Origin of the sequence: Moorena sp. SIO3A2, assembly GCF_010672265.1 — a bacterium.
GTDB classification, from domain to species: domain Bacteria; phylum Cyanobacteriota; class Cyanobacteriia; order Cyanobacteriales; family Coleofasciculaceae; genus Moorena; species Moorena producens.
On the sequence record NZ_JAAHHC010000010.1, the window covers coordinates 1 to 56909 of the forward strand.

The following is a 56909-nucleotide window of genomic DNA, read 5'->3' on the forward strand; positions in this document are numbered from 1 at the left end:
TCAGGGTTCACAATGATGCCCAATCTGACCAGTTGAATCAATCTATTCAAGCTCGTGCTTTTACTACAGGTAAAGATATCTTCTTTCGGCAGGGGGAATATAACCCTGGGAGTCGAGGAGGGCAGGAGTTAATTGCTCATGAATTGACTCATGTGGTTCAGCAAAAGAAAGAGATACTAGGGAGTAGCGGGAGGAAGATAATACAGCGGGCGATTGCTATAGAGGCGGAATCAGATAATGAAATAAAAGTAGAAAGAAAAGACGAAAATAAAAAAGACTGCTTTACTCAAATAAAAGATACTAAGAAAGCGTTAGCAAAAAAAGGCAAAGTAGCAATAACAAGCGACAATGGCAATCTAGAATTCGTCACTGATCCGATGAATAATTCGGACGAAATAAAGGCAGCACATACAGATATGAAAAATTTTCTCAATGAGAATAAGAAAAGAAAAAATGATTTGGTGAATCAAGGCGATAATATAGGTGGTTTTTTGTTCTCAGGAGAAAAGGTGGCTGGCATGCCCTATCAAATAAGATATGTAGCAGAAGAGAGGAGAGATGCAGAAAAAGCGAAGTTTGTTCCACAGGCAACCCTAGACATACCGTTTAAACATTTTGGCTATTACATAGATCTATTAGCGGACAAAAACAACAAAGATTATCGCCAGTTGATAGGAAAGAGCGCGGCAGAAACAGCGCAACTTTTGAAATTAAAATTAAACGAAGAGATCATAGAAGAGACGATCAATCAGACAGATCTGAAAACTATAGACTCCCAGGAAGACTATAGAGCCGTAATAGGCTATCTAAAGATGCTCCTCATGGCACTAATCGAAACCTTTGATGCAAACACAAAAGGAAAAGAAGAGGATCCAAAATATGCTTTTGCTACAATGCCGAGAAATAGGTTTAGCGAAATGTATGAACAATTAAAAGCAAAGGATAGCATAGACCTAGAAAAGATCTTAGACATATTTAGTAAGAAAGTGCTCGAAAAAAGGAATCAACTAGAAATATTACCTGATATTTTTAGTAAAGGTCTTTATGACGAAACAGGCAAGAAAGTCGAAGAGTCTAAACAACCTACAGTATCATCATGGATTTCTAGTATCAAGAATCCGTTGCCAATGGATTTCATTCAACAGGAAATTGATGAGGGTAAGGATAAGGATAAACAGGGGAATGAATGGTTATCAGATGTTTTGTCACCCCCAGAAGGATACAGAACCAAAAGGGAGGGATTGGGAGCCTATGAATTAAATGAACAGGGAGTGCCATTTTTCGAGCTTAGGGATTTCATGAGTACCCGTAGCAATAAAAACATCCCATCAGCGCAGAAGATCGAAGACATCATGGCAAATGCCGAAAAACTATTCGAATTCGGAAAAAAGTTTTTGCCAAGTGAGTCGAAACTAGACACGAACTTCTCAAGTGCTGTAGATGATGGACAGGCGTCTACAGCAGCTGAATATAGTCCAAAAGCGAAAAGATTTAGATCAGCAGAACAAGATCAAGAATAGATAGTTGCAAAATATCACCAAATAATGGAGTAGTGCGAAGCTCTTGTAGGGTGGGCAAATGGACATGATTCCTAATTAAATTGCCAAACTCTCATCATTTGCCCACCCTAGTGCGATCGCTTTTGTAGGGTGGGCAAACGGACATGATTCCTAATTAAATTGCCAAACTCTCATCATTTGCCCACCCTACCCCTGCTCTGTTGTTGCTTGAGTTAACTAGGTGAGCTATGCCACGTTGGTAGGGATGTAGCGCGGTCTTGAGGTGAACCCCCTCAGTGCTATTCGGATATATCATGATGATGTGACCTTTGCCGACTATTTAAGATTGAGTCAAGCTCATGGGTAATCTACGACAAAGCCAAACCAAAAAGACACTAACTCGTGATCAGTCTCTTGTATCGGGAAGTAGGAAGCCAACATACCACCCCATAGAGGAACTGCAAGGGATAATCGGCAACCGAGCACTGGGTAATCTCATTAAATCCCAGCCAGACAAGTATGGACAAGTTCATCGTTCCCAAGATCCTCTGCTGAGTAGTGTCTCCCCTGTTAGTGGGCAGCCAATCCAGCGAATGCCAATGTTTAGGGGACTTTCCCATGAGTTAAGGGGCAATTGGCAGCAGGGCAATCCAGTACAGGCGAAGCTAACTATTGGTGAAGCTGGGGATAAGTATGAGCTTGAAGCTGACCGAGTAGCATCGGAAGATTTAGACCGGATTAACGCACCTATCCCGAATAAAACCGGATTGCCAGATAAGCTCAAAGCAGGAGTGGAAAACCTGTCAGGATATTCACTGGATGATGTCAGAGTTCATTATAATTCGCCCAAACCTGCCCAGATCCAGGCACTCGCCTATACCCAGGGTAAAACGATCGAGGTGGGCCCGGGGCAGGAGCGACATCTGCCCCACGAGGCGTGGCATGTGGTGCAGCAAATGCAGGGACGGGTCCAAGGTACCACCCAAACGAAGGGTATCATGGTCAACGATGAGAAAAGCCTAGAACAAGAAGCTGACTTGATGGGAAGACGAGCAGTCAGACAAGCAGTTACCAATCCTGCTAATTATCAGAATTATCCCCAGCACTTGTTGGAGACTTCGGCTCCACAAACTTCATTGATTCAGTGCATGAGCCCCGAAGATGCAGAGAAGAAACATAAAGAATATGATCACAAATATAGTAGCATCATTAGTGAACTCATAGAAATCAAATATATTATAGAATTTTCTTTTAAAGAAAATAAAACAGCAAGTGCAAAATATGATCGATTTATAGAAGAAATTCAGGACGCTATTAGTAATGTCAGGTCAATCGATGCCTGGGAACAGTTAGAGAGAGATTTAAAAGAGCAGATGCCTTATGTCTTATCACAAGGAATGGATCTAGTATATATACTCGCCAAAAATGAAGGTTATCAATTATATGATAGTGGCACTTTAGCGCTAGCGTTAGAAAAGCTACATAATCTGGTCAAGGAGAATGTTCCCCTATTACCGAGAAACAGAGAAAGAACAGAAAAGCAAAGTTCAACCCGGAACACATCGAGCACCAAACGATTAAAACAAGCAGTGACTCGAGTACCAGACCATAAAGGGTTTACAGGTCTGGATGTAACCCAGACCGGAGCCGGTGTTGGGTCAGGTTTTATAGGTGCGTTAGAATCAGGTGCAACAGGAATAACTGGTCCGTTACAAGTATTAGGCCTTCCCAGCGTCGGTTTCGCATTCGCTGGAATAGGTTCACTTTTTGGAGCGATAGGTACCTATGTTGCCATTAAAAATCGCAAAGAAGAGGGAAAAAGCCAAGAAAAAGCCAAATCTCTGGACGAAAGATATAAAGAACTAAAAGGAGAATCATATACTACGGCGGGTTACACAGAGAGAAAAGCCGAGAGTAAACTAGCCCGTGCGAGAAACGATATCATTTCAGGCACAGGGGCATTCATAGGAGGAGCAGGAGGCGCAATAGCCGCCGGTGTGAGCGTAGCAGGAGTAGGTGCCGCGTCCGTTACCGGCATAGGCGCAGGTGTAATAGGAGTGATCGCAGGAATTGGCGCAATAGGCCTGTTATTGAAAAGAGCAGGGAAAAAATACAGTCATAGGAAGCCACCAGAGATAGCGAAAACTATAATAGAGTACTGGGAAGACCCGAAACAAGGGAAGTTCGCAAAATACATCCTAAAAAACCAATTAGGCCTGCCGCCTGATCAGGCACCAAATAAAGCCGATCTTGTTCCAGCCATAGAGAAAAATAAGGGAAAAATCAGAAACTGGGCAGCCAAATTCATAGTTGAGCAGTCAATTCGTGGAAACCCATTAGACCGAGCCTACGCCTACGCACTTATAGGTGCACTAGGCGTCGATCCCAATATACCGGAATATGATCTACTTTATGAAAAAGTAAAAGCATCTTTGAAATAAGCAGGTACACCCAAGCCTTAGTGCTGATTTGCTAAGCAATTGGATGTTACCGATCTAACTCAGCCCAGGTTGAGCAGTGCGATCGCGGATCTTGTAGTGCGATCGCTTTTGTAGGGTGGGCAAATGGACATGATAACTGATCTATTGCCAAACTCTCATCATTTGCCCACCCTACCCCTGCTCTGTTGTTGCTTGAGTTAACTAGGTGACCTATGCCACGTTGGTAGGGATGTAGCGCGGTCTTGAGGTGAACCCCCTCAGTGCGATTCGGCTATATCATGATTAGGTGACGTTTGCCGAGTATTTAAGATTTAGTCAAGCTCATGGGTAATCTACGACAAAGCCAAACCAGAAAGACTCTAACTCGAGATCAGTCTCTTGTATTAGGAAGTAGAAAGCCAACATACCACCCAATCGAGGAACTGCAAGGGATAATCGGCAACCGAGCACTGGGTAATCTAATTAAATCCCAGCCAGACTTATCTGGACAAGTTCATCGTTCCCAAGATCCTCTGTTGAGTGGTGTCTCCTCTGTTAGTGGGCAACCAATCCAACGTCAGCCAATGTTTAGGGGACTTTCCCATGAGTTAATGGGCCATTGGCAGCAGGGCAATCCAGTACAGGCGAAGCTGACTATTGGTGAAGCTGGGGATAAGTATGAGCTTGAAGCTGACCGAGTAGCATCGGAAGTAGTGGATCGGATCAACACACCAGTTACTAGTCACAGCACTCAACCAGACTCAATTCAAGCTCAAGGTCAGCAAGATGAACTGATGAGGAAGCCAATGGTGCAGCTAATGTCTGTTGAAGGTGGGATGGCAGCTACCCCAGAGTTGGAAAGCTCAATCCAACAGGCAAAGGGGTCGGGGATGCCCATCGCCGAAAGTATCCGGAAACCAATGGAACAGTCGTTTGGGGCAGATTTTAGTGGGGTGAGGGTTCACAGTGATGCCCAATCTGACCAGTTGAATCAATCTATTCAGGCTCGTGCTTTTACTACAGGTAAAGATATCTTCTTTCGGCAGGGGGAATACAACCCTGGGAGTCGAGGAGGGCAGGAATTGATTGCCCATGAATTGACCCATGTGGTGCAGCAGAATAGAGCCTCTGTGCAACGCCAATTAAACCAGCATAATGGGAGTGAATTTGACCATAACGATAAAATTAGTACTAATGAAAGTGCTCCCGTAGATGTTGTACAGCGTCGAGTGGGATATGAATTTGAAGCACAGTGGAATGTGCGAAATGTAAGTAACTGGCAACAAGCCCAGCAAGACTTTCAACGTGCTAAGACTCAACGGGATTTAGCGATCAATATTAAAGTGGCTAAAGTAATGGCTGAACAACCTTCCATAAAAATAGTTGAGCTTACTAACCACGAAAAGGGATTGGATCAACAAGGTCGTTTAGACCTATGGTTTACTGACGATAGTCAATCTACTCTAACTAATGCCGGTCAAGCACTAATGACCAGAGTAAATGAGGACAGTCAGGACTACCAGGCAATGGTTTTTAGCATGTATGTAAATAAACAACTTAGTGAGCCTCCATTACTCGGTCAGAATGTTCCCAAAGCAACAGCTTTTATTCGAGGTGATAAATTTGATCTAACTGCTGATGCAAGTCCTTCAGGAGGCTCTAACTTAGAATGGGTCACAGAGCCACTAGAAAGTAAAAGTGAAGTTGAATCAGTAATGGATAACATTGTGGCAATGGCAAGTTATCTGAATAGTCGTAAAGGAGAGGAGTTTATTCCATCAGAGGACGTAACAGCAGGTGGAGGAGAACCTGATTCTAATCTCCGAATTTATCCAGATGGAAAGGAATTAAGCTTTTCCCCTCAGCTTACGGCTGGTTTACATATTGGAAAGATTAGCGATCTTGTCGAATACGTTACTGTTAAGGAAGACTTGAATGTCACTGGATGGCTCAATCAAAATCTCTTTAAAAGAGAACGTCATAAACAACAATCTCGTAAGCAAAAAGCAAATAAAGATTTATTTGGTAAAGGAGACTTATCATTTTTATCTAAGGCCGATGCATGGGTCAATGATCAAGTAAAGAGATTAAATGTAGGGGGAATTGATGATAGTGTCAGTAAAAAAGAATTAATGGGACTAGTGACTATCTTGGTAAATTATCTCCACAAAGCAACAAACATGACGGATAGAGATAACTCAAAAGCCATTGCGGGAGCGATGATGGCTCGAACTGATTTTGCCCACAACTTTGGATTAATTCCCGAACCCTACAGGAATTACTTTAAAACTAATCCTAATCAATTCGCTGAGTTAGTCTTAAATGCTGCTGGGTTCACAGGTGAAGGGGGACAACCGATTTTCCCAAAAACAATTGAGAAAGGTATGGTGGGAAATATTCAAGAAGTCCGGATTACTTTAACTCGTCAAGAATGGCTAGAACATATTCCTACTGGATATGACCTGTTAAAGAACTATGTTAACCTTCCCGAGGAAATTAAAGCAGCGGATGAAGATGAGTCAGCAGACAACTTAGTCAAATTAGTCAAAGACAAGCGAGCTGATTTTGAGGCAATTCATAACTCCCTTGGAGCTTTAGGAAGTGTTGACGATTTGGTTGGGCTGAGTGACAAACCAGTTAAAGCCTTGGTGGTTGAACTTCGTCGGATGCAAGATGACTTGAAAGTCGGTGATCTAAAGCCGATGGCAGTTTCTGCCTATAATCTAATTGAGCGACTTAATGAGAGTAAAAAGCTCAAATACAAGAAATAGTAGGTGTGAAGGAAGCATTCGGAGTAAAACTTTAAGGGATTAGGAAAACTTCTAACTAGATACAAAAATGCACCATGCTTTAAAAGCCAATGTAAGTCAATGTAATGCGATCGCTCCCGTCCTCCCATATTTCCGTCCCTGCCACAATCCCTTTGATCTCAAAGGCTATATGATAATTACACTGTGACTTTTGCCGACTCTTAATTTAACCAAGCTCATGGGTAATCTACGACAAAGCCAAACCAAAAACACACAAACTCCAGATCAGTCTCTTGTATCGGGAAGTAGGAAGCCAACATACCACCCAGTCGAGGAACTGCAAGGGATAATCGGCAACCAGGCACTGGGTAATCTAATTAAATCCCAGCCAGACTTATCTCGACAAGTTCATCGTTCCCAAGATCCTCTGCTGAGTAGTGTCTCCCCTGTTAGTGGGCAACCAATTCAGCGAATGCCAAGGTTTAGGGGACTTTCCCATGAGTTAATGGGCCATTGGCAGCAGGGCAATCCAGTACAGGCGAAGCTAACTATTGGTGAAGCTGGGGATAAGTATGAGCTTGAAGCTGACCGAGTAGCATCGGAAGTAGTGGACCGGATTAACGCACCAGTTTCTAGTTTGTCAACTCAACATCAGTCGATTCAAGCTCAAGGTCAGCAAGAGGAACTCAAGAGGAAGCCAATGGTTCAGCTTGACTCTGTTGAAGGTGGGATGGCGGCTACCCCAGAGTTGGAAAGCTCAATTCAACAGGCAAAGGGGTCGGGGATGTCGATCGCTGAAAGTATTAGGAAACCAATGGAACAGTCGTTTGGGGCTGATTTTAGTGGAGTGAGGGTTCACAGTGATACCCAATCTGACCAGTTGAATCAATCTATTCAAGCTCGTGCTTTTACCACAGGTAAAGATATCTTCTTTCGACAGGGAGAATATAACCCTGGGAGTCAGGAGGGGAAGAAGTTAATTGCTCATGAATTGACCCATGTGGTGCAGCAAACTGGGGGGCAAATCCAGTGTAAGTCTCAGAGTGATAGTGTGCCGAGTTCTCCAACATTCCAGGTACACTTAGAGCAGAATAAAACTCTACAGCGGGCACCAAGCAAAAAAAAATACCCGAAAGAAGAACACCCGAAAAAATGGACGGATTCTCCAAATTGGCTTTCAATACATGACATACCCTTGGAGGAAGCAACACATGACATACCCTTGGAGGAAGCAACGCCGAGAATTAAACCGGAAGTTTTAAAGCAACTTGGGTTCGGCAATAAAGATGTTCAGAAGCAGTTTCAAAAATACTTTCAAGATATATACCTCAAAAAAAGAGGTGTTAATAAGCTCCTAAGTATTAATGAGCTAAATGTGATTCAAAATATGGCTAACGATGAAGAGGGTAAGCGATATCTAGAAAGCTTACAAATGTTTTCTTTGGAAGAAGCTAAAGAATACTTAAGAAAAAAAAGTGAGAATGACTGGCTCAAACTACATCCCAATCAAAGACTAATTGTGGCTAGCGTAGCTTGGCTATGCCGCTCAAACACTCAACTATTACAAGAACTTAGTCTCAGCAAAGAGTACTTATTTAAAACTCGTCCTTATCAAATGGCTTTACATTTCAAAGCTAATCAGCCAGGAGGTAATGAGTATCTGGATGAAATTCGGAGTAACACTGGTGAAGTTTGGCAAAAAACCCTTGATTTAGGGGAAAAAGGGAGTGAGAGAAAAGCCATAATTATTGAGGAAGCCAAGAAGCGTCAGCAAGAAATACATCAATACGGTAAGGCGAAAGGTAAGAAAGTTGATATAGGTGAGGCGATTGAAAAACATACAAAAGCCATAGGGGTGCTTAAAAAAGTATTTTTACTCATGCAAGCTGGATTAAAAGAATGTACTGATATTGGAACCGAGGGTAACTTGCCCAGATATGAAAAGTGGTCGGAAAATGTTGCTACCGCCCTATCTCATGGTGGCAGAGTCAATATTGTAATTCCTAAGCTAGCGAAAAAAAGTGAAGCAGGCGTAAGAGACCCCTATGCCTTACTCAATTGGCTTGGTGTAACTCAAGCAGGAAAAATAGACGAAAGTATCGGAGCGTTTAAACGTTCTTTCGGTACACACTTCATGAAAAGGTCGAGGCAGGAAGAAAAAGTTCGAGAGCAAGGAGGAAAGCTAGCAGCAATTAAAAATAAATTTTATGGAACAGAACTTTATGGCATAAATTTAGCTGTTGGTGGTATTGGTCAGACAGATTTCAACAGTGATATAATTTTGCCAGATGGAGCCCACGGACATTTGCTGATTGTTTTTCGACCTCCAACTACAGAAAAATTCGGAGCTCTAGAGGTTGGAGTAGAAACAACTGCTCCAGGTGGTGCGAGTAACGAGGGATATGTTCATAACTGGAAGTCAACAGAAGCAACCGCAAACCCTCTATCTAGTGCGGGAGGTGCTAAAGCTGAAAAACACGGAAAAGGAAAGCTCGATTGGAATCGCCTCAGTATAGTTTCTCTCGACGAGATAGATCAAACTACAGTAGTAGCAAAGGAAATGGAAAATTGGCTTGAAAAATTGGAAAGACTAAAAGCTTTCTATGATTTATTGAAAAAAAATGAGAGAATAATTACTCAAGACTTAGTTGGTAAACGAGACAATTTTAGGGGTAAAATCACCTCATAATATACAAACTATTAAATATTTCGTAAAACTCATGGGTAATCTACGACAAAGCCAAACCACAAAAACACTCACTTCTCAACAGCAACAACCATCACCTAGTACCAAGCCAGAGCTCCACCCCATAGAAGAATTGCAAGGGATAATCGGCAACCGGGCACTAGGTCATCTAATTAAGTCCCAGCACCAAAACTCTCAGTCAGAAGTTGGTTACCAACAGAAAGTTGCTCGAACTATTGACCCTCTGCTGAGTAGTGTTTCCCCTGTTAGTGGGCAGCCAATCCAACGTCAGCCAATGTTTAGGGGACTTTCCCATGAGTTAAGGGGCAATTGGTTCGAGGGGAATTTAGTGCAGGCGAAGCTGACTATTGGTGAAGCTGGGGATAAGTATGAGCTTGAAGCCGACCGAGTAGCATCGGAAGTAGTAAGACAGATTAACGCACCAGTTCCACGTCAAACCACTCAACATCAGTCGATTCAAGCTCAACAGGAACAAGATGAACTGATGAGGAAGCCAATGGTGCAGCTTCAATCCCAGGACGGTGGAATGGCGGCTACCCCAGAGTTGGAAAGCTCGATCCAACAGGCAAAGGGGTCGGGGATGCCGATCGCTGAGAGTATCCGGAAACCAATGGAACAGTCGTTTGGGGCAGATTTTAGTGGAGTCAGGGTTCACAGTGATACCCAATCTGACCAGTTGAATCAATCAATTCAAGCTCGTGCTTTTACTACAGGTAAAGATATCTTCTTTCGGCAGGGGGAATATAACCCTGGGAGTCGAGGGGGGCAGGAATTGATTGCTCATGAATTGACCCATGTGGTGCAGCAAACTGGTAGTACAGTACAGCGATCGCAATCGCAGAAGATTGGAAGAGTCTTCGACGAAGTAAAGCAGTTATCTTCTCCAGTCATTCAGAGAGCTCAGGCATGGACACGACGGGCAGATGATAACTTTGACAGCTTTGTCTTAGAGCTAGACAAACTTGTAAATAATCTTGCCGACAATATCCTAAAAAATCCCCTCAGAATTCCAGATGTAGATGGTTACACAAAACGATGGATAGCTCTAGTTACATCATTTACGGATACATACAAGATGAGTGGCAGCTTGGATGATGCCCTTAAAAAGGAGCCATTCATTTATGCATCCTACGGTTATGCAGTTGAATCCCTAACTAATGCTTCAATAAAAACAAACAAACTTGACCCCTATCTGCCAACAGGAATGCAGATTGTACTTCAGGGGACACGGGGTCATACTCGACCAGATCTTGTTATTAAGGAGCAATTAACTGACAAGGATATCGCTTGGTTTGACATTACAGCATCACAAAGCGAGGCACACATAGATCAGAAGACAGGTAGTGGTTGGTCTAATCGCCCATATGTGGCTGAGGTAACCTATCCGTCTTTAACTAGGAAAAGTCTTGAGGAATTAGCTGACGCAGTGCTTAAAAATCATCTATCACCTCAGGAATTGGAAGACTTGAAAAAACTTGTGGAAGCACATAAATTTGAACAAGATAAGCAATTAAATAAGGCAGCTGACTTAGTTAAGCAAGCAGTAGACTCGGTGCAATATCAAACAAATATGGCAAAGAGAAGGACAGAATTTGAAACAGAAATGGCACGATTGCTTGGCGAAACGAAGAAATTGCGTCCGCAAGAGGCAAAAGGATGGATTACTGTGGTACATTCTAGGTTAGGTTACTCCTACACCAAACTTGCCGCAGAAGCTGGTTACAAAGGTGAAACCGCCAGAGGACCCAATACAGAGCGAGCAGCGAGTATTATATATAGTCTATGATCAAACATGATTACGCCTCGCTTAGGATATTGCTCTGTCTAGAAAGTTGTATCTGGAGCCAGCAGTTCTTGACTAACTAACCTGCGGAATGTGGAATTACTCCACTAAGTGTTTCCCTAAAACCTAACACCTTAATAATGCGATCGCATAAGCGCGGAAGCTGAGGCCTTTCGGCCACGCTTTGCGAACGCTTCCGGAGCGTAGCGTGGCCTACGGCCAATCGCTTTTGTCGGGTGGGCAAATGGACATAATTCCGGATTCAATTGCCAAACTCTCATTATTTGCCCACCCTACGCTACTGTGGAACGGGCAACCCTACTGTGGAACGGGCATCTTGCCGTGGAATGGGCATCTTGCCCGTTAAAATCTTCCGGCGGGCAGGATGCCCGTTCCACTCCTATTAATCCCGCCCCTCAGCAATGCCAAAAAATAAGTAGTCCCCGGTATAATTTGAATATATCTGTCAAAAATTAGGGCTTATGAATAAGAGTGACTTAGGGGAAATTGAACGTGCTGTCAGTCAACTTTCTAGGGAGGATCTAGCCAAATTTCGGGCTTGGTTTGCAGAATTTGATGCAGCAAATTGGGATCGACAATTTGAGACAGATGTTGCGGCTGGTAGACTTGATGCCCTAGCAGATAAAGCACTGAAAGATTCACGACAAGGAAATTGTACTGATTTGTGAAACATCTTGCTACACCTGATTTTTGGTATTCTTATCGACACCTACCATCGTAAATCCAAGAACTTGCCGATAGATGTTATGAGTTGCTCAAACAAGATCCTCGATATCCCTCACTACATTTCAAGAAAGTAGGTCGGTTTTGATCAGTTCGAGTAGGTTTACATTACAGAGCGATTGCGGTGGAAAAGGATAATGATCTAGTTTGGTTTTGGATCGGAACACACGCCGAATATGACAAAATATTAGGCTCAAAGTAGCGTACGCCTAGACTTGTAGTGCTTAGGCTCAAGTCCGGTGGGCAAATGGACATGATTCCTAATTAAATTGCCAAACTATCATAATTTGCCCACCCTACCCCTGAGGTTAGCAAATCCACTACCGTCTACCCTGTTGTTAATTGGTTTATCGGTTAAAATTGTAGAGCAAGTCAAAAAAATCTTAACCTGCTGAATAGGTGACAAGCAAGACCGATCGCCTGATTTTGTAGGGTGGGCAAATGGGCATCAGAGCTGATGAAATGATCAAATTCTCAAAATTTGCCCACCCTACCCCTACTGGCACAATTGGAGACAACCCTGAAATGGTACAATCACAACCAAAAATACTGACATTGGAGGAGTTTCTGAAACTACCGGAAACAAAGCCTGCTAGTGAGTACCTTGATGGAAAAATTATTCAGAAGCCCATGCCTCAAGGAAAACATAGTCGTCTTCAAGGAGAACTAATACCCGCAATCAATAGTTTGGTAAAAGCTAAAAAAATTGCTTGCGCTTTTCCTGAATTACGTTGTACCTTTGGGGGTCGCTCAATAATACCTGACATTTCAGTATTTCTTTGGAACCGAATTCCCTGTGATGATAATGGAGAAATTGCCAATGTATTTAACCTGACTCCAGATTGGACTATTGAAATCTTATCTCCAGACCAAAGTCACACAAAAGTAACCAAAAATATTCTTCATTGCCTCAAGCATGGAACCCAGATCGGTTGGTTGATTGACCCAGAGGAAAAAACTGTGTTTGTTTACCATTCTAAACAAGAAATTGAGGTATTCGATCAACCCGATATGTTACTTCCTGTACCATCTTTTGTAAGTGAGCTAAATCTTACAGTTAAGGATTTATTTGCCTGGTTATTACTGTAACTATGGAGTCCTATAGCATTTTTATTTTAGTTGTGAACATAGATTTTGTAGGGTGGGCAAATGGACATGATAGTAAGCATTCAGCTATCAGCTTAAGCGCTACGCGCACGCTACTTGAGGTGCTATCAGCTATCAGCTTATGAGCTATGGGTAAGTTACGGGAAAAGTGCTATGAATCTTGTCAGTGCGATCGCATAAGCGCGGAAGCTGAGGCCTTTCGGCCACGCTTTGCGAACGCTTCCGGAGCGTAGCGTGGCCTACGGCCAATCGCTCTTGTAGGGTGGGCAAATGGACATGATATTTGATCTAATTGCCTTTCTCTCATAATTTGCCCACCCTACCCTACGGAATGGGTACGCCTAGCCAATAGTATTGTAGATCATGCAGACAGACACGGTTTTAAAGGGAATTATTTAAAGTATCTCAGAAAAGCCGCTAATTTTAACAAAAAATGGTCGCGAAAAACCCAATTACCCAATGGGGCATTGAGATGGAATAAAGGAACTGAATTTCTTATAGAAAGAGACAACAAAATTATTTATTACGGCTAAACTTAAAAAAATCATGCCAAACTTAGATATTTCCAACAAAGCTGATAATACCATAACAGCCAAAGGATATATTGAGCAAATCTTAAATCAATTGCTCATTGACTATCAAGCTACTCAGGCAGAAAGAGTAAAAATTTCCCGATGGGAAGAAAATCAAGACGTTAGTATATTAGGGATTATTGAACTATTAACCGATACTATTAGAGGATACGCCTTTCAAGTGATTAATGATAATTCATTAAATACCCAATAAATTAGTAATGAATTACAGAAAATAAAACTAGTAGAAATCCCTAAATTTACTGAATGGTATTTTTCACAATACTTTGATTATCCTAAAATGAAACACTATGTCGAAACCCTGAACTATTTACGTTTATTAATAATCGAATATATCAGGGATATCAAAGCTCTTGTAGAGTGCGTTAATGAAGTGTAACGCAGCTGTCAATGTCCGCTTGAAAGTGAGTACGCGAATAGTGTAGGTTGGGTTGAGACAACAAAACCCAACAAACCGATGATATGACACAATAAAGGTAGTGAAGTGCGATCGCTTTTGTCCGGTGGGGAAATCGACATGATTCCTAATTAAATTGCCAAACTATCATTATTTGCCCACCCGACCACTTGTCCGGTGGGCAAAGGCACATGATAACTGATCTAATTGTCAAACTATCATCATTTGCCCACCCTACCCTACTAAAAACTCTATAATTTGAGTATATCTGTCAAAAATTAGGGCTTATGAATAAGAATTCCTTAGAGGAAATTGAACTTGCTGTCAGTCAACTTTCTAGGGAGGATCTCGCCAAATTTCGGACTTGGTTTGCAGAATTTGATGCAGCAAATTGGGATCGACAATTTGAGACAGATGTTGTGGCTGGTAGGCTAGATGCATTAGCAGACAAAGCACTGAAACATTTACGACAAGGAAATTGTACTGATTTGTGAAACATCTTGCTACACCTGATTTTTGGTATTATTATCGACAGCTACCGTCTGAAATCCAAGAACTTGCCGATAGATGTTACGAGTTGCTCAAACAAGATCCTCGATATCCCTCACTACATTTCAAGAAAGTAGGTCGGTTTTGGTCAGTTCGAGTGGGTTTACATTACAGAGCGATTGCGGTGGAAAAGGATAATGATCTAGTTTGGTTTTGGATCGGAACACACGCCGAATATGACAAAATATTAGGCTCAAAGTAGTGCGATCGCGTAGCGTGGCCTACGGCCAATCGCTCTGGTAGGGTGGGCAAAGGGACATGACAACTGATCAAATTGCCTTTCTCTCATTATTTGCTCACCCTACCCCTGATTTTGTTGGGTGGGCAAATGGACATGATATTTGTTCAAATTGCCTTTCTCTCATTATTTGCCCACCCTACGCTACTACTAAGCTGACCGCTGACCGCTGACCGCTGACCGCTTACTCTAAAATCTAAAATTTCAATCTTCTGGCTCTACACCCATTGCTCGCAATTGAGCTGCTAGACGTTCAGCTCGTTGATGTTCTCGTTCAGCTCGTTGACGTTCTTTTTCAACTAGCTGTCTTTCTTTCTCAACCGGTGTAGGAATCCAATTTTCTGCTGCATCGTACCAACGCAACCAAAGTCGGTTTAACTCTTGATAGTTTCCTGACCACAATCCTAAACCTAGTTCTATTTCTGGAAGCCAGAATTTGTCACCGTTGAGAATCACTTCCCGATAGCTGCTGCGCACTAATTCAAACAAGCGCAGTTTATTGCTATTACCATTGAAGACCACGTAATAGGGAATCCGTAGCATCCGTTCGTAGACTTCCCATTTAGTTGGGGGTTGGTTGGCTTGTGGTCTAACTTCTCCTAAGTCTTCTTTCTGTGTACTAGGAGAAAGTAATTCGATGGCAATAAAAGGAGCTACTCCTTCCTGCCAGATCACGTAACTCAAGCGGGATTCTCTTTGTTCGTACAAACGATCCACTCCCAAGACAGCAAACCAATCGGGACGTTTATACCAAGTAGGATGTTTGAGATTGTAGTAAATATTCAGATCGCTAGCAACAAGAATTTGGTTTCTAGGATAATTGGGAGGGAAAAACGTTTTCTCCAGTAAGTCTGCTTGCCAAATATGGTATTGATCTGGCAATCCTGAATCCTCCTTTTCTTCGCTAGGTAGATCATACATTGTGGGTAGGATTTCTTTCGGGGGTCGGGGTGGATCTGTTTGTTGATACATAAGCAAAGGGAGTAGGGAGTAGGGAGTAGGGAATAGGGAATAGGGAATAGGGAATAGGGAATAAAATTCCCACAATTCCTACACGGATTGTTATAACTTCGATTTTAGATATTAGATTGATGATTGGGGGCAGGTTGGTGCGCCCCTACTCGTGGATTCGCGCTACCCTTTGGTTTGGCCAAAGTGCGATCGCTCTTGTAGGGTGGGCAAATGGGCATGATCACTGATCAAGTTGCCAAAGTATCATAGATTTGCCCACCCTACCCTACCGAATGCGATCGCCTCTGTTATTGGTTGGGTTTGTGTATGCTGATATTCGGTACGTTAGGCTTCGCGCTTGACACCCTACAGAATCTGATCAAGCTAAACTAGAAAAAACCTGCAAATTATCAAGCAATTATGCTCAAAACCTCAGCCTTTCAGCAAGCGATTGAAACCGTTGAAAAATTGTCCTTAGAAGAGCAAGAGATATTACTCGATACTCTTCTCAAAAGATTCCATCTACAACGGAGAGGAATACTAGTGAAAGAAATTAAAGAAATTCGCCAAGAATTAGCCGAAGGAAAAGTGAAATTTGGCTCAGTTGATCAATTTCTAGAAGAACTTGATCAACTATGAAAATTGCTTGGACACCCCAATCACTACGAGCTTTAAAACGAGTAATTCGTAAAAGACCAGATTTTAGACCGCTAATTGAGAAAACGCTGCGTCAGTTAGCAGAAGATCCCTTTCATTCTAGCTTACACACTCACAAACTTAAAGGCGATTTATCTAATATCTGGTCATGTTCAATTGACTACAGCTACCGTATTTTATTTGAATTTATCGAAAATCCTGACGATCAAGAAGAAGCTATTTTGTTGCTTAATTTAGGTTCTCATGATGAAGTCTATTAGTATGATAGCACCTCTTGTAGTGTGATAGCCGTTGGTAGTGCGCCCCTACTCCTGGATTCGCGCTAACCCTTGGTTTTGCCAAAGTGCGATCGCTCAAGTCGGGTGGGCAAATGGAAATAATAACTAATCTAATTACCAAAGTATCATAGATTTGCCCACCCTACCCTACCAAATGCGATCGCCCTAATGAGGTACACATGATTTTTTCTATATTACCTCTTATTACTCTACTGCTCCGAAGTCCCTGCTCCGAAGTCCCTGCTCCGAAGTCCCTATTCCCTATTCCCTGTTCCCTTGCTATAATCCATGATTAACCAAACCGAGGCTTTCCCTCCCAACCCCCAATTTCACCAACTCTTTCTGCTGTTACAGCGCTTAGACCGACTGCTAGAAAGAGCTCTAGCTGCTGCTCAAGTTACCTATGGTTCCATGGCTGCAACTAATCCCTATCGGGGGATGCAAGTTGACCAGGAAGAAGTGGAACAGTTGATGACTCGGCCACCAGGAACACCAGTATTGCAGGTAGATACAGAAACATCACAGGAGTTACCCTCTGATGCTATCCTGGCAGGCTCTTCACTAGCATGGCTGCAAGAAACCTTTGCCCTCTCTGCTTTCGATGTCGATATTATTGCGATCGCACTCGCCCCGGAACTAGACCGGCGCTATGAACGAATTTATACTTATCTCCAAGACGATATCCGGTGTAAACGACCCACTGTGGATCTCGTCCTGAATCTGCTCTGTCCAACTGGGGAAGCGAAACTGGCGCGCCGTAGTCACTTTACCCCGGAAGCTCCTCTCCTACGTCATAGTCTACTACATCTGGTCTCGGACCCTAATCAGCTCCAGCCTACTCTGCTGGCTCACAATCTTAAACTGGATGGGCTAGTCCTGGCTCTGCTGTTGGGAGAAACAGGATTAGATCAGCGACTAAAACCCTTCTGTAGGTTAATTGAGCCTACTATTTCCCTGGAAGACTTGCCCTTACATCAGGAAGTAAAGCAGGCTTTATTAACAATAGTTGTCGAAGATTGGCAAGCAAGCAAACCCTTGGCACTGTATTTTGAGGGTGCAGATACTAGTGGTAAACACCGTAGCGCCCAAGCTCTGGCCAGGGCTGTGGAAGCACCGTTGCTAACAGTAGATTTAACTCGGATTGTAGAAGCCAAAGCTGAGTTGGAGCTAACCCTGAAACTAGCTTACCGTCAAGCCTGGTTTCAGAAGGCTTTGCTTTACCTAGAAGGACTAGAAACTCTACAACAAACTATAGAAAGTTCCGAGAATTCCAGTCAATATCTATCTCTGCTAAGAATCATAGCAAACCATCAAGGAATTACTATCCTCGCTGGTGAAAAACCCTGGAAACCAGAGAAAACTATCGCAATCGGAATGGTTACTGTTCCTTTTCCCATCCCTGAGTTTAGTGTTCGTCGTTGTTGCTGGCAGAATCAACTAACTGCAGCTGGTATTTCCCTAGATGGACCAGAGCTAGATGCTTTATGCGATCGCTTCCGCCTCAATTCCGAGCAAATTACCGATGCCGTGATTGATGCCTGTAATCGAGCCCGTTGGCGCATTGCCCAAAACACCTCCCCCACTCCTCCCACTTCCCACACTCCCCATCAAAAACCAACCTTGTCCGAACTATTTGCAGCAGCTCGTGCCCAATCTGGTCATGAACTAGGTTCCTTGGCACGTCAAATTCAGCCTAAGTACAGCTGGGATGATATTGTCCTGCCAGTTAATCAAAAGGCTCAGTTGCAGGAAATTTGTAATCAAGCCAAATATCGACAGCTGGTGTGGGAAGAGTGGGACTTCCAGAGCAAGCTTTCCCTGGGCAGAGGACTGAATGTCATGTTTTCTGGCCCACCAGGGACTGGTAAAACCATGGCAGCGGAAATTATTGCCCACGAATTAGAGCTTGACCTCTATAAAATTGACCTGTCCCAAGTGGTCAGTAAGTATATCGGGGAGACAGAAAAAAACCTCAATCGCATCTTTACAGCTGCTGCCAATGCTAACGCCATTCTCCTGTTTGATGAGGCAGATTCCCTCTTTGGCAAGCGCTCTGAAATTAGCAGTGCCCATGACCGCTACGCCAATATTGAGGTTGGCTATCTCCTGCAAAAGATGGAGGAGTACGAAGGAGTGGCGATTTTGACTACCAACCTCCGCACTAATATGGACGATGCCTTTGTCCGGCGGTTACGTTTTATTATTGAGTTTCCTTTTCCTAATCTCAAAGACCGCCGCCGGATCTGGGAGCAAATCTGGCCTAGTCGTGTACCTCGCTCTGAGGAACTGGATTTAGATTTTATCGCCCGTCACTGCGAGATTGCTGGGGGCAATATTCGTAATATTGCTCTAGCTGCTGCTTTTATAGCAGCAGATGATGGTGGAATTGTCAAGATGAATCACCTGCTTCGTGCAGTCCGGCGAGAGTATCAGAAGATGGGAAAAGTGTTAATAGAGGGGGAATTTGGTCAGTATGCTGGGCTGATTTAATGATTCGTAATAACTTCAATAACTGTGCAACTGATTCACTAAGTACTGATAACTTGTATGTATTTTTGTTACGGAGAAGAATTAAGGGGCAGAAAGCATTCTAAGGTTGATACTTGGTAACGCTAAATTGCCAATTGACCTCAGCTAGTTGGCTGATGATTTGGCGACCTGCGCGCTTGAGTGAGGGAATGAGATGATTCACGACCTGGATAAAACGTTGGAGGAATTGCTCAAGGGCGAACTCCCTCCTGACCTAATCTCGTCAGTTACGATTAGCTTTGCCACACCTGACAAGGATTTTAGTGTCAAGCCAGCGATTAATCTCTTTCTTTACGATGTGCGTGAGAATCTGGAGTTACGCAACACCACCTGGTCAACAGAACGCAGTAATGGCAGGGCGACCAAAAGGCGTAATCCAGTGCGAGTGGACTGCTCTTACCTAATCACCGCTTGGTCTGCTCTTACAGGTACAGGTAATGGTCAAAGACCAGAGCAAGAAGAGCACCAATGGCTGGGGGAGGTAATGAAAGTGCTACTGCGTCATCGTATGATTCCAGCGGCTGTATTACAGGGAAACCTCAGGGGGATGGAACCTCCGATCAGGACAGTTAGTCTCAGTCAGAGCAACCTACAGAGTTTGGGGGAATTCTGGCAAGCAATGGGAGGAAAGCCCAGACCAGCATTGAACTACACCCTGACTATGGCTGTGGAAGTCGATGATCCGGTTGACGCAGGAACCTTGGTAACCGATATGAGGATTGGGTGAGGGTAGGCAACAGGCAACAGGCAACAGGCAACAGGCAACAGGAGACTCGTATCTATGGTTTTTATTTGATTTCAGCAATATGCAGTTTAAATGCACAACAGCTTACTACTCTCAAAGTCCCCCGCCCCCCTAACCCCCCAATACTGGGGGGAATTAGCGGATGCTTCGCTTTTTGACAGAGGGGGATTGAGGGGGCGATGTTTAAATCCTGTAGTTGACTAAGGAGATTGTGCTGGTGTCAAATAAGATCAGGTTGGAGACAATCCGCCATCGGGTCGCGATCGCTGGGCAGGTTAAAGATGCCCAAACTGAGCAGGTGATTCCCGGAGCAGTGGTCGAAATTGCCGATATGCCCGAAAGCTTGAAAAGCAAGATAGATCTGCTAGCTGGCCTGTACGGAGATGACTGGGAAAAGAGGGTCGAGCGACCTGACCGCACTCGTACCAGAGTTGACGGCTATTTTTACTTCCAGGATCTCCCTGATGGGAAATATACCTTGACGGCTTCCTTGCCAGGTACGGGTACTCGCTATAGTGCTGACCCAACCATCAAAACTATACCGCCTGGTTCTGATCCGGAATCCGATCAGACCGAGGTTGAGGTGTCAAGAGATCCAGAAACTGGTGCGATCGCGATACCTACTGTTAATTTCTATTTCCAACCAACTGCTCTCGAGGGTAACGTCACCAACAACTCAGACGATCAAGCTGTCGTTATGGCCAAAGTCGAGATTGAGGGGAGTGGTGAGTATACCTTTGCTGACAACGATGGGAACTATCTCCTGAGTGGTTTAGAAGCATCTAGGGATACATCAAGTCCTCGCCAGGTTATAGTTAAAGTTGTTGCCCAAGGCTACCAGCAAGAAACCTCTCAACTTGTAGACTTGAACCAAGGGCAAGTGACCATTCAAGATTTTTCTCTGACCAGAAAAAATGGGGTAGTAAACACCTAGTTATATCAACCGAAGAGTTAGAGAGCTTTAAAGATTTTTCTCTGACCAGAGTAAATAAACTAGGAAACACCTAGTTATATCAACCGAAGAGTTAGAGAGCTTTGCTCACATCCAGCCTTTGATTTGACTTATTCAAGGAGTAGAGAAAATGCCAACCTATTTATCGCCCGGTGTATACGTCGAGGAAGTTTCCTCCGGTTCTGCTCCAATTGTGGGAGTGGGGACCAGCACAGCAGGTTTTATCGGTGTCGTACCGGACTCGATAGACGTTCCAGAACCAAACCCTGCCTATGACCCAAGCCAAGACATAGATCCAACCAATAATCCAGCTCATATTACAAAGCCTTTTTCATCTCCTGTTACTAGTGGTGAGGTAAAGCTGTGTACTAACTTTGGTGAGTTCAAGAAGTTCTTTGGAGACTTCTCAACCGATCCAGGTCAGCGTCAGCTAGCTCACGCCGTCTATGGATTCTTTAACAACGGTGGTACTCGCTGCTATGTGGTGCGGGCAGCAGCAGAGAGTGAGATTACGGCTGACTTCCTAGAAAATACATTTGAGCCTATTGACGAAATTGCGATCGTTGCTGCCCCTGGCATTACCAACAGCAGTGTTGTCGATGCCATCATCACTCACTGTCAACAGAAGACCCAGGATCGCTTCGCTATCTTGGATAGTCAGGAAAATTTGGATGATACTTGGAAAACCATGCAACCAGGGGATGGCAATGTACCTAGCAAATCTGATTATGCCGCTTTTTACTTCCCCTGGATTCAAGTCTTCGATCCAGCCACCAACACACAGAACCCCAAAGGCGATGGTCTGCTCTATGTAGCGCCCAGTGGTCATCTCGCCGGTCTCTATGCCCGCGTCGATACACAACGAGGAGTTCACAAAGCTCCAGCGAATGAAACAATATTAGGAGCATTGGGTCTGAAGTATAACATCAGCAAAGCCCAGCAGGATGGACTTAACCCTCAAGGCATCAATTGCATCCGTAATCTCAATGGCAATATTCGAGTCTGGGGAGCACGTACCCTCGGTGGTGATGCCAATGGAGAATTTAAGTACATCAATGTCCGCCGCCTGTTCAATTATCTACGGGAATCTATTGACGAAGGTACTCAGTGGATGGTATTTGAACCCAATAATCCTGAACTTTGGGCGCAGATTACCCGTAATATTAACGCCTTCCTAACCAATGTCTGGAGTACAGGGGCTTTATTTGGGAATACACCTGAGGAAGCCTTTTACGTCAAGTGTGATGAAGAGACCAATCCCCCAGAAGTCAGAGATTTAGGTCAGGTGGTAACAGAAATTGGTGTAGCAGTGACCAAGCCAGCTGAATTTGTGATCTTCCGCCTGAGCCAGTGGGCAGGACCTAGTGGTAGCTAGGCCAGTAGGGAGTAGGGAGTAGGGAAGTAGGGAGTAGGGAGTAGGGAGTAGGGTTTTTTTGCTCAAAATCTTCCCACAGCGCGCGCCCGGGTCCCACCCCAAAGCTTACACCCCAAAGCTTACACCCCAAAGCTTACACCCCAAATCCATAGGAACAAGGAAGATCAAAGTATGGTAACTTCCCAGCAACTGACACCAGGTGTCTACCGAGAGGAGATATTCCCTAAACCAGCCCCTGGACTGTTCACAGGTGTACCTGTATTCCTAGGGTTTGCCGAGACTGGACCAATTAACTCCCCGCAGTCACTTACCCTATGGTCCCAATTCACAGAAACTTTTGGTCAGCCTCTAGCTGACGGTTACCTAGCTTATGCTGTGCGTGGGTTCTTTGAGAATGGTGGCAGCTTCTGCTTGGTTGTGCGGCTAGAAGACACAGTTTCTATCACAGAAGCACTGGGAGGACCGGGAGATGATAGTGGAGGACTAGGAGCGATCGCATCCTTGAATGAGATCGATTTGGTCTGTGTGCCAGATCTAATGCGGGGAAACCCTGACCAGGATGACGTGTTGAGGATGCAGAATGTCATCTTAGAACACTGTGATCTGCTTGGCGATCGCTTTGCCATCTTAGACTCGCTCCCTCCAGTAGCAGTACAGGTGACTCAGTCTCTAGAGAGGGTAACAGAGCAAAGGTCGAAACTGCAAGGCAAAAACGGTGCTTTGTATTATCCCTGGATTAAAGCTGAAAACGGTCCCGACTGGATGCCCCCCTGTGGTCACATTGCTGGAGTTTACGCCCGTAGCGATCAACAATTTGGCGTTCACAAAGCACCAGCCAACGAAACTATTGAAGGAATAGTGGATCTAAAGTTCAATCTGACCAATCGCGAGCAGGACATTCTCAATCCCCTTGGGGTTAATTGCCTGCGTGCCTTTCCCGGACGAGGTATTCGAGTTTGGGGAGCACGTACCCTCAGCGATGAAGCGAATTGGATCTATGTCAACGTAAAACGGCTATTCCTGACAGTGGGCAGATGGCTGGAACTGAACCTAGCAGATCTGGCCTTTGAGCCAAACGAGCTGAAGTTATGGGTACGGATTGAGCGAGAGTTGACCGCCTATTTTGAAGACTTACTCCAGCAAGGTGCCCTTAAAGGACCAACAGAACAAACAGCTTTCTACATTAAATGTGATGCTGAAACTAACCCACCCGAAGTGCGGGAAGCAGGGATGGTAGTCACAGAAATTGGTCTAGCACCTGCTATTCCCAGTGAGTTTATTACTGTGCGTATTATTCTCGGTGCTAGTGGTGTGAAAGTAGCAGCATAGGTCTGGGTTAGCAAGGCAATAGGCAACAGGCAACAGGCAATAGGCATGCTAGCAATAGGCATGCTAGCAATAGGCATGCTAGCAATAGGCATGCTAGCAACAGTCAACAGCAATTATTAGGATATTAGGAGGTTTTTGACGATGGTATTTTCTCGAAAAGATCCATACAGAGGTTACAACTTCAAAGTAGAAATCGATGGTATCACCCGCGCCGGTTTCAGAAGCTGCTCAGGGATAGACACCACTCAGGAAATTAGCACCTATCGAGAGGGTACCGATAGAATGCTGAATATGCGCCAAATCCCTGGTATGCTCACCCTCTCCCAAGTCACTCTCAGTCGCGGCATTACTGATGACAGGGAATTATGGGACTGGCGAACCAAGGTAGCAACCGCGAAAGACCCCTCCGAGTATCGCAAAAATATGTCTATCGTCCTCTGGGATGATGCCGGAAATGAAAAAGTGCGCTGGAACCTGATCAACTGTTGGCCAGTTAAGTGGACAGGCCCAAGCCTTGATGCTACTTCCAATGAATTAGCCATTGAAACCCTCGAAATTGTCCACGAAGGGGTTACCGTAGAAAACGGTAAATGGCAGTAGGGAATAGGGTGTAGGGTGTAGGGTGTAGGGTGTAGGGTGTAGGGTGTAGGGTGTAGGGTGTAGGGTGTAGGGTGTAGGGAGTAGGGAGTCGGGAGTCGGGAGTGTCAATTAGGTTTCGTTAGATTCCGCGCTTTGCTGCAAGCAACCTACACCTGTTACCAACTGCCAATTCCCAATTCCCAATTCCCAATTCCCGTTCCCCTCCTGGGAGGGGTTAGGGGTGGGTTCCGATTCCCGATTCCCAATTCTAAATTCTAAATTCTCAATTCCCGACTCCCGACTCCCGATTCCCGACTCCCGATTCCCGATTCCCAATTCCCGATTCCCAATTCTAAATTCTAAATTCTCAATTCTAAATTCCCCACAAGATAATGCAGACAGAGTTTCCTTTTACCCTACCCCAGGGCTACGTAGATTCGGAGGGTAATCTCCATCAAGAAGGCATGATGCGGATGTCCACAGCCTACGATGAGATTATGCCCTTAAAAGACCCTAGGGTTCAGGCTAATCCAGGTTACTTGGTGATTATCCTGCTGTCGCGGGTGATCACTCGTCTGGGCAGCTTAGACTATATCAATCCCGTCATGATTGAGGGTCTATTCTCGGCTGACTTAGCCTATCTGCAAGACCTCTATCAACGGATTAACCAAAATGGTCACAGCCGCCTTTTAGTTTCTTGTCCTCATTGTCAAGGAGAGTTTGAAGTGGAGACTGCTACGTTGGGGGAGTAACTTGCTACCCCTCCGAGAGGCTGTTAGAGGAGGTAGCCTATATTGCTTATCACTTGCACTGGTCCTACGACCAGATTATGAGTCTGGATCATCAAGAAAGACAGCGCTGGGTGGCACAAGTGGCAAGTATTAATGAGAAGTTGAATGAGCAGATAATTGGGTAATGGGTAATGGGTAATGGGTAATGGGTAATGGGTAATGGGTAATGGGTAATAGGTAATAGGGAATAGGGAATAGGGAATAGAAAATAGGGAATAGGGACTTCGGAGCAGGGACTTCGGAGCAGGGAGCAGTGAAACAATTATGTGTACCTCATTTGCTAGTCGCAATCGCGCCGAAGCGTGAGGGACTAAGATCTGGCACCAGTACAAAAAAACTTAATAACGGCAGTGATAACAATCAATTTCAGTACTTAAAAAGTCAAATCTTATCACTGTTCCCTGTTCCCTATTTCCTGTTCCCTACCTTGACAGGTAAATTTTAAACTTGAATTGTAGGAGTGAATGATGGCAAGTTTAGCATCGGTTGTGCCTTTAGGAGCAAACGCGGCTTACGCTGGAGTAACTGGGGCGTTGGGAGCTCGCCTTGATCCCTACCAAGGCTTTAACTTCCTGATTGAAATTGAGGGGTTAGTGACTGGTGGGTTTATCGAAGTCAGGGGTCTAGAAAGTGAGATTGAACTAGAGGAGCGTCCTGAGGGAGGTCAGAATCGGTACGTTCATCAGCTACTAGGTCGAACCAAATATCCGAATTTGACCCTCAAACATGGTTTGACAGGTATTGACAGTTTGTGGACTTGGTATCAGGCCACTAGCCGGGGTGTAATTCGGCGCAAGAACGGCACAATTATGCTGCTAGACCGCCAACAGATACCAGCCATGTATTGGAATTTCAAGCAGGCTTTGCCAGTGAAGTGGACTGGTCCAGAGTTTAATGCCAGCAGCAATGAAATTGCTTTCGAGACCATTGAGTTAATTCACAAGGGGATTAGCAAACCACTTCTGAGTCAAGCACTATCTGGAGGACGAGCCGTTGCTGGACTAGCGGGAGCATTGTGATGGCATCTCAACCTCAGGTCAGTAACAATCAGACTTGGTCAGAGAGTCTCAACCCACAACTGACGAGGCGACTTCTGCGCCCAATCGTCAGCCCTGGTGTGATTGGTACTCAAGTCGCAGGGTCAATTATCTCCCGGGTCCAAGGGATGACCAACCAACTGCCCTTAATGGCTAAGTTGATTCAACGCCAGCATCGGTTAGAGGGTCAATCAGCAGAAGCAGTTCCTATCGTCTATGCTCAGCCAATCCGGCCAGCAGCAGAACCGGTAGAGACGGGACATGTTACTTCTCCAATTACCTCTACCAATGTGGCCTCTGGAACTAAAGTAACAGGAGAAGAACTACCTTTGAGATCAACTAGATTTCAGGTGGAAAAAGAAACCTCAGTACAAAAAAGTACAGGGTCAAATTCCCAGAAATCTACAGAAAACCCTACACCCCAAACTTCAAGTTCAATCCCCTCTGAAAGGGGCAAATCTGGGACAAAACCATTAATTGTCCAGGCAAAATTTGTCAACTCCACTAAGAGGAATTCCCGGAGAGTAGATTCTGATAACAAACCCCTAGTTTCTGGTCTTGAATCGTCTAGGGAAACTAGACTATCCTCTGACTTATCCTGGCCAGTTGTGCAAGCCAAACCCATAGACTTCTTGCAGAAGTCGGGAACAGGGAACAGGGAACAGGGAACAGTGGACAAGAATTTAGACAAACACTATCAGAAAACTACTTTACAGTCTAAGCGATCGCTAGGCAGTTCCGGAAACCTGACCCAGTCGCCAGTGATTCAACGCTCCCCAAAGCGATCGCTAATTAAAGAGATAGTTTCTAGCCCATCCCAGGGAAACCAGCCACTGATTCAACGCACTCCGGAGCGACCAGTGATCAAGGAGATAGTCAACAGCCCATCCCAGGGAAACCAGCCACTGATTCAACCCACCCCCGAGCGACCAGTGATCAAAGAGATAGTCAAGAGCCCATCCGAAGGAAACCAGCCACTGATTCAACGCTCCCCGGAGCGACCAGTGGTTAGAGAAATTTCAGGAAAAGATGGTTATCAATTATCTGCTCCCCTGATTTTTTCTGCCTCTGGGGTCAATAGAACGTCAGTTTCTGGCAACGGACTAGGAGTTAGTAGTGGCCCATCTATGGCTCATAATGGCTCTGGAGTTATCCAAAGAATGCCATCTGTCAACGGTGCATCAGTATCAACACCTGTATCAACTACTAGGTTACAGGCAAATACCGTGATTCAGAAAGCATCAGAAAATACTTCAGCCGCTACCACAAATAATCAGTCTGTGGAGGACATTGATGTTGATGAACTAGTAGACAAAGTACACCATAAACTGATGCAGCATCTGACCATAGAAAGTGAGCGGAGGGGATTAACACAATGGCATTAACAGGGTTTAAGAATCTAGCCCAAAAAACACTAAACCAAACCAAAGGATTAACAAGTAGCCTCTTCGGCGCAGAGTTAGATAAATTAACCATCCTCAAGGAGCAGCCAGGAAAAAGATGGCAGATGGTTTTTCCAGAAAACAAACCAATGCCTCTATTCAATCCTAATGAAATTCAAATTACCAAGACAACCCAATGGCGTCATGAAACTCTCAAAAACCGCGATCGCGGTGATACTAAATTTATTGGTGGGGATCCAGCAACCCTGACTCTCGACCTGTTTTTTGACACCTACGAGGGACTACCTGAGAGTATATCCGGGGGCGGCAGCTCTCCCCTCAAACGAGTTGCATCGGGAGCGGCAACAGCGGCTTCATCTTTAACTGGTGTGTATGGATTATCAGCACCCAATGCCGTAGATGTTCGAGAGTATACGAATAAGATTTTTGAGTTGACTCTGATTGACTCTGATTTAAAACGCCCCCCTGTATGTGAACTGTGGTGGGGGGCATTTAACCTGATTTTTAAGGGGTATCTCGGACAACTAACCCAGCGCTTTACTATGTTTACCCCTAATGGGATGCCAGTCAGGGCCGCTCTCAACTGTACTTTCCAGCAGTTCATCCCTGAAGAGGATGAGGAACGGGAAAAGCCCAGTTCTCTAGCACGGGATGACGACCCGATCCATGTTGTCCGACGTGGAGAAACCCTGAGCAGCATTGCGGGTGTTGAATATAATGACCCGAGCTTCTGGCGAGAGATTGCCAAGGCTAATGGGATTACTAATCCCCGTAACCTGACACCAGGTCAAGTTCTGACCATCCCGGTACTTAATCTAACCTAAAATTAACCATGCTCTCGACACCTCCTCAAGCTAGTACCAATAGCATCGCTACCTCAGTCCCTGGCTTCAGAATTCTGATCAGGGGACAACAGTTGCGGTCTGATGTGATGGCAGTAATTGTGGATGAAAACGTTAGTACTCCCACTATGTTTACGATCAAGCTTGCCAACTGGGATCAAGAAAATCAGGAGTGGATTGATCCGCAACTGTTTAAGCTAGGCAATGAGGTAACGATTTTTATGGGCTACGGGGGTAGTGGAGGGAAACTGCAAAAATTGATGATGGGTCAGATCACCGGTCTGGAACCAGAATTTGCCCATGGGGAAATTCCTCTGTTGACAGTGCGGGGCTACGACTACAGTCATCGATTGCTTCGGGGTTACAACACTCGCTCGTTTACTAAAAAGAAAGACAGCGATATCGCTAGAGATATTGCCAAAAAAGCGGGTCTAAAGTATGGGGGAGTAACCACAAAGCTGGTTTTGGACTATGTACTACAGCATAACCAAACAGATATGGAGTTTCTTCAGACCCGTGCTCAACGACTTGGTTATGAGGTTGTGGTTCAAGATAAAACATTATATTTTCAGCCCCATCAGGATAAATCCAAGTCAGTGTTGACTCTAGTTCAACGAAAGGATCTGCTCAGTTTTTCTTCCCGACTGACCAGCTTGACCCAGGTGGGACAGGTGGAGGTGCGCGGTTGGAACCCGAAGGACAAGAAAGCCTTCATTGGGCGATCCAACCCTGGTTTTAGTACTAACAAAAGCGGTGCTAAGGCTGTAGATCCGGCTTTGGGTAGTCGAAAAAAAACCAGCGAACGTTTGTATCGCCCTGTGTTTAGTAGAGAAGAAGCTGAGCAAATCGCTCAGGGGGGATTTAATAACATGGCTCTGGAATACATCAGTGGGGAGGGCTTGTGTGTCGGACGCTCTGACTTGCGAGCAGGTACCGTTATTACTATCCAAGGGGTGGGCAAACAGTTTAGTGGTGACTACTATGTGACCTCCACCACCCATACCTATTCCCATAAACGAGGTTATCGCACAGCATTTAAGGTTAGGAGGAATGGGACATCATGATCTTTTATAGGGAGATGGGGAGATGGGGAGGTGGGGAGGTGGGGAGATGGGGAGTGTGGGAGATCACGAAAGTATAGCGGTTTCTAGTCTAATCAGGTACACAGGATTTTTTCACTATTCCCTGTTCCCGATTCCCGATTCCCGATTCCCGACTCCCGATTCCCGATTCCCGATTCTAAATTCTAAATTCGCGCATTCTAAATTCCCGATTCCCGACTCCCGATTCCCGATTCCCGATTCCCGATTCTCAATTCGCGCATTCTAAATTCTAAATTTCCGATTCCCTATAAAACCCATAACTATCTACTTAACAAACTATCAATTATGACAAGCATCGATTTACTAACTAATTTGCTAGGTCCCCCTGAAATACGAGGTCGTTTCTATGGGGTGACTATGGGAATAGTGACTAACAATGGCGATGAGGAAAACTTAGGCCGAGTCAAGGTCAAGTTTCCTTGGCTCTCAGATGATGATGAAAGCTATTGGGCTAGGGTGTTAACTCCCATGGCTGGTAATGACCGTGGTATTTACTTTTTGCCGGAAGTTAACGATGAGGTGCTGGTAGCTTTTGAACAAGGTGATATCAATTTTCCCTATATCCTAGGGGGGTTATGGAATGGCAAAGATCAACCCCCTGAGTCTCCTGAAAAAGACAAAGAAGATAGTAAAAAAAAGACTATTAATAAGCGTACAATAAAATCCCGTAGTGGTCATATTATTCGCTTAGATGATACTAAGGATGAAGAAAAAGTTGAGGTTATTTCCCATAATAAACATACTATCCGTTTAGATGATACTAAGGAAAAAGGTAAAATTGAAGTAATTGCTCAAAGTGGTCATGCTATTCGCTTAGATGATACTAAAGGTAAAGAAAAAATTGAGGTGATTGATAAAACTGGCAAGAATAGTATCATTATTAATACCAAAGACAATTCAATTACCATTGAGTCTAAGGAAGGTAAACTTAAACTTGGTGGTAAGGGGATCGAAATTATTTCCGAGGAAGATATCAAAATTACTGCCAAGAATAACCTGGATATGAAGACAGATAAGTCATTTAAAGTTGATGCTAATGGTAGCAAAATTGAAACTAAGAAGGGGATGCATTTTAAAGCTAGTAAAGACGTGAAGATTACCGGTAATACGGTATCAATTAATTAAGCAATCAGCTTTCAGGAATCAGCTTTCAGCAATCAGCTTTCAGGAATCAGCTTTCAGGAATCAGCTTTCAGCAATCAGCTTTCAGCAATCAGCTATTAGCTTATACCTTAACTTCACAGCGTCGAAGCTTGTGCCACTCTACTTGAGGTGCTTTTGAATAAAATATAGCGCAAGGCAATAGGCAATAGCTGAATATAATAGCTTTTGCTGCTTTTATAAATGTCAAGTGCTATAACCTAACAGCTGACCGCTGACTGCTGACCGCTGACCACTGACCACTGACCACTGACCGCTGACCACTGACCACTGACCACTGACCACTGACCACTGACCGCTGAAAGCTGAAAGCTGACCGCTGTTATTTAAGTTTTATGGAGTATGAAAAATCATGGGTAAACCGGCAGCCAGAAAAGGCGATTTAGTGGTGACATCTTGTACGCACCAAGTCCAGGGTCAACCACCTGCTCCTGCGCCGCCTATTGTAGCGCCAATGCCAATTCCTTTCCAAGGAAAATTCGAGCAAAAGTTGAGTAAAAAGGTCAAGATTGGTGGTAAATTGGTGGCCTTAAAGGGCAGCCAGGGAAAAACCCAGGTACACCCACCGATACCGCCACCGGGAACGTCACCAATCAAGTTTGTCAAGGAACCTAACAAAACAGCTGAAATTACTAAGGGTAGTTCTTCTGTGAAAATTGAGGGTAAACCAGTGGCGCGCATTGGTGACCCAGTTAAGACCTGTAGTGAATTACCCCCTCCCCACGGCACAGTATCCCCTGGGCCTGGTAAGCCGACGAAGGTATTTATTGGCGGTTGATAAGGAGATGTAACCATGACGACTACTGATTTTCTCGGAGTGGGATGGAATTTCCCCGTAGTACTCGACGAAAATAAACAAATCGAAATGGCCCAATATGAGGATAGTGTCCGCCAGTCGATTTGGATGATTCTGAGTACTTCTCCAGGAGAACGACTGATGCGCCCGGATTTTGGCTGCGGTATTCATGATTTAGTATTTGCCAGCAACAGCGCTGGGACAGCTGGACAATTAACAGTGGAGGTACGCCGAGCCTTGACCCAGTGGGAACCGCGCATTGAAGTTCTAGATGTAGGTGTCTACCCGGATGAGACCCAATTTAATCGTCTCCTGATAGAAATTAACTACCAAGTGCGCCGTACTAATAATCGCTTTAATTTAGTTTATCCATTCTATTTAGATTATTAATTTGGAGTGTGGGGTGTGGGGTGTAGGGTGTGGGGTGTGGGGTGTGGGGTGTGGGGTGTGGGGTGTGGGGTGTGCCACAGAATGCGATCGCATTCAAATTAATCACTCGGTTAATCTTCGGGTGGGCAGTGCCACAAAACGCGATCGCATTCAAATTAATCAGTCTCAAGCACTGCCCACCCTACATCTAGATCAACTTGTGATTAATCAAATGGTGGGGTGTGCCACAGAATGCGATCGCAACCAAATTAATCACTCGGTTAATTTTCGGGTGGGCAGTGCCACAAAACGCGATCGCATTCAAATTAATCAGTCTCAAGCACTGCCCACCCTACATCTAGATCAACTTGTGATTAATCAAATGGTGGGGTGTGCCACAGAATGCGATCGCAACCAAATTAATCTTCGGGTGGGCAGTGCCACAAAACGCGATCGCATTCAAATTAATGCCATGATGCACTGCCCACCCTACATCTGTTCCCTAGGTGGGCAGTGCCAACAAATGCGATCGCAATCAAATTAATCCCATGATGCACTGCCCACCCTACATCTACTGTTCCCTGTTCCCTGTTCCCTGTTCCCTACTCCCTACTCCCTACTCCCTACTCCCTAATTTCTTATGCAAGCTCCAAAGATTGATCAACGTAGCTATGAAGACATCGTTACCTATACGGAGGCGTGCGCTAAGGCGTTCACAGACTGGCGTCCTTTGGCAGATAACAAGCCGGATGGTGGTCGGTCACTAATTCGTATTTTTGGTCATCTGGCAACGATTGTCAGCGATCGCATCAATCAAGTCCCGGATAAAAACTTCCTCGCCTTTCTGGATTTGATTGGCACTAGCATTGGACCACCTAGACCAGCGCGAGTACCCTTGACCTTTTATTTGGCAACTGGTAGCACAGAAGCCTTGGTTCCTGCTCAGACGGAGGTGGCAGCACCGCCCACAGAAGGAGAGGAAGAAGAGGTCATTTTCGAGACCGAGCGTGATTTAGCCTTGACCAATGTGCAGCTGCAAGCAGTGTTTGTGCGGGAACCAGAACAAGACCGCTATAGCGATCGCACTCAGCAAGCAACGGGTCAAGAAGATGCTGCTTTTCTAACCTTTGCAGGGGATCAGCCCATCGAACATTCCCTCTATTTGGCTTGTGACGATCTGCTCACCTTACCTGAATCGAAAACTCTCACCCTAACCATTGACTCTCCTAATGCAGTTGGGTTAGCAGCAGTACCAATCACTTGGTCTTACTGGAATGGTGAGCTCTGGAAACCAATACTAGGAATTATTGAGGGCTTAGAGGTTGAAATTGGCTATGGTGAAGTTATCGTCCAACCTGGAAAGGCGATAGATTACCAAGGTCGAGAGATTAATCTCCTTGAAAAATATGACCTTGACCTGAGCAGCAACACCAATCAAACTAGGCTAGTAGTAATTTCCTACAGTGACTCAGAACCAGTGGTGGAACTGATTGCTGAGACCGATACTAGCAAACCAGCGAATAGTCATATCCGTTTGGCCCGTCTAGACATTGACGACCAGAACCAAATTAGCAAGTCCTTCCCAAGCTTGACTAATTCAGGTGACAGTGAGTGGGAAGTGTCCATTGAGAATCTGCCAGTCCCCAGTCAGGAGAGTATTAATGGGATCAATGCTGCCTGGCTTAAAGCTCAGCTTACCAATACTCCTTTACCTCCACCTCAGTTATTGCCACAGATCAATCACATTAGTGCCAGTGTGCAGATTAATGGCAGTGATGTAGCACCAGAGTTGTGCTTTTTCGATACCGATGAACTGGATCTGAGCAAAGATTTCTATCCCTTTGGTGAGGAACCTGGTTTCAACGATACCTTTTATCTGGCTAGTCAGGAGGTTTTATCCAAACCTGGAGCTGAAGTTACCGTTGATTTGGTTTTAAGTAGTGATGCTCCACCGGTTAATACCACTGGGGGTGTGGAAGTCCGCTGGGAAGTCTGGAATGGTAGTACTTGGGAGATAGTTAAACATAATAGTTCTGGTCTGTCTGCTGCCAACTTCACTATTGGCGGTGCATTTACTTTCACCCTCCCTGACCAGATGGGACCCCAGCCAGTAAATGGGGAAAGTAATTATTGGCTTCGTGCTCGGATTATCACGGGTAATTATGGTACTGAGGAAGCTACCGCAGAAGAAACCAGTACCACACTCCAGCCATCTCGTGCCATTAGCACCACACTCACTCAAGCTGTCAGCAGTGGAGCCAATACCCTACAGGTCAGTAGCGCTAGTGGCTTTCAAGATAATGACTCTATTCTGATTGGGGCAGACACTAGTCAACCGGAATATGCGCAAATTAGTAGTATTAGCTCTAATACCCTAACTCTGACCAATACTATCTATTCCGACCATGCCAGTGGAGCAACGGTGGAACTTTTTGAACAAGAGGTCAGCAGTGGTATCAACACCATCAAGGTAGATAGTGTCAGAGGTTTTTTGCCTAGCGATCGCATTCGGATTGATCCAGGTACTGACAAGCAGGAAGACTTGGAGATTGCTAGTATCAATTTCAACGAGAATACCCTCACCCTGACGAGCAACCTCACTCAATCTCATCCAGTGGAAACGAGTGTGGTACTCCTACCAGCCTCAGCTTTAGCTCCACCAGTGCTAAAATCCCTCACCCTAAGCTATAGCTACAACTCAGGTGATTCCCCTCTCTCAGCTTGCTTGACCTACAATGATTTCACTTATGTAGATTGCACCACTCAAGCTAACCAAGATGGCTCCCCCTTTGAGGCTTTTACTCCCACTCAAGACCTGAGACCCACCCTTTACCTAGGCTTTGACGCCCCCTTCGCCAACCGCTCCACCACTATCTATGCCCAGGTAGAACCCCCAGCACCAGGGGAATTGGCCACAAGTCCTACCATAACTCAGCCAGCAGTGGTAGTAGGAGAATATTCCAGCCCTGAATATACCAGTCCTGACCGTTGGATGCGTTTAGGCGTGGAAGCTGATGAAACCGCTGCCATGAGTCAACCGGGTTTAGTCCAGTTTATTGGACCAACTGACTTGACAAAGCAATCAGAATTTGGTAAAGAATTATATTGGCTGCGAATTCGCTGGCAAGGGGGTGATTTTAGAGTGCCACCCCGACTACGGCGGTTGCTGCTGAATACAACTTGGGCAACCCAGGCAACCACCATTGAGAATGAAATCCTTGGTTCGAGTAATGGGAATCCCAATCAGACCTTCTCCACCCTCCAATTTCCTGTGTTAGACGGTCAACAACTAGAGGTCCAGGAAGAGGAAGAAACGGATCTACAAGAGGAGGTGTGGGTAGTTTGGCAAGAAGTATCAGATTTCTATGGTTCCGGACCGGAAGACCGTCACTATGTTCTCAATCACCTGACGGGAGAAGTAAGCTTTGGCAACAACCAACAGGGAAGGATACCACCCCTAGGTAGCAACAATATCCGTATGGTTTACTACCGCACTGGTGGTGGTAAACAGGGTAATAAAGCAGCTGAGACTATCACCGAACTCAAGACCACAGTGCCTTATGTAGATAGTGTCACTAACCTAGAAGCTGCTAGTGGTGGAGCCGATCAGGAGTCTCTAGAGTGGGTGAAGGAACAAGGGCCGAAGACATTGCGCCATCGGTACAAAGCTGTAACTGCCGAAGACATTGAGGATTTGGTCTACCAAGCATCTACCGATGTAGCTAGGGCATGGGCAATTACTCCTGAATTTAACCCAAAAGACTTACAGTGGTTGCCAAACTACTACCTGCCGTTGGAGCAATCAGGGACGATCACGGTCAGTTTATGGTCCCAGGGTAATAATCCCCCAACCAGCTATCAGCTACAGGTCAAGATTAATGGTCCAGGACAGACCATAGCCTATGAGGAAAAAATCTTTACCGAGGAAGCTAGCGGACGCGAACTGAGTTACCCAGTCACACCCAGCCAATTCAGTCTTGGAAGCGAATGGTACGTGACTATGGTCAACTTGGGCGATGTTAACGTTAGCGGTGATGTCACCATCGAGTATCCTGATGGTTCTCTGACAGGAAATTTCAACCTACCCCCCAAGACCACAAGTGACCATGCTGACAATAGCCCTTATCTAGACAGAGACGATGTCGGTCAAGTGGAACTGATTATTCTACCGGATTCTTCAGCACGGCAACCTACTCCCAGTCTTGGTTTGCTCGACTTAGTAGAAGAATACATCCTGGCTCGCTGTGCCCCCACCCTAGACCTGCGAGTGACGGGACCCTATTGGGTAGAAGTTACAGTCACAGCTGAGGTTGTACCCCTCTCCTTAGACCTTGCCGAAGAAGTTGTAATTGGGGTCAACGATGCCCTGAACCACTTTTTACATCCCCTGACTGGTGGCGTGGATGGTCAAGGCTGGCCTTTTGGTCGTCAACCCCATAAATCAGACCTGTATCGGTTAATCGAATCCGTCCCAGGTGTGAATTATGTTAACTATCTCTCCATTGACCTAGGCGAGATACCTGAGGAACAAAGCAACCGATTCCTAATCTATTCCGGTGAACATCAGATTAGTTTGGGTCAGTCTTATTGAATTAAGAATGTAGAATTAAGAATTAAGAATGTAGAATTAAGAATGTAGAATTAAGAATTAAGAATGTAGAATTAAGAATTAAGAATGTAGAATTAAGAATTAAGAATGTAGAATTAAGAATGTAGAATTAATAATGTAGAATTAAGAATGGTGAAGTTAGAAGTTAAAATGGTGAAGTTAGAAGTTAAAATGGTGAAGTTAGAAGTTAAAATGGTGAAGTTAGAAGTTAAAATGGTGAAGTTAGAAGTTAGAATTCACCATTCACCATTCACCATTCACCATTCACCATTCTGCCTTGTGCCTTGTGCCTTGTGCCTTGTGCCTTGTGCCTTGTGCCTTCTGCCTTGTGCCTTCTGCCTTCTGCCTTCTGCCTTCTGCCTTGTGCCTTGTGCCTTGTGCCTTCTGCCTTCACCATTCTAACTTCTAAATTCTGCCTTCACCATTCACCATTCTGCCTTCACCATTCTGCCTTCACCATTCTGCCTTCACCATTCTAAATTCTAAATTCTAAATTCTAAATTCTACATTCTAAATTCTACATTCTACATTCTAAATTCTCACAACCAACTAATGACAAATGCCACTACCACTACCTAACCTAGATGACCGTACTTATGCTGACCTCTTGGAAGAGGCTCGGTCTCTAATACCGAAAGAGTATCCTGATTGGACTGACCACAATCCTACTGACCCTGGCATCATCCTGATCGAGATGTTGGCTTGGTTGACGGAGATGGTGATTTACCGGACTAATCAGATTCCAGATGAAAACACACAAATGTTTCTCAAGCTGCTTAATGGTTCCCAGTGGCAGCTGGAAGGGGATTTGGAGACAGCAGTGCAGCAAACCATTGTGGATTTGCGGCAACGCTACCGGGCAGTCAGTAGTGAGGACTTTGAACAACTGGTACTACAAGACTGGCAGGAAACACCAACCGCTAAGGCTCTTGGTCCTTTTGGGGTAGTCGCTAGGGCTAAATGCATTTCTCAGCAGAATCTGGCTTTGAGTGAACCAACTGCCAGAGAAGAACCAGCCCCAGGAAACATTAGCTTGCTGGTGGTTCCTCAAACGTTGGCTGATAACTACAGTTTGCTCTCCTTTGATGGCCAGGATGATTATCTAGAAATCCCTCACTCAGACCAACTCAATTTTGCTAACGATCACGATTTTGCTATTGAACTTTGGGTCAGACCTGAAAAAGTACAATCTAGAACCCAAGAAACCCATAATAGTATCCTAGAAAAAGGTAGTGGTTCTGGCGGTTTTCCTTATGGGATTAGATATGAAAATCGCTCTGGTAAATTACAGGTAACTAGAAGTGATGGTACTAACTTTGCTACCATTAGTTCTACCAAAGCGATTAATGATGACAACTTTCATCACGTTGCTTTTGTAAAAGATAGTTCAACACTGTACTTATATCTTGATGGAGAATTAGAAGGCTTTACTGAAGATATCACTTCAGATAATACAATTAATAATTCATCCCTTTATCTTGGCTGTCGAGGTAACCAAAGCAATTATTTCCAAGGCATAATTACTCAATTGCGGATTTGGGAGGGAGTCCGCTTGCAGGCAGACATTAAACAGGAGATGAATGACTTTCTTAAAGGTACAGAAAAGGGATTAGTTGGTTGCTGGGATTTGGGTGAAGGCTCTGGTAGCATTGCTAAGGATAAGACTGCTAACCAAAATCATGGAACTATCCAAGGAGCCAGTTGGTATCAACCCAATATCACTGCTTCACTGTTGCAAGGCTTATGGTCTTTCTTGGATGAACGGCGGTTGCTGACTGTACGCCATCACGTAGTTACCCCAGACTACCTACCCTTGCGAGTTTGGGCGCGACTCTATCTAGTGGCGGGGGGCAATGCCCAGCAGGTTCAAGACCAGGCAAACCAGGAAGCACAAGCTTTCTTCCACCCAGTTAATTCCCAGTCTTATTGGGATGGTCAGGGTTGGCCTTTTGGTAGGAGTATTTACGTTTCGGAGCTATATCAATTACTGGATCGCATCCCTGGAGTGGACTATGTCGAGGATGTCATGGTTCATACTCATGAGCTAACCACTACTGTTTTAACTCAGGCAAGCTCAAGATCCCAGACTCAGATTACGGTTCAAGACACCACCGGTTTTAACCTAGGGGATACTATTCAACTAGACCCCAGCAGTAGTGATCAGGAATACTATACTATTAGTAGTATTGAGGAAGGACTAAAACAATTGACCTTGTCTTCAGGTTTAAATAAAGCTTATGGACTAGGTACCATGGTTTTCCGTCCCCTTAGTTTTGAGATTACCGAAGTTATCTCCAACCTTGAGTTCAAGGTGAATCAAGTAACGGGATTGGCAGCGGGGGATACGGTTGGGATCATTCCTACTAATAGCAATCCAGAAAATCGAGAAATTGACACTGTTGATTTTTCCAGCAATAAAATTACCCTCAAACAAGCTCTCAGCCAAGCTCCAACCACAGGTACAAAGGTGGTTCAGTTAGGAACCTGGCGGGAGGAACGCAGTAAACCGAAAGACACCTACCAGTTTATCGAAAAAGAGCTGATCAGAGTTAAGCTTAAAAACTATGAGTTAGTAGACTTTAACGTAAAGTTGAATTTAGTAATCATGGAATACATAGGGGAGCAATGGCAATTAACTAGCTAGTAAGGGAACAGGGAATCGGGAATCGGGAATCGGGAATCGGGAATCGGGAGTAGGGAGTAGGGAACAGTGAGTGGAATCGTAGTAGGGTGGGCATTGCTCTCGGAAGCTCTTTGATCAGTTCCCGGATCAATTAAATGGGCAATGCCCACCGATGCCCTCAAGGAACTCCCAGGATGGAATAGGGAATCGGGAACAGGCAAGTGATCTCCCCATCTCCCCATCTCCCCATCTCCCCATCTCCCCACTATTCCCTATTCCCTATTCCCTATTCCCTTTTTCAACAATTCGTGTGTTTAAAACCTAGATACAAACGCGCTTATGTCCAACAACCCAAGTAGCTATCTAAACTATCTACCAGCTAACTTTCAGGAAGACCCTTTTGTTGGTCGGTTCCTGCTAGCGTTGGAGCGGGTAATGAGTGGCTTTTTACCCAGGGATACTGATGATCCGAATCCTGAGCAGTTGGCTCTAGAAGAGTACATTGACCGTATCCCTACTTACTTCAATCCCTATAATCATCCTGATTTACCAGTAGAGTCAGAGATAGCACCAACTGAGTTTATACCTTGGCTGGCCAGTTGGGTGGCTTTAAGTTTGCGAGATGATTGGAGTGAGGAGACTAAACGCCGATTTATCAGCAATATTGTGCCTCTCTATCGCCAACGAGGGACTAAGGCGGGAGTGAAGCAAATGCTAGAACTTTACACTCAAGAAGAGGTCAAAATCTACGAATTTGAACAACCTGCTCATTACTTCCAGGTGACAATCACCTTGAACGAGCGAGACCCTAAACTGCTGCAACGTCAGGAAGAGATTGCTAAGGCAATTGTGAATCAGGAGAAACCAGCTCACACCTTTTATGCTTTGCGGGTGTTAATACCCGGTATGCAAATTATTAATCAGCCCACTGAAAGTAAACCAGGCATCATCGTTGGGGAGACTACACTATTGGGCACCACAACGATATCGTAACTAAGGGAGAATTAAAATGGCAGATTATACTCAGTATCCTTACATTGACAAGCGAGTACGCTACTTCGACGGTGAGTTTTTAAAAGACCAGGATTTTATTGATGAACAAAAATATCATATTGACCGACAGCGCCGCCTAGACCAATTCCTCCGGGTTTCGGGCATTTGTGATGGTTTGACTCTTGAGACTGCTACTAATCAGGTGATTGTCAAACCTGGTACGGCTCTTGACAGTCAAGGCCGACAGATTATTCTGAGTACAAACTCTCCGCCAATTGATCTCAGTGCCCACAAAAATCAGGAAGTTTACTTAGTTATTTCCTATCAAGAAGAACAATCGGATCAGACAACTGATGGAGGTTTGGGTAGCAGTGGTGCCAGGCGCTGGCACGAAAAGCCCAATATCCAAGTTGCTACCCTGGGAAATGTGCCTGAGGACTCGATTGTTCTGACAAAGCTGGCAATTGATGGCAGCGGTAATGTGACTCCTGATCTCAGTGTACGCGAGTATTCTGGAGTGCGTTTGCCTAGTGGTAATTTGGATAGTGGTGCAATCACTGGACCGACCCTGCGTTCTGGTGGTAATAGTGCCAGTAGTTTGGTTGTTATTGATGGGGATTTGAGTGTCACTGGTGATACCACAGTAAATGGAAGTTTAAGCTTCAGCAGCAACACCTCTGGTGAGCGACCTCTGCTGATGGAAGCTCCCAACAGCAACAATCATCGCGGTGACGGTACTCAAGGGGCAACCGGCTTAGTCTATCGAGTCCAATCCAATCCCAATAACGGTGACCCGATCTTCCAAGTGAGAAGCGAAGGGGAATCAGTTCGTTTCTTTGTAGAGCATGATGGATGGACTGGCAGTGCAGACAATTCTGCATGGTTTGGAGGTACTGAAGATAACTACTTCGCAGGCAAGGTTGGTATCGGCACAACAGATCCAGGTTCATCAAAATTAAAAGTACAAGGGAATTTAACTGTCACTGGCAGCTTTAGTGCTAGCAGCAACACCTCTGGTGAGCGTACTCTGCTGATGGAAGCTCCCAATAGCAATAATCATCGCGGTGACGGTACTCAAGGGGCAACCGGCTTAGTCTATCGAGTCCAATCCAATCCCAATGCTGGTGAGCCTATCTTCCAAGTCAGAAGCGAAGGGGAAGCAGTTCGTTTATTTGTAGAGCATGATGGATGGACTGGCAGTGCAGACAATTCTGCATGGTTTGGAGGTACTAGAGATAACTACTTCGCAGGTAGCCTTGGTATCGGCACAACAGATCCAGGTTCATCGAAATTAAAAGTACAAGGGAAGTTGACGGTTAGCGCAGGCGAGATTCAACTCGATGGTGCTCAACAAATTGTCTTTACAAATAGTGACACTACCAACAACCTAAAATTGCAACTTTGGGATGGATACGGACTGGGTATCAATAGTCAGACTTTATTTTATGCTGCCAATGGCAACCACTCCTGGAGAGATACTAATGGCACTAATGAGAGAATGGTGTTAACCACAGCAGCCAATGGTGGTTTGACTGTCAAAGGTACAGGCAACTCTTCCTTTGCAGGTAGCCTTGGTATCGGGATAACTGGACCGAGCAAGAAGCTTCATGTGGAAAGCGGTGAATTGAGAGTTAGAGCCAGCCATAACAACGCAGATGCTGATATCGGGGCATTCTACGCCCAAAATCTCACCCAAGGGATTGGAATTGGCTACAATCGGATCGAAGCGATTGGAAGTAATACTGATCAGGATATTAACCTTATACCAAAAGGTAATGGAGAACTAATTGTAGATGGAATTGTTAGGGCAAAGGATGCCTTCAGACCTTCAACAAATGATTGGGAAATAGCCAGAAATGGTGAGAATCTAGAAATCAGGGAACCGGAGGAAAGTAATAAAGTTTGGGCAAGATTTACAGATGATGAGAGCTTTCATTTGATTGGCACACCTAATCTGTTGGTAGATGGTGAGATTCGTGCAGGTAATTCAGATATTTACTTTACAAAAACTAATCATAACCACACTGGAATAGGAAATGCTGATGGTTATGCTGCTATTGAGAATGCCGCCAACCACGATGCTCTGATGATTCTGGGAAGGAGTGGTACATCAGTGGGAAGGCAAGTTAAGCTCTGGGATTATTTAAAAGTCCACGGCAGTGTCTCAATTACAAACAGTTTATATGTTGGGTCTTTACCTTATCGTGATGATCGCAATGTGCAGTGGGATGACAGTACTAAACAAATATGTTACGACAATTCTTCCGCTAGATCGAAGGAAAATATCATTTCTCTGGAAGACGATTTTTCTAAAATTTTGACAGTAGAACCCAAGACTTATACACGACCTAACCATCCCAATCGTTGGGAAATTGGATACATTGCTGAAGAGCTTCACGAGATTGGTCTTAACAAACTTGTTTACTACGACCAACAGGGGTTACCTGAAGCAATTAATTACCGAAAAATCAGTATGTACTTAGTTGAAGTTATCAAAGATATGGCTCACAAGAGCAGCAACTATGAACAACGGATCAATCAATTGGAACTTCAACTAAATCAACTAGTGTCAGATGACTAAGTTGAGCAAGATTGGGAGGTAGGGTAAAATGATGGGATTGAAAGCCCAACCAAACAACAACAATCGTAGGGTGGGCATTGCTGATAAAGATCATTATTGAACACCGATCAATGAAATGGGCAATGCCCACCAATGCCCAACCAACCCAATATCCATAGTTTATTGACCACGATTTTTACCTAGAAATACCTTTTACTTACTGATTAAACTAAACCATGAAAGAAAAACTCGAACAACGCTTACAATCCCTAAAATCCGAATATGAAGCTGGTCAAAAAATGCTAGCGGAACTAGAAGCGAAACAAGCTAACCTCCGAGAAACCTTACTCCGCATTAGTGGCGCAATTCAGGTACTGGAAGAAACCTTAGGGGAACCAACTGATACAGCCGAAAACAACACTCAGCCATCGGAGGTAGTTGGTGCTCAAGTAGAGTAGGGAGTAGGGAATCGGGAATCGGGAGCGGTGCGACCCGTGGCGAATTTAATTCGCCTACGGAAAGCGCACCGAGGGAGTCGGGAATCGGGAGATATATTGTAGGGTGGGCATTGCTGATAAAGATCATGATTGAACGCTGAGGCATTAAATGGGCAATGCCCACCAATACCCAATTAGAATCGGGAATCGGGAATCGGGAATCGAATCGTAGGGTGGGCATTGCTGATAAAGATCATGATTGAACCCCGAACAATTAAATGGGCAATGCCCACCAATACCCAATCATAATCGGGAATCGGGAATCGGGAATCGAATCGTAGGGTGGGCATTGCTGATAAAGATCATGATTGAACGCCGAACAATTAAATGGGCAATGCCCACCAATACCCAAAAGAATGTAGAATGAAGAATTGAGAATCGTAGGGTGTGCATTGTTAATTACAATCATGATTGAACCCCGAACAATTAAATAGGCAATGGCCACCAATATCCAATCATAATCGGGAATCGGGAATCGAATCGTAGGGTGGGCATTGTTAATTACAATCATGATTGAACCCCGAACAATTAAATAGGCAATGGCCACCAATATCCAAAAATCCATGGGTACTCTGGTTGGTGGGCATTGCCCAGATGAATTCCGGCAGCATAGGGGGTTGGAAACAGGCTTTTCCCACCCTACAAAATGATCATGATTTAACGGCGAACAATTAAATAGGCAATGGCCACCAATACCAAAAATCCATGGGTGCTCTGGTTGGTGGGCATTGCCCAGGTGAATTCCGGCAGCATTTGGGGTGGGAAACAGGCAATGCCCACCCTACAAAATGATCATGATTGAACGGCGAACAATTAAATAGGCAATGGCCACCAATACCAAAAATCCATGGGTGCTCTGGTTGGTGGGCATTGCTCAGGTTAATTCCGGCAGCATTTGGGGTGGGAAACCAGCAATGCCCACCCTACAGAATGCTACAAAATGCGTACGCACTACGGAAATGGCCACGCTACGGGAACGAGGTTTATGTTAAGCTGTTCGGTGTAGCGTGGGTCCAAGGCTCACGGCTGACAGCTGACCCCTGAATGCTTAGGTTATGGAAACGACAAAATTGTTGAGTCAAGGTCAAGTTATTATTCCTAAGTCTCTGCGAGATGCTCATGACTGGGAAACAGGTCTTGAGTTAATCGCAATTGATACGGGAGATGGGATTCTTTTAAAACCGAAAAACCCTTTTCCAGAAACACTATTAAATCAAGTGGCTGGTTGTTTAAAGTATGACGGCACTCCTAAAAGTCTTGAGGATATGGATGAGGCGATTCGGCAAGGGATAGAGGAGTTATGGCATGATCGCTGTTGATACGAATGTGGTTGTTCGGCTATTGACTCAGGATGATCAGTTACAGTTCAACAAGAGTGTAGAGATTTTCAGGAAGCAAGAGGTTTTTATTGCAGATACGGTAATTCTAGAAACGGAATGGGTTTTGCGTTTTGCTTATAAGTTCAAACCCGCCGCTATCTGTCAAGGGTTGAGAAATCTTTTTGGTTTACCAAAAATTTTGGGTCTAAAGCCCCGTCCTTACAGGACGGCTTTTTTTTTGTTCGCCTTTGGCGGCTCCAAAGGAGCATCTATGTATTGACAGTTTTCCGGCACCGTGTTAATATAAAAACATAACAAAAAAACAATTAATGTTCTAGATAAACATGATCTTGAATAAGTAGACAATGCAAAAAACATGTTAAGAGATAATCATGTTGCATAATCAAATCTAACGATTTGAACGTCTATGAAAGTCTAAGATCAAAAAAAATGTTCATCTAAATTTGTTGTTAACTATTTTAGGTACGGTGGGGCACACCGAAACCTAGGTCATAGACCAAATACGCTTGTGGAGAGGAGACCTCTATTTTTCCTGGCTCCGGCCTGGTTAAACAAGTCACCTCGTTGAAGCAAGAATCCCCGTCCTTCCAGGGCGGGGAGTGTCAACCAATGTTCATCTTAGCAACCCTAGCTTGATGGCTCAAGTTATTCAATGGCATGAAAATGGTTTAGATTTTGCTGATGCCTTTCATTTAGCCCTGAGTCAGCATTGTTCAGAGTTTTACACCTTTGATCAGAAATTTGCTAAAAAAGCTCAAGGGTTAACCCAATGTCGGGTAGATAAGCTCTAAAGAATGCGCGAATGCGCGAATTTAGTCGGGAGAATCGTAGGGTGGGCATTGCTGTTGAAAGAACAAAATTGTTCAGGGATCAATTAAATGAGCAATGCCCACCAATCCCCAAGCAGGGGTCAAGTATAATCGGGAATCGGGAATCGGCAATCGGCAATCGGCAATCGGGAATCGGCAATCGGGAATCGGGAATCGGGAATCGGGAATCGGGAATCGGCAATCGGGAATCGGGAATCGGCAATCGGCAATCGGCAATCGGCAATCGGCAATCGAATTTTTGGGTGGGCATTGCGCCGTTCAATCATGATTTAACGGCGATCAATTAAATGGGCAATGCCCACCAATGCCCATTTTTGGAGCATCGCACTAATCCGACCCCATGCAGTTAAAGTGCCTGATAGCTGATAGCTGACGGCTGAATACTTACGTTTCAAGAGTGTAGTTTTCTTCTACACAAAGCTGGTGCAATTGAGCGAAAGCCTCGGCTATTGAGGGCTTTTGACACTGTTGACGCCAAGCCAAGAACTCTTGAAAAGTCTGAGCCTCTACCACCACCGCCACCAGTTGATTGTGGTCGTAAATCAACTGAGGCTCAGTAGCTGTAGCAGTGATCAGTTCAGATAACTTTTGCTGTGCCTCTTCAATTCTCCAAACCATCAGCTTACCTCACTGCTTTATGCTTTGCGTCCGGGATTGCCTTCCAAGCTAATTTATTTAGCTACACCTACTCTAGTATAGGGATACTTTGGAAGGATTGGGGGTTGGAAGCCGGCAATGCCCACCCGACAAAAGCTACAAAATGCGATCGCGTAGCGGCTCCAAAGGATCATCGCACTAGGGTTTTAGCTAGACTATAGCCATCAACTATAGCCCTATAGCTAAAAACCCGAAAAATGTCTGAAGGATACGACTTAGCGGAAGCTCGCGTACGCTTTGCTGAAATTGTCCATGATGCCGAACAGGGTAAGCCGGTACAGATTACGCGCCGGGGTAAACCTGTAGCGATTGTGTTGTCCCTCAGGGAGTATCAACGCTTGAGATCAGAGAATTTATCAGAGAATTTAGGATTTGGGGCAACTTTGGCCGAATTTCGTCAGAAGTATCAAATACAGGCTTTAGATATTAATCCTGATCAAGTGTTCAACCAGGTTCGGGTAGGCTCTTGTGGAAACAATCAAACTACAGAGTGACTGGGATTCACTTGCCTTGATAGAGTTATTCTGCACTGAACCTCAAACTGTTCGAGCTCAGGATGGTTATTGGTGCTACGAAGTAACAGATACCTCAGATACCAGTCTCAAGTTTGGGGTTAATACCATTGCTGAATCTATCCAAATAGAGCTAAAGCTTGCCGGAGAGTCCAAAGCAATCCTAAGCTTTGAATTAATATAATCTATCGAAATTATAGACGATCACCAAGGAAAATTTTCCTTTATAGTCGCCCCCGATAATCAAGCAATAAAGACTGTAATGACGATTGAACTACGTCCTAAAATCCAGGTTCACTGTTCTACCCTAAGTCTATCACCTCAGAAAAATTAGGAATTTAGAATTTAGAATTTAGAATTTAGAATTTAGAATTTAGAATTGTAGGGTGGGCATTGCTGATAAAGATCAAAATTGAACGCCGAACCATGAAATGGGCAATGCCCACCAATACCAAAAATAATGTAGAATGAAGAATTGAGAATTAAGAATTGAGTCGCGATAATCGTAGGGTGGGCATTGCTTAGAAAGATCAAAATTGAAGGCCGAACCATGAAATGGGCAATGCCCACCAATACCAAAAATAATGTAGAATGAAGAATTGAGAATTGAGATAATTGTAGGGTGGGCATTGCTTAGAAAGATCAAAATTGAACCCCGATCAATGAAATGGGCAATGCCCACCAATACCAAAAATAATGTAGAATGAAGAATTGAGAATTGAGATAATTGTAGGGTGGGCATTGCTTAGAAAGATCAAAATTGAACCCCGAACCATGAAATGGGCAATGCCCACCAATACCAAAAATAATGTAGAATGAAGAATTGAGAATTGAGATAATTGTAGGGTGGGCATTGCTGATAAAGATCAAAATTGAACCCCGATCAATGAAATGGGGAATGCCCACCAATACCCAATAATCTTTTCCCACCCGACAAAATGCGATCGCTATCAACCATTGGTGGGCATTGCTCAGGTGAATTCCGGCAGAATTTGGGGTTGGAAACCAGCAATGCCCACCCTACCAAATGTGTAATCTTGCTTCTTGTGTAGGATCAAGATAACAACAGAGTTCTCAGAGCGATCATGCAACTGGAAGATTATTTTGTTTTTCTTGCTCCTAATGATATCCGAGTCAGAGGCACAAGAGTAGGAATTGAAACCATCCTCTATGATTTCATCCATCGTCAACGTACTCCTGAAGAAATTTCCCAAAGTTATCCAACCCTGGAACTAGAGCAAATTTATGCTACGATTCTCTATTACCTGCATAACCAAGAAACTGTGAGTACTTACCTCACTAATTGGTTAGACCATGGTCGTAAAATGCTAGAACAACAGCAGCAAAATCCTTCCCCAGTTGTGGTCAAGCTCATGCAACTCAAGGCTGAACGAGAAGCGATCAAGAAGGGAAATGACCATTAAGTATCTACTGGATGAAAATGTTGATCATATCTATCAAACTCAACTGCGACTGTACAAACCAGTACTTGGTTGGTGGGCATTGCTCAGGTGAATTTGGGCAGGGTTGGGGGCTGGAAAGCGGCAATGCCCACCCTACAAAAAACTTCCGGTACTCTTAGAATCATAGAATTGTAGGGTGGGCATTGCTGATAAAGATCATTATTGAACGCCGAGCAATTAAATGGGCAATGCCCACCAATACCCTTAAATCTTTGGGTGGGCAAAGCTTCGGTGAATTTGGCCAGGGTTGGGGGTTGGAAACCGGGTATAGGTACCCTGGTTGGTGGGCATTGCTCAGGTGAATTTGGCCAGTATGGGTACCCTGGTTGGTGGGCATTGCTCAGGTGAATTTGGGCAGGGTTGGGAATTGCAAACCGGCAATGCCCACCCTACAAGCTGCTAGGATATAGATAAACCTGCTCCTAGCAACTGCTTTATAATAATATCTTGTACCTGATAAAAATCCAGAAGAGAAATGAGTGAAAGCCCGGTGTTACCAATTAAGATTCCCAAGGAAGAAATAGAGCAATTTTGCCAGCGTCATCATATTCGCAAATTGTCTTTATTTGGTTCAGTGTTGAGGGATGATTTTACACCGGAGAGTGATCTGGATTTTTTAGTAGAATTTGAACCAGGCAAAACCCCTGGTTTATTTACGTTAGCCAGTATGGAAATAGAACTTTCAGAACTAGTAGAAGGGAGAAAGATTGATTTAAGAACTCCTAAGGAATTAAGTATTTATTTTCGAGACAGAGTGATGGCTGAGGCGATGGTGCAGTATGACAGCAATTGACGATTTAACTCGCTTGCACCATATGCAGGATGCAGCAAGAGAAGCTCTCGGTTTTATGTCTGGAAAGATGAGAGAGGATTTAGCTAAGGATAGGATGTTGGTGTTGGCAGTTGTCAAAGATTTAGAAATTATTGGGGAAGCAGCGGGTAGAATTTCAGCTGAATGTAGGGGGAGACATGCTGATATTCCTTGGGCAGTGATGATTGGGATGCGAAATCGTTTGACCCATGCTTATTTCTCTATCGATTTAGATATTGTTTGGGAAACGGTGACGAATGATTTAGTGCCACTGGTTGAGCAATTGGAAAGGGTGATTCAGGAGGAACGTTGACAACAATCCTAGGGTGGGCATTGCTCAGAAAGATCAAAATTGTTCAGGGATCAATTAAATGGGCAATGCCCACCAATGCCCAACTCCGGTGAATTTGGGCAGAATTTGGGGTTGGAAACCAGCTTTTCCCACCGGACAAAATGCGTTCGCGTAGCGGCTCTTTTGGAGCATCGCATTCTGTAGTGCGATCGCACTCAGGTGAATTCGGCCAGGGTTGGGGGTTGCAAAGCACAAATGCCCACCGGACAAAATGCGTTCGCGTAGCGGCTCTTTTGGAGCATCGCACTAGAAAAATCTCCTGAGCCGGAGCGTCGAGCTAGGAAAGATGGTGAAGGTAAAACAGTTTTTTGAGTTTTCGGTGATGACGCAGGGAGTTAAACTAGGAAAATTTGTGGCATTGAATCGAGCTGCCGCCATTCACACTCAGGCTTTTGCTCACCTAGAGAGTATTGGAGGGAAGTGTGGGAGGTGTGCTAAGTTGGGACAGTTTGGGAAGTTTGGGAATTCGACTAATTTATAGTTATGAGAAATCCTAAAAAACAGTTAACACTATTATCATTGACTCACTACATGTTTGGGGGATTTTTTGGATTTTACTCCCTGTTTATACTAATGTTGTATATCCCTTTTGGTCTGTTCATGATTGGCGCAACTGACTCAATTCCTGCAGACTTATCAGGAGAGTTATCAGAGTGGTTTAAGTTATCACGAAATGTATCATCGGACTTGCCTGGCTATTTGCTAGTCATTTCTGGTGCCATACTTTTCATCCTTGGAGAAATATTTGCTTTTGCTATCATTCTCTCAGGATATATGCTCAGAAAAAGCCAGAATTACTGGTTTTCGTTTATGATAGCTTGTCTACTCTGCTGGTTCAGACCATTTGGCACAATTATTGGAATTTTAACGATTGTTGTTCTATCTCGGCAATCTGTAAAAAAATTATATCCTTTTAAGTATTAAAAGGGAATAGGGAATCGGGAATCGGGAGTCGGGAATCGGGAATCGGGAATCGGGAATCGGGAGTCGGGAGTCGGGGTGCATCTCATATTTGTAAAAAAGAAGGGAAGTGTGGAAAGTGTGGGGAGTGTGGGAATTTTATTAGAATTTTTGCCTAATTTCATGCATTGAGATGCACCCGGGAGTAGGGAGTAGGTAACAAAAATTATCACAATTCATTTAGGTACCCTATCGTGTGGATTAAATTGGATGCGTTCGCGTAGCGGCTCTTTTGGAGCATCGCACTATTCCTGATTCCCGATTCCCTACTCCCGATTCCCTGTTCCCTACTCCCTACTCCCTACTCCCTATTCCCGACCATGAGGTTTAAGGAGACTAGCCAAATCAGGACCACTGGGAATAATTCCACCTGGATTGAGGGGGAACAGATTGCCGTAGTAATCCCGCTTGACATCCTCTAAGCTACAAGTATCAGCAACTCCGGGAAGCTGATACAAGTCACGGAGGTAGGGGCCTAAGTTATCGTAGTCCTGAATTCTGAAACGGTTGCACTTGAACAATCCATAATAAACCACATCAAAACGGAACAGAGTAGTAAATAGACGCACATCTGCCAGGGTTACCCTATCCCCACACAGGTATCTACTGGTCTCCAAGGCTCGATCAATCTTATCCAAGGTTGTGAATAGCTGATCGCAAGCTTTCTCATAAGCCTCTTGGGTCTGGGCAAAACCGCAGCGATAGACTCCATTATTCACAGCGTGGTAGATAGTCTCATTCCACCCATCAATGGTTTCCTTCAGTTCCTCTGGATAAAGGTCTAGGGTAGGATTAGTCGCAAACTCATTGAACTGTGAGTTCAGGATTACGATAATTTCTGCACTCTCATTGTTGACAATGGTTTTGCTCTGTTTATCCCACAGCACTGGAACTGTGCAACGACCGTTGTAGCCTGTTTTTGCCAGCTCGTAAAGCTCAGGAAGGGTGTCGCAGCCTTCTTGCTGCTGATTAAATACCCAAATCCCCTGATTGGAAGAAGGAGAGGCAATGAATACCGGTATTGCCTCTTGGAGTCCTTTGAGTGCCCTTACCACTAGAGTGCGGTGCGCCCAAGGACAACCGAGTCCTACAAAAAGACAGTAGCGTCCTGCTTCCGGTTGGTAAGGATTCTCTGCTTCTGTCCCGATAAAATTCCTAAACTGGCTGGCAGGGCGAATGTACTCTCCAGAATTATTCCGTGGAGCCAGCTTAGACATCATCATTTGCCAGAGAGTTGTCCAGACAAATTTTCCCAACCTGATGATTAGTGTTGGCGGGAGTGACTTGCCTTTCTTCTTAGTTTCAGCAGCTCCGGTCATGATCGGAATTTAGTAAGACATCTCTAAGATACCAACAAATTCTGACCAGTGGCCTGATTACCCTAGTAGTGCTGAAAAAGAACCCTAACTTACCGTGTTGAAGTCAGGGCTCTTTTTCAGTCAAATCTTCTGGTTTTCCCAACCAAACTAACGTCTGTTACGATTCTTCTCCCTTAGAATTATCCTCTGAATCGATCTTTGGTACCCAATTAGGAGTTTCTGACCCTTCCCAACCAGCAGGACGTTTAGAGTTGTACCAGGCAATGGAGCCAATCACAACTGCTGCCACAAAACCCACAACATACACTAGGGTAAACCACAAGGGAAAACTGCCTGCTTCCATCAATACATACATAGCCGGTTTAGATTTTCTGGTATTTCCGTTATGGTACCATCCAGCCTGATGGCTTCGATACCGTAAGCTATCAGCTATCAGCTTTCAGCCATCAGCTTTCAGCTTTCAGCTTTCAGCTTTCAGCTTTCAGCTATCAGCTTTCAGCTTTCAGCTTTCAGTATTGAGCTATCAGCTTTCAGCTTATGGCTTAGGTCACAGGGTCGAAGCCTGTGCCACAAAGCTGTTCGCGCAGCGTGGGCCAAAAGCCCACGGCTGATGGCTGACCGCTGACCGCTGACCGCTGATGGCTGACCGCTGACCGCTGATGGCTGACCGCTGACCGCTGACCGCTGACCGCTGATAGCTGAATGCTTACTCGATACCTACTTTCTAGCTGCTGGGGGAGCTAACGGACCTCCTGCTGGCCTGCGTTGAGGCTTAGGACGAGCCACCGGTTTAGGAGCAACTCTGGGTGCTGGTGCTGGTCTGCGCCTTGCTCGTGCTGGTGCTGGTCTGCGCCTTGCTCGTGCTGGTGCATACCTGCGCTTGGCTGGTGCTGACCGTCTCGGGGCAGTGTTTCTAGGCGTATAGCGTCTGGTGGTACTTTTACGGGGATAAGACCGTTTAGTTGTAGCTTTGCGACGGTAATACCGTTTGGGTTGAGAGTTCTTCCTAGACACCCTGACCCGACTACTACGCCGCCGTGTAGAACTGGCTCTTCTAGTTGAACTACCTCGTCTTGAACTAGTTCTTCTCCTTGACCGAGTTGTGGAAGCGGTAACGGTAGTGGGAACAAATTTTTTGTTAATAACTCGTTTGGGTTTAATCGGCTGAGCTTCAATGGTAGCTTCCCGACCTGATAACTTCCTGGGGCGCTCAGTAAAGGACTCACGGTCTAAGTCTTCGATTACCTCCAACATGAACCGACGCCAGGTGGCAGCAGCAGTTGCACTAGACCCTCTGGTAGGCTTGTTATCATCATTACCTAACCAAACCCCAGCTACTAATTGGGGAATATAGCCCACAAACCAGAGGTCACGGGCATCATCCGTAGTGCCGGTTTTGCCAACTGCTGGTCGTCCAATTTGAGCCGCTGTCCCGGTACCCCCGGTAACCACACCCCTGAGCATCCAGGTCACAATGGCTGCTGTTTCTGCATCAATAGCTCGCTCACCCTCGAGTTTGTGGTCGTAAATCACGTTACCGTGCTGGTCAATAATGCGGCGAATTCCATGAGCATCGTGGTGAATGCCTTGGGCGGCTAAGGTGCCATAGGAACTGGTGAGTTCTAACAGGTTTACCTCAGATGCTCCTAGGGCGAGGGAGTAGGTGGGATGGAGTTTGGATTTAATCCCCATTTTTTGAGCCAGCTTGATAATCGGCTCCCAGCCCACATCCACTAGGGTTTTGACGGCTACCACATTCACCGAAGAAATCAGGGCATCCCGCACTGAGATCGAACCCCGGAATCTCTCACTGTAGTTTTTAGGTTCGTAACCATCTACTATATATCCCGCATCCATGTAGCCTTTATAGGGAGACATCCCTGTTGCTAGTGCTGCGGCATACACGAATGTTTTGAATGTAGAACCAGGCTGACGCTGAGCTTGGGTGACCCGATTGAGGTAATTATTGCTATCTAGGTCATTAAAATCCTTACCCCCGACCATGGCTTTGATCTGACCATTGCGGGGATCCACGGCAACTAGTGCAGCTTGTCCAAACCGCTGGTACCGACCATAGGTTTTCATGGTCTTTTGGACAGCAGTTTCAGCGGCATCTTGCCACTCTAAATTAATTGTAGTTTCAATGGTCAGCCCTTTCTTACCCAGTACTTCTTTGGAAACGTATTTGGGCAATTCTTGTTGAATATATTCCGTGAAATAAAAGGCTTTACGCTCCAGTCGCTTCGGTTGGCTTGCCTTAATACTCAGGGGCTCGGCCATGGCTTTGTCGGCTTCAGCCTGGGAGATGTACCCATTTTCCAACATCCGCTGCAATACTACATCACGACGTTCTTTGGCTGCTTTTTGCCTAGAGCTATTGATTTTGCCCTCCAACAATGGCGAGTAAACACTAGGAGCTGGGGGTAATCCCGCCAGTGTTGCCATTTCTCCCAAGGTCAGGTCTTTTACGGGTTTACTAAAATAGACCCAAGCCGCATCAGCAATCCCGTAAGCACCGGAACCCAAATAGACTAAGTTTAAATAGCGCTCCAGGATTTGATCTTTGCTCAAATCCTGCTCAATTTTCTGCGCCATGCGCATTTCTTTGAGTTTGCGTACGATGCTGCGTTCGTGATCAAAGTAGACAATTCTAGCGAGTTGCTGGGTAATCGTGCTACCACCTTCTACTACTCCCCCAGCTTTGAGGTTAGCCACAGTAGCACGGAGAATACCCTGGGAATCTACCCCTTTATGCTCTTTAAAGCGTTGGTCTTCAATAGCAATGAAGGCTTCCATCAGGGTTTCGGGTATTTCCCAAATCTTGAGGGTCTCATGGCTAGCTGGCCCAATTTGCTGGATAATAGTGCTGTCGGCAGCTTTAATCGTGATGGTGCCATCTCGAACATAGGTCAAGACATCCTTAGTAGAATCTGGCAGAGAGCTTTCTAGCTTTTGCCAACCCCAACCCAATGCGATCGCACTGCCACCCACCCCTAGTCCGATCCAAAACCAGGAGCGACGATAGATTGCTTTTGGTCCGATTAGCGGTTTGATAACCGTAGTAGATACACGCTTGATTCCGTTTAGAGTTTGGGCAACTACCCTCGACCGCTTCCGCCGTCTTGGCTTTGATGAGGGGTGCTTGCCATCATTAGACGCAACACTCCCATTCTTATCCGATTTCTCCGTCAGTTTCTTTGAGGGATTCGGAGGGTTGTGACTATGTCGATCTTGGGGCTTCGGGGAAAATATTGACACATCAACTCCTTAGCAATACAAAAGCAGCCATAACTTTTTGTCTTATAACTTGTTGTCTATTTTAGGGCTTGAAATCTTAATTTAGTGGATCTGTCACTTTTTTCCTTCTGCTTGGGGAAAATCCGGATTTCTACGTACTAGGTAAGCATTCAGCTATCAGCTATCAGCTATCAGCTTTTGAATAAAACAGGTAAGCAAAAGTTTAATCTGAGTTACCTCTGCTGGGATGGGATTCATAGTCTTTGGCTAATAGTTAAGTTAAGATCTTCTGCCCGTAACAGCTGATCTTCAAGTTCACTGGCTGAACCCATAGCAATTTGAAGGAAACGGGCTAGTTCGGCAACTCCGTTCCCTTAAGCATTAAGCTGACTGCTGACAGCTGACGGCACCTCAAGTAGCACCATCTGTAGCCCATATGCTTACTCATGAACCAAGCATAATGAAAATATTAAACTAAACCTTATTTTTTGCTATTCTTCAACATTATTCGTCCTCTTTAAACCCTGTGGTATTTTCCTCCGAGCGTCTTCTGTTTACACCAGCCACTCCTGACGACCATGCTATTCCTACTATTTTTGCCTTTCCTAATCAATACAACATCGGTATTACTAGTCTCGGCTATCAGATAGTGTGGGCATCTCTAGCCTTGCGCCCTGACCTAATGGTCAGCCGCTTGTTCACGGATTACCATGAGCCATTACCGAGACAGCCAGAATTACTTGGTTATTCTATATCATGGGAATTGGATTATGTCAATATCTTAGCGGGATTGGAATTTTTGGAGATACCCCTATACTCAGCACAACGGGACTCTAGCCATCCCCTAGTGTTTGGTGGCGGTCCCGTGTTAACGGCTAATCCAGAACCCTTTGCTGACTTCTTTGATGTGATTTTGCTCGGAGATGGGGAAATCCTGCTAGATAATTTTATCGATGCTTATCAAGAGGTTCGCACTGCTGAACGTAATACTCAACTGCAGCATCTGGCCCAAGTCCCTGGAGTCTATATACCCAGTCTATATCAGGTAACCTACCATGACCTAACGAGTGCGATCGCATCCATTCAACCAGTGTCTGATCAGATTCCTACCACGGTATCTAAACAGACCTATCGGGGCAATACCCTGTCTGCTTCCACAGTGGTCACCGAAAAAGCGGCTTGGGAAAACATCTACATGGTAGAAGTGGTGCGCAGTTGTCCAGAGATGTGTCGCTTCTGTCTGGCCAGTTACCTCACTTTACCATTTCGTACTCCTAGCGCGATCGATTCTTTGATTCCAGCTATAGAACGGGGATTAAAGGTAACAGACCGGATTGGCTTACTGGGAGCATCAGTCACCCAGCATCCCGAGTTTGATGTGTTGTTAGATTACCTAAATCAGCCACAATACGACCATGTGCGCTTGAGTATTGCCTCAGTGCGAACCAATACAGTAACGGAAAAGCTTGCCCAAACCCTAACTAAACGTAACACCCGTTCGATTACGATTGCAGTGGAAAGTGGCTCACAACGGTTGCGCGAGATTATTAATAAGAAGCTCAGCAATGACGAAATTATCCAGGCAGCAGTGAATGCTAAAGCAGGGGGATTAAAACGTCTCAAAATCTATGGGATGGTAGGAGTTCCGGGAGAGGAAATAGCAGATGTTGAAGAAACTGTAGGGATGATGGAACAGATTAAGAGAGCAGCCCCCGGTCTAGGCTTAACCCTCGGATGCTCCACCTTTGTTCCCAAAGCTCATACACCCTTTCAGTGGTTTGGTGTCAATCCCCAAGCCCAGAAGCGCCTCAAGTTATTGCAGAAAAAATTGCGATCGCAAGCCATAGACTTTCGACCAGAAAGCTACAACTGGTCAGTAATTCAAGCACTGATTTCCCGAGGGGATCGTCGCTTATCCCAACTCTTAGAACTAACCAGGCATTATGGGGATTCCTTAGGCAGTTTCCGCCGTGCCTTTAAACAATTGCGAGGACAGTTACCTGAACTAGACTTCTACGTCTATACCGACTGGTCAACAGAGCAAGTGTTGCCTTGGAGTCATCTGCTTGGGCCACTTCCCCAGGCCACCTTGCTCAAGCACTTAGGTGCTGCTACAGCCCTGGGGGTAGGGCATGGGGAATAGGGCGTGTGGGAAGTGTGGGAAGTGTGGGAAGTGTGGGGCGGGGGCGCGGGAAGTGTGGGGCGTGTGGGGGGAGGGGGAGAGAGCGCGGGAGGTGTATGAAGTGCTCCCGCAAACCATTGCACACAGCCCCTCCCCATTCTCGACAGCATCAAGATAATAAGCTGATGTCCATTTAAATTGGTTATTACCTATTCCCTATTCCCTGTTCCCTATTCCCTGTTCCCTTTGATTAATTTAGGTATCCCAATCTAAATGCTGAACAGCTTACTAATGCTGCTAGGTCTAAGGTTTTTTAATCAATCTTGTCCCAACTCCTGGA

The 56909-nt window shown here is 45.0% G+C and carries 65 protein-coding genes and 2 pseudogenes (1 of these 67 running past the window's edge); 49 read left to right on the plus strand and 18 right to left on the minus strand.

The window, feature by feature from the left end; translation table 11 throughout:
* The coding region (locus F6K64_RS13100; protein WP_287265544.1) for an eCIS core domain-containing protein at positions 1 to 1520 on the plus strand (1520 nt) is incomplete at its 5' end.
* A gap of 154 nt (positions 1521 to 1674) precedes the next feature.
* Here the strand turns inward: F6K64_RS13100 and F6K64_RS13105 are convergent.
* Positions 1675 to 1815 (minus strand): hypothetical protein, encoded by a 141-nt coding sequence (locus F6K64_RS13105; RefSeq protein WP_154659726.1) that lies wholly within the window; start codon positions 1813 to 1815, stop codon positions 1675 to 1677.
* 43 nt (positions 1816 to 1858) lie between these two features.
* Here F6K64_RS13105 and F6K64_RS13110 point away from each other — a divergent pair, with 43 nt between their 5' ends.
* From F6K64_RS13110 to F6K64_RS13160, 11 genes and pseudogenes are all read left to right on the plus strand, one after another.
* Positions 1859 to 3940 carry an eCIS core domain-containing protein gene (locus F6K64_RS13110; protein ID WP_287265545.1) on the plus strand — a complete coding sequence of 694 codons (2082 nt, stop codon included), beginning with the start codon at positions 1859 to 1861 and terminating at the stop codon, positions 3938 to 3940.
* Between the two features lie 323 nt (positions 3941 to 4263).
* Entirely contained in the window at positions 4264 to 6690 is a 2427-nt protein-coding gene (locus F6K64_RS13115; RefSeq protein WP_287265547.1) for an eCIS core domain-containing protein, read from the plus strand.
* Positions 6691 to 6907: 217 nt separating this feature from the next.
* Positions 6908 to 9358 (plus strand): eCIS core domain-containing protein, encoded by a 2451-nt coding sequence (locus tag F6K64_RS13120; RefSeq protein ID WP_287265548.1) that lies wholly within the window; start codon positions 6908 to 6910, stop codon positions 9356 to 9358.
* Positions 9359 to 9389: 31 nt separating this feature from the next.
* Positions 9390 to 11162 (plus strand): eCIS core domain-containing protein, encoded by a 1773-nt coding sequence (locus tag F6K64_RS13125; RefSeq protein WP_008184103.1) that lies wholly within the window; start codon positions 9390 to 9392, stop codon positions 11160 to 11162.
* Positions 11163 to 11425: 263 nt separating this feature from the next.
* Positions 11426 to 11566: a hypothetical protein gene (locus F6K64_RS13130; RefSeq protein WP_154659778.1), complete on the plus strand. Its 141-nt coding sequence runs from the start codon at positions 11426 to 11428 to the stop codon at positions 11564 to 11566.
* Between the two features lie 75 nt (positions 11567 to 11641).
* Complete coding sequence (locus tag F6K64_RS13135) at positions 11642 to 11848, plus strand: hypothetical protein (protein WP_008184105.1); 207 nt, start codon at positions 11642 to 11644, stop codon at positions 11846 to 11848.
* Between the two features lie 53 nt (positions 11849 to 11901).
* Positions 11902 to 12105 (plus strand): annotated as a pseudogene (locus F6K64_RS13140) (ParE family toxin-like protein).
* Between the two features lie 323 nt (positions 12106 to 12428).
* Positions 12429 to 12992 carry a Uma2 family endonuclease gene (locus tag F6K64_RS13145; RefSeq protein ID WP_044493168.1) on the plus strand — a complete coding sequence of 188 codons (564 nt, stop codon included), beginning with the start codon at positions 12429 to 12431 and terminating at the stop codon, positions 12990 to 12992.
* 564 nt (positions 12993 to 13556) lie between these two features.
* Positions 13557 to 13796, plus strand: coding sequence for a hypothetical protein (locus F6K64_RS13150; RefSeq protein ID WP_287265549.1), 240 nt, complete (start codon positions 13557 to 13559; stop codon positions 13794 to 13796).
* Positions 13797 to 14287: 491 nt separating this feature from the next.
* Positions 14288 to 14494: a hypothetical protein gene (locus F6K64_RS13155; protein WP_008184111.1), complete on the plus strand. Its 207-nt coding sequence runs from the start codon at positions 14288 to 14290 to the stop codon at positions 14492 to 14494.
* Entirely contained in the window at positions 14491 to 14751 is a 261-nt protein-coding gene (locus tag F6K64_RS13160) for a ParE family toxin-like protein (protein WP_008184113.1), read from the plus strand. The genes F6K64_RS13155 and F6K64_RS13160 overlap by 4 nt, the downstream gene beginning before the upstream one ends.
* Positions 14752 to 14991: 240 nt before the next feature.
* On the opposite strand, the gene F6K64_RS13165 is transcribed toward F6K64_RS13160, so the two are convergent.
* A complete protein-coding gene (locus F6K64_RS13165; RefSeq protein ID WP_008184114.1) occupies positions 14992 to 15759 on the minus strand; it encodes a Uma2 family endonuclease in 768 nt (255 codons plus the stop codon).
* A gap of 399 nt (positions 15760 to 16158) precedes the next feature.
* Between F6K64_RS13165 and F6K64_RS13170 the strand changes: the two genes are divergently transcribed.
* The 8 genes from F6K64_RS13170 (at position 16159) to F6K64_RS13205 (ending at position 24203) form a co-directional block, all read left to right on the plus strand.
* Complete coding sequence (locus tag F6K64_RS13170) at positions 16159 to 16377, plus strand: hypothetical protein (protein ID WP_287265550.1); 219 nt, start codon at positions 16159 to 16161, stop codon at positions 16375 to 16377.
* A complete protein-coding gene (locus tag F6K64_RS13175; protein WP_287265551.1) occupies positions 16374 to 16655 on the plus strand; it encodes a type II toxin-antitoxin system RelE/ParE family toxin in 282 nt (93 codons plus the stop codon). Before F6K64_RS13170 ends, F6K64_RS13175 begins: the two co-directional genes overlap by 4 nt.
* Positions 16656 to 16961: 306 nt before the next feature.
* Complete coding sequence (locus tag F6K64_RS13180) at positions 16962 to 19163, plus strand: ATP-binding protein (protein ID WP_287265552.1); 2202 nt, start codon at positions 16962 to 16964, stop codon at positions 19161 to 19163.
* A 193-nt stretch (positions 19164 to 19356) separates the two neighbouring features.
* Entirely contained in the window at positions 19357 to 19929 is a 573-nt protein-coding gene (locus tag F6K64_RS13185) for a Pvc16 family protein (RefSeq protein ID WP_008184121.1), read from the plus strand.
* Positions 19930 to 20164: 235 nt separating this feature from the next.
* Positions 20165 to 20881 (plus strand): carboxypeptidase-like regulatory domain-containing protein, encoded by a 717-nt coding sequence (locus tag F6K64_RS13190; protein WP_161603163.1) that lies wholly within the window; start codon positions 20165 to 20167, stop codon positions 20879 to 20881.
* Between the two features lie 148 nt (positions 20882 to 21029).
* The gene (locus tag F6K64_RS13195) at positions 21030 to 22274 is read left to right on the plus strand and encodes a phage tail sheath family protein (RefSeq protein ID WP_287265553.1); all 1245 of its coding nucleotides are present in this window, start codon (positions 21030 to 21032) and stop codon (positions 22272 to 22274) included.
* Positions 22275 to 22445: 171 nt separating this feature from the next.
* Entirely contained in the window at positions 22446 to 23603 is a 1158-nt protein-coding gene (locus F6K64_RS13200; protein WP_008184129.1) for a phage tail sheath family protein, read from the plus strand.
* Between the two features lie 141 nt (positions 23604 to 23744).
* Positions 23745 to 24203: a phage tail protein gene (locus F6K64_RS13205; RefSeq protein WP_008184132.1), complete on the plus strand. Its 459-nt coding sequence runs from the start codon at positions 23745 to 23747 to the stop codon at positions 24201 to 24203.
* A 108-nt stretch (positions 24204 to 24311) separates the two neighbouring features.
* On the opposite strand, the gene F6K64_RS13210 is transcribed toward F6K64_RS13205, so the two are convergent.
* Entirely contained in the window at positions 24312 to 24518 is a 207-nt protein-coding gene (locus F6K64_RS13210) for a hypothetical protein (RefSeq protein WP_008184134.1), read from the minus strand.
* 53 nt (positions 24519 to 24571) lie between these two features.
* Between F6K64_RS13210 and F6K64_RS13215 the strand changes: the two genes are divergently transcribed.
* From F6K64_RS13215 to F6K64_RS13270, 13 genes are all read left to right on the plus strand, one after another.
* The gene (locus tag F6K64_RS13215) at positions 24572 to 24934 is read left to right on the plus strand and encodes a hypothetical protein (RefSeq protein WP_044493148.1); all 363 of its coding nucleotides are present in this window, start codon (positions 24572 to 24574) and stop codon (positions 24932 to 24934) included.
* A gap of 53 nt (positions 24935 to 24987) precedes the next feature.
* Complete coding sequence (locus F6K64_RS38210) at positions 24988 to 25098, plus strand: DUF6760 family protein (protein ID WP_353737167.1); 111 nt, start codon at positions 24988 to 24990, stop codon at positions 25096 to 25098.
* A 342-nt stretch (positions 25099 to 25440) separates the two neighbouring features.
* Positions 25441 to 25992 carry a phage tail protein gene (locus tag F6K64_RS13220; RefSeq protein WP_008184139.1) on the plus strand — a complete coding sequence of 184 codons (552 nt, stop codon included), beginning with the start codon at positions 25441 to 25443 and terminating at the stop codon, positions 25990 to 25992.
* Positions 25992 to 27395, plus strand: coding sequence for a hypothetical protein (locus tag F6K64_RS13225; RefSeq protein ID WP_008184141.1), 1404 nt, complete (start codon positions 25992 to 25994; stop codon positions 27393 to 27395). Before F6K64_RS13220 ends, F6K64_RS13225 begins: the two co-directional genes overlap by 1 nt.
* Positions 27386 to 28237 (plus strand): CIS tube protein, encoded by an 852-nt coding sequence (locus tag F6K64_RS13230; protein ID WP_008184143.1) that lies wholly within the window; start codon positions 27386 to 27388, stop codon positions 28235 to 28237. Before F6K64_RS13225 ends, F6K64_RS13230 begins: the two co-directional genes overlap by 10 nt.
* An 8-nt stretch (positions 28238 to 28245) precedes the next feature.
* Positions 28246 to 29319: a phage late control D family protein gene (locus F6K64_RS13235; protein ID WP_008184145.1), complete on the plus strand. Its 1074-nt coding sequence runs from the start codon at positions 28246 to 28248 to the stop codon at positions 29317 to 29319.
* A gap of 22 nt (positions 29320 to 29341) precedes the next feature.
* Entirely contained in the window at positions 29342 to 29584 is a 243-nt protein-coding gene (locus F6K64_RS13240; protein ID WP_287265555.1) for a hypothetical protein, read from the plus strand.
* Between the two features lie 59 nt (positions 29585 to 29643).
* The gene (locus tag F6K64_RS13245; protein ID WP_008184148.1) at positions 29644 to 30483 is read left to right on the plus strand and encodes a phage baseplate assembly protein V; all 840 of its coding nucleotides are present in this window, start codon (positions 29644 to 29646) and stop codon (positions 30481 to 30483) included.
* 388 nt (positions 30484 to 30871) lie between these two features.
* The gene (locus tag F6K64_RS13250; protein ID WP_008184150.1) at positions 30872 to 31297 is read left to right on the plus strand and encodes a PAAR domain-containing protein; all 426 of its coding nucleotides are present in this window, start codon (positions 30872 to 30874) and stop codon (positions 31295 to 31297) included.
* 15 nt (positions 31298 to 31312) lie between these two features.
* Positions 31313 to 31705: a GPW/gp25 family protein gene (locus tag F6K64_RS13255; RefSeq protein ID WP_008184152.1), complete on the plus strand. Its 393-nt coding sequence runs from the start codon at positions 31313 to 31315 to the stop codon at positions 31703 to 31705.
* A 13-nt stretch (positions 31706 to 31718) separates the two neighbouring features.
* Positions 31719 to 32228: a hypothetical protein gene (locus F6K64_RS13260; protein WP_287265556.1), complete on the plus strand. Its 510-nt coding sequence runs from the start codon at positions 31719 to 31721 to the stop codon at positions 32226 to 32228.
* A gap of 96 nt (positions 32229 to 32324) precedes the next feature.
* On the plus strand, positions 32325 to 36275 hold the full coding sequence (locus F6K64_RS13265; RefSeq protein WP_287265558.1) for a putative baseplate assembly protein: 3951 nt from the start codon (positions 32325 to 32327) through the stop codon (positions 36273 to 36275).
* Positions 36276 to 36852: 577 nt separating this feature from the next.
* Entirely contained in the window at positions 36853 to 38937 is a 2085-nt protein-coding gene (locus F6K64_RS13270; protein ID WP_287265559.1) for a LamG-like jellyroll fold domain-containing protein, read from the plus strand.
* Here F6K64_RS13270 and F6K64_RS13275 read toward each other — a convergent pair.
* Positions 38934 to 39158 (minus strand): hypothetical protein, encoded by a 225-nt coding sequence (locus F6K64_RS13275; protein WP_008184162.1) that lies wholly within the window; start codon positions 39156 to 39158, stop codon positions 38934 to 38936. The two genes, F6K64_RS13270 and F6K64_RS13275, sit on opposite strands and share 4 nt — an antisense overlap.
* A 97-nt stretch (positions 39159 to 39255) precedes the next feature.
* Here F6K64_RS13275 and F6K64_RS13280 point away from each other — a divergent pair, with 97 nt between their 5' ends.
* From F6K64_RS13280 to F6K64_RS13290, 3 genes are all read left to right on the plus strand, one after another.
* Complete coding sequence (locus F6K64_RS13280; protein ID WP_008184168.1) at positions 39256 to 39909, plus strand: phage tail protein I; 654 nt, start codon at positions 39256 to 39258, stop codon at positions 39907 to 39909.
* A gap of 16 nt (positions 39910 to 39925) precedes the next feature.
* Entirely contained in the window at positions 39926 to 42490 is a 2565-nt protein-coding gene (locus tag F6K64_RS13285) for a tail fiber domain-containing protein (protein WP_008184175.1), read from the plus strand.
* Between the two features lie 215 nt (positions 42491 to 42705).
* Entirely contained in the window at positions 42706 to 42927 is a 222-nt protein-coding gene (locus F6K64_RS13290; protein WP_287255552.1) for a hypothetical protein, read from the plus strand.
* Here F6K64_RS13290 and F6K64_RS13295 read toward each other — a convergent pair.
* The 3 genes from F6K64_RS13295 to F6K64_RS13305 are packed head-to-tail and all read right to left on the minus strand — an operon-like array spanning position 42915 to position 43359.
* Positions 42915 to 43100 carry a hypothetical protein gene (locus tag F6K64_RS13295; RefSeq protein ID WP_287255550.1) on the minus strand — a complete coding sequence of 62 codons (186 nt, stop codon included), beginning with the start codon at positions 43098 to 43100 and terminating at the stop codon, positions 42915 to 42917. The genes F6K64_RS13290 and F6K64_RS13295 overlap by 13 nt on opposite strands.
* Positions 43101 to 43256, minus strand: a complete 156-nt coding sequence (locus F6K64_RS13300) for a hypothetical protein (protein ID WP_287265560.1) — start codon at positions 43254 to 43256, stop codon at positions 43101 to 43103. It lies immediately after the preceding gene.
* Entirely contained in the window at positions 43210 to 43359 is a 150-nt protein-coding gene (locus F6K64_RS13305) for a hypothetical protein (RefSeq protein ID WP_287265561.1), read from the minus strand. Before F6K64_RS13305 ends, F6K64_RS13300 begins: the two co-directional genes overlap by 47 nt.
* Before the next feature lie 431 nt (positions 43360 to 43790).
* Between F6K64_RS13305 and F6K64_RS13310 the strand changes: the two genes are divergently transcribed.
* From F6K64_RS13310 to F6K64_RS13325, 4 genes and pseudogenes are all read left to right on the plus strand, one after another.
* The gene (locus F6K64_RS13310; protein ID WP_287255548.1) at positions 43791 to 43958 is read left to right on the plus strand and encodes a hypothetical protein; all 168 of its coding nucleotides are present in this window, start codon (positions 43791 to 43793) and stop codon (positions 43956 to 43958) included.
* A 63-nt stretch (positions 43959 to 44021) separates the two neighbouring features.
* Positions 44022 to 44285 (plus strand): AbrB/MazE/SpoVT family DNA-binding domain-containing protein, encoded by a 264-nt coding sequence (locus tag F6K64_RS13315; protein WP_008184183.1) that lies wholly within the window; start codon positions 44022 to 44024, stop codon positions 44283 to 44285.
* Positions 44272 to 44484: pseudogene (locus F6K64_RS13320) on the plus strand (PIN domain-containing protein); the annotation flags it as partial. The gene F6K64_RS13315 and the pseudogene F6K64_RS13320, both read left to right, overlap by 14 nt.
* Positions 44485 to 44905: 421 nt before the next feature.
* Complete coding sequence (locus F6K64_RS13325; RefSeq protein ID WP_287265563.1) at positions 44906 to 45097, plus strand: PIN domain-containing protein; 192 nt, start codon at positions 44906 to 44908, stop codon at positions 45095 to 45097.
* A gap of 119 nt (positions 45098 to 45216) precedes the next feature.
* On the opposite strand, the gene F6K64_RS13330 is transcribed toward F6K64_RS13325, so the two are convergent.
* From F6K64_RS13330 to F6K64_RS13340, 3 genes are read right to left on the minus strand one after another with little or no spacing between them, the layout of a single operon-like run.
* Complete coding sequence (locus F6K64_RS13330) at positions 45217 to 45402, minus strand: hypothetical protein (RefSeq protein ID WP_287257204.1); 186 nt, start codon at positions 45400 to 45402, stop codon at positions 45217 to 45219.
* A 3-nt stretch (positions 45403 to 45405) separates the two neighbouring features.
* Positions 45406 to 45531 (minus strand): hypothetical protein, encoded by a 126-nt coding sequence (locus F6K64_RS13335; RefSeq protein ID WP_267872028.1) that lies wholly within the window; start codon positions 45529 to 45531, stop codon positions 45406 to 45408.
* Positions 45521 to 45754 carry a type II toxin-antitoxin system Phd/YefM family antitoxin gene (locus F6K64_RS13340; RefSeq protein ID WP_008184190.1) on the minus strand — a complete coding sequence of 78 codons (234 nt, stop codon included), beginning with the start codon at positions 45752 to 45754 and terminating at the stop codon, positions 45521 to 45523. The genes F6K64_RS13335 and F6K64_RS13340 overlap by 11 nt, the downstream gene beginning before the upstream one ends.
* 236 nt (positions 45755 to 45990) lie before the next feature.
* Between F6K64_RS13340 and F6K64_RS13345 the strand changes: the two genes are divergently transcribed.
* Together F6K64_RS13345 and F6K64_RS13350 are read left to right on the plus strand one after the other, a co-directional pair.
* Positions 45991 to 46287 (plus strand): type II toxin-antitoxin system Phd/YefM family antitoxin, encoded by a 297-nt coding sequence (locus tag F6K64_RS13345; RefSeq protein ID WP_287265565.1) that lies wholly within the window; start codon positions 45991 to 45993, stop codon positions 46285 to 46287.
* Positions 46262 to 46489 (plus strand): hypothetical protein, encoded by a 228-nt coding sequence (locus F6K64_RS13350; RefSeq protein WP_287265566.1) that lies wholly within the window; start codon positions 46262 to 46264, stop codon positions 46487 to 46489. The genes F6K64_RS13345 and F6K64_RS13350 overlap by 26 nt, the downstream gene beginning before the upstream one ends.
* A gap of 222 nt (positions 46490 to 46711) precedes the next feature.
* Here the strand turns inward: F6K64_RS13350 and F6K64_RS13355 are convergent, their stop codons facing one another.
* Entirely contained in the window at positions 46712 to 47047 is a 336-nt protein-coding gene (locus F6K64_RS13355; RefSeq protein ID WP_287265568.1) for a hypothetical protein, read from the minus strand.
* A gap of 149 nt (positions 47048 to 47196) precedes the next feature.
* On the opposite strand from F6K64_RS13355, the gene F6K64_RS13360 reads away from it, so the two are divergent.
* From F6K64_RS13360 to F6K64_RS13375, 4 genes are all read left to right on the plus strand, one after another.
* On the plus strand, positions 47197 to 47340 hold the full coding sequence (locus tag F6K64_RS13360; RefSeq protein WP_008184207.1) for a hypothetical protein: 144 nt from the start codon (positions 47197 to 47199) through the stop codon (positions 47338 to 47340).
* Positions 47341 to 47390: 50 nt separating this feature from the next.
* Entirely contained in the window at positions 47391 to 47729 is a 339-nt protein-coding gene (locus F6K64_RS13365; RefSeq protein WP_008184209.1) for a DUF433 domain-containing protein, read from the plus strand.
* 514 nt (positions 47730 to 48243) lie between these two features.
* On the plus strand, positions 48244 to 48561 hold the full coding sequence (locus F6K64_RS13370) for a nucleotidyltransferase family protein (RefSeq protein ID WP_008184218.1): 318 nt from the start codon (positions 48244 to 48246) through the stop codon (positions 48559 to 48561).
* The gene (locus F6K64_RS13375) at positions 48548 to 48892 is read left to right on the plus strand and encodes a HepT-like ribonuclease domain-containing protein (protein ID WP_008184220.1); all 345 of its coding nucleotides are present in this window, start codon (positions 48548 to 48550) and stop codon (positions 48890 to 48892) included. The genes F6K64_RS13370 and F6K64_RS13375 overlap by 14 nt, the downstream gene beginning before the upstream one ends.
* Before the next feature lie 43 nt (positions 48893 to 48935).
* On the opposite strand, the gene F6K64_RS13380 is transcribed toward F6K64_RS13375, so the two are convergent.
* Positions 48936 to 49178, minus strand: a complete 243-nt coding sequence (locus tag F6K64_RS13380; protein ID WP_131827154.1) for a hypothetical protein — start codon at positions 49176 to 49178, stop codon at positions 48936 to 48938.
* 39 nt (positions 49179 to 49217) lie between these two features.
* Here F6K64_RS13380 and F6K64_RS13385 point away from each other — a divergent pair, with 39 nt between their 5' ends.
* A complete protein-coding gene (locus F6K64_RS13385; protein WP_287265569.1) occupies positions 49218 to 49412 on the plus strand; it encodes a hypothetical protein in 195 nt (64 codons plus the stop codon).
* A gap of 2 nt (positions 49413 to 49414) precedes the next feature.
* The gene (locus tag F6K64_RS13390; RefSeq protein WP_071105795.1) at positions 49415 to 49855 is read left to right on the plus strand and encodes a hypothetical protein; all 441 of its coding nucleotides are present in this window, start codon (positions 49415 to 49417) and stop codon (positions 49853 to 49855) included.
* Here F6K64_RS13390 and F6K64_RS13395 read toward each other — a convergent pair.
* The 5 genes from F6K64_RS13395 to F6K64_RS38215 form a co-directional block, all read right to left on the minus strand.
* On the minus strand, positions 49852 to 50064 hold the full coding sequence (locus F6K64_RS13395) for a hypothetical protein (RefSeq protein ID WP_131827153.1): 213 nt from the start codon (positions 50062 to 50064) through the stop codon (positions 49852 to 49854). The two genes, F6K64_RS13390 and F6K64_RS13395, sit on opposite strands and share 4 nt — an antisense overlap.
* A 135-nt stretch (positions 50065 to 50199) precedes the next feature.
* Complete coding sequence (locus F6K64_RS13400; protein WP_287265571.1) at positions 50200 to 51210, minus strand: glutathione S-transferase family protein; 1011 nt, start codon at positions 51208 to 51210, stop codon at positions 50200 to 50202.
* Between the two features lie 157 nt (positions 51211 to 51367).
* Positions 51368 to 51565 (minus strand): photosystem II assembly protein Psb35, encoded by a 198-nt coding sequence (gene psb35, locus F6K64_RS13405; protein WP_287265573.1) that lies wholly within the window; start codon positions 51563 to 51565, stop codon positions 51368 to 51370.
* A gap of 362 nt (positions 51566 to 51927) precedes the next feature.
* A complete protein-coding gene (locus tag F6K64_RS13410) occupies positions 51928 to 54468 on the minus strand; it encodes a transglycosylase domain-containing protein (protein ID WP_287265574.1) in 2541 nt (846 codons plus the stop codon).
* A gap of 233 nt (positions 54469 to 54701) precedes the next feature.
* Entirely contained in the window at positions 54702 to 54779 is a 78-nt protein-coding gene (locus tag F6K64_RS38215; RefSeq protein WP_083374173.1) for a hypothetical protein, read from the minus strand.
* Between the two features lie 194 nt (positions 54780 to 54973).
* Here F6K64_RS38215 and F6K64_RS13415 point away from each other — a divergent pair, with 194 nt between their 5' ends.
* Positions 54974 to 56590, plus strand: coding sequence for a B12-binding domain-containing radical SAM protein (locus F6K64_RS13415; RefSeq protein WP_071105792.1), 1617 nt, complete (start codon positions 54974 to 54976; stop codon positions 56588 to 56590).
* 282 nt (positions 56591 to 56872) lie between these two features.
* On the opposite strand, the gene F6K64_RS13420 is transcribed toward F6K64_RS13415, so the two are convergent.
* Positions 56873 to 56909: the 3' end of a hypothetical protein gene (locus F6K64_RS13420; RefSeq protein ID WP_131827151.1), read on the minus strand. 875 nt of this gene lie beyond the right edge of the window; 37 of the gene's 912 nt are visible here — the last part of the coding sequence; the start codon falls outside the window, past its right edge; it ends in the stop codon at positions 56873 to 56875.

Excerpts from the sequence above, each read along its gene's own strand:
- F6K64_RS13280 (WP_008184168.1), top strand. The coding sequence starts at position 39,256 with ATGTCCAACAACCCAAGTAGCTATCTAAACTATCTACCAGCTAACTTT.
- F6K64_RS13300 (WP_287265560.1), bottom strand. The coding sequence starts at position 43,256 with ATGCCCACCCTACGATTCGATTCCCGATTCCCGATTCCCGATTATGAT.
- psb35 (WP_287265573.1), bottom strand. The coding sequence starts at position 51,565 with ATGTATGTATTGATGGAAGCAGGCAGTTTTCCCTTGTGGTTTACCCTA.
- F6K64_RS13230 (WP_008184143.1), top strand. The coding sequence starts at position 27,386 with ATGGCATTAACAGGGTTTAAGAATCTAGCCCAAAAAACACTAAACCAA.
- F6K64_RS13390 (WP_071105795.1), top strand. The coding sequence starts at position 49,415 with ATGAGAAATCCTAAAAAACAGTTAACACTATTATCATTGACTCACTAC.
- F6K64_RS13245 (WP_008184148.1), top strand. The coding sequence starts at position 29,644 with ATGACAAGCATCGATTTACTAACTAATTTGCTAGGTCCCCCTGAAATA.
- F6K64_RS13345 (WP_287265565.1), top strand. The coding sequence starts at position 45,991 with ATGTCTGAAGGATACGACTTAGCGGAAGCTCGCGTACGCTTTGCTGAA.
- F6K64_RS13195 (WP_287265553.1), top strand. The coding sequence starts at position 21,030 with ATGCCAACCTATTTATCGCCCGGTGTATACGTCGAGGAAGTTTCCTCC.
- F6K64_RS13255 (WP_008184152.1), top strand. The coding sequence starts at position 31,313 with ATGACGACTACTGATTTTCTCGGAGTGGGATGGAATTTCCCCGTAGTA.
- F6K64_RS13370 (WP_008184218.1), top strand. The coding sequence starts at position 48,244 with ATGAGTGAAAGCCCGGTGTTACCAATTAAGATTCCCAAGGAAGAAATA.
- F6K64_RS13145 (WP_044493168.1), top strand. The coding sequence starts at position 12,429 with ATGGTACAATCACAACCAAAAATACTGACATTGGAGGAGTTTCTGAAA.
- F6K64_RS13355 (WP_287265568.1), bottom strand. The coding sequence starts at position 47,047 with ATGCCCACCCTACAATTATCTCAATTCTCAATTCTTCATTCTACATTA.
- F6K64_RS13135 (WP_008184105.1), top strand. The coding sequence starts at position 11,642 with ATGAATAAGAGTGACTTAGGGGAAATTGAACGTGCTGTCAGTCAACTT.
- F6K64_RS13220 (WP_008184139.1), top strand. The coding sequence starts at position 25,441 with ATGGCAAGTTTAGCATCGGTTGTGCCTTTAGGAGCAAACGCGGCTTAC.
- F6K64_RS13235 (WP_008184145.1), top strand. The coding sequence starts at position 28,246 with ATGCTCTCGACACCTCCTCAAGCTAGTACCAATAGCATCGCTACCTCA.
- F6K64_RS13185 (WP_008184121.1), top strand. The coding sequence starts at position 19,357 with ATGATTCACGACCTGGATAAAACGTTGGAGGAATTGCTCAAGGGCGAA.
- F6K64_RS13340 (WP_008184190.1), bottom strand. The coding sequence starts at position 45,754 with ATGGTTTGGAGAATTGAAGAGGCACAGCAAAAGTTATCTGAACTGATC.
- F6K64_RS13105 (WP_154659726.1), bottom strand. The coding sequence starts at position 1,815 with ATGATATATCCGAATAGCACTGAGGGGGTTCACCTCAAGACCGCGCTA.
- F6K64_RS13265 (WP_287265558.1), top strand. The coding sequence starts at position 32,325 with ATGCAAGCTCCAAAGATTGATCAACGTAGCTATGAAGACATCGTTACC.
- F6K64_RS13310 (WP_287255548.1), top strand. The coding sequence starts at position 43,791 with ATGGCCACCAATACCAAAAATCCATGGGTGCTCTGGTTGGTGGGCATT.
- F6K64_RS13275 (WP_008184162.1), bottom strand. The coding sequence starts at position 39,158 with ATGGGGAGATGGGGAGATCACTTGCCTGTTCCCGATTCCCTATTCCAT.
- F6K64_RS13315 (WP_008184183.1), top strand. The coding sequence starts at position 44,022 with ATGGAAACGACAAAATTGTTGAGTCAAGGTCAAGTTATTATTCCTAAG.
- F6K64_RS13150 (WP_287265549.1), top strand. The coding sequence starts at position 13,557 with ATGCCAAACTTAGATATTTCCAACAAAGCTGATAATACCATAACAGCC.
- F6K64_RS13365 (WP_008184209.1), top strand. The coding sequence starts at position 47,391 with ATGCAACTGGAAGATTATTTTGTTTTTCTTGCTCCTAATGATATCCGA.
- F6K64_RS13115 (WP_287265547.1), top strand. The coding sequence starts at position 4,264 with ATGGGTAATCTACGACAAAGCCAAACCAGAAAGACTCTAACTCGAGAT.
- F6K64_RS13165 (WP_008184114.1), bottom strand. The coding sequence starts at position 15,759 with ATGTATCAACAAACAGATCCACCCCGACCCCCGAAAGAAATCCTACCC.
- F6K64_RS38215 (WP_083374173.1), bottom strand. The coding sequence starts at position 54,779 with ATGGGTTCAGCCAGTGAACTTGAAGATCAGCTGTTACGGGCAGAAGAT.
- F6K64_RS13155 (WP_008184111.1), top strand. The coding sequence starts at position 14,288 with ATGAATAAGAATTCCTTAGAGGAAATTGAACTTGCTGTCAGTCAACTT.
- F6K64_RS13110 (WP_287265545.1), top strand. The coding sequence starts at position 1,859 with ATGGGTAATCTACGACAAAGCCAAACCAAAAAGACACTAACTCGTGAT.
- F6K64_RS13250 (WP_008184150.1), top strand. The coding sequence starts at position 30,872 with ATGGGTAAACCGGCAGCCAGAAAAGGCGATTTAGTGGTGACATCTTGT.
- F6K64_RS13175 (WP_287265551.1), top strand. The coding sequence starts at position 16,374 with ATGAAAATTGCTTGGACACCCCAATCACTACGAGCTTTAAAACGAGTA.
- F6K64_RS13285 (WP_008184175.1), top strand. The coding sequence starts at position 39,926 with ATGGCAGATTATACTCAGTATCCTTACATTGACAAGCGAGTACGCTAC.
- F6K64_RS13290 (WP_287255552.1), top strand. The coding sequence starts at position 42,706 with ATGAAAGAAAAACTCGAACAACGCTTACAATCCCTAAAATCCGAATAT.
- F6K64_RS13385 (WP_287265569.1), top strand. The coding sequence starts at position 49,218 with ATGGTGAAGGTAAAACAGTTTTTTGAGTTTTCGGTGATGACGCAGGGA.
- F6K64_RS13125 (WP_008184103.1), top strand. The coding sequence starts at position 9,390 with ATGGGTAATCTACGACAAAGCCAAACCACAAAAACACTCACTTCTCAA.
- F6K64_RS13240 (WP_287265555.1), top strand. The coding sequence starts at position 29,342 with ATGGGGAGGTGGGGAGGTGGGGAGATGGGGAGTGTGGGAGATCACGAA.
- F6K64_RS13360 (WP_008184207.1), top strand. The coding sequence starts at position 47,197 with ATGGGGAATGCCCACCAATACCCAATAATCTTTTCCCACCCGACAAAA.
- F6K64_RS13375 (WP_008184220.1), top strand. The coding sequence starts at position 48,548 with ATGACAGCAATTGACGATTTAACTCGCTTGCACCATATGCAGGATGCA.
- F6K64_RS13205 (WP_008184132.1), top strand. The coding sequence starts at position 23,745 with ATGGTATTTTCTCGAAAAGATCCATACAGAGGTTACAACTTCAAAGTA.
- F6K64_RS13120 (WP_287265548.1), top strand. The coding sequence starts at position 6,908 with ATGGGTAATCTACGACAAAGCCAAACCAAAAACACACAAACTCCAGAT.
- F6K64_RS13180 (WP_287265552.1), top strand. The coding sequence starts at position 16,962 with ATGATTAACCAAACCGAGGCTTTCCCTCCCAACCCCCAATTTCACCAA.
- F6K64_RS13305 (WP_287265561.1), bottom strand. The coding sequence starts at position 43,359 with ATGCACACCCTACGATTCTCAATTCTTCATTCTACATTCTTTTGGGTA.
- F6K64_RS13200 (WP_008184129.1), top strand. The coding sequence starts at position 22,446 with ATGGTAACTTCCCAGCAACTGACACCAGGTGTCTACCGAGAGGAGATA.
- F6K64_RS13270 (WP_287265559.1), top strand. The coding sequence starts at position 36,853 with ATGCCACTACCACTACCTAACCTAGATGACCGTACTTATGCTGACCTC.
- F6K64_RS13225 (WP_008184141.1), top strand. The coding sequence starts at position 25,992 with ATGGCATCTCAACCTCAGGTCAGTAACAATCAGACTTGGTCAGAGAGT.
- F6K64_RS13170 (WP_287265550.1), top strand. The coding sequence starts at position 16,159 with ATGCTCAAAACCTCAGCCTTTCAGCAAGCGATTGAAACCGTTGAAAAA.
- F6K64_RS13330 (WP_287257204.1), bottom strand. The coding sequence starts at position 45,402 with ATGATTGAACGGCGCAATGCCCACCCAAAAATTCGATTGCCGATTGCC.
- F6K64_RS13400 (WP_287265571.1), bottom strand. The coding sequence starts at position 51,210 with ATGACCGGAGCTGCTGAAACTAAGAAGAAAGGCAAGTCACTCCCGCCA.